This is a genomic window from Streptomyces albidoflavus, assembly GCF_000719955.1.
GTDB classification, from domain to species: domain Bacteria; phylum Actinomycetota; class Actinomycetes; order Streptomycetales; family Streptomycetaceae; genus Streptomyces; species Streptomyces albidoflavus.
In genome coordinates, this window is sequence record NZ_JOII01000006.1 from 338912 (window position 1) to 395804 (window position 56893).

At 73.2% G+C, this 56893-nt stretch carries 48 protein-coding genes (2 of these 48 cut by a window edge); 20 read left to right on the forward strand and 28 right to left on the reverse strand.

Features of this window, described 5'->3' with window-relative positions:
- Together IF45_RS0109325 and IF45_RS0109330 are read right to left on the reverse strand one after the other, a co-directional pair.
- Positions 1 to 317, reverse strand: partial view of a DoxX family membrane protein gene (locus tag IF45_RS0109325; RefSeq protein ID WP_030306759.1) — the start only. It extends 370 nt beyond the left edge of the window; the window shows 317 of its 687 coding nt (coding positions 1-317); its start codon is at positions 315 to 317; its stop codon lies off the left edge, out of view.
- 135 nt (positions 318 to 452) lie between these two features.
- Positions 453 to 1664: a phospholipase D-like domain-containing protein gene (locus tag IF45_RS0109330; RefSeq protein WP_008409264.1), complete on the reverse strand. Its 1212-nt coding sequence runs from the start codon at positions 1662 to 1664 to the stop codon at positions 453 to 455.
- Between the two features lie 230 nt (positions 1665 to 1894).
- On the opposite strand from IF45_RS0109330, the gene ppk2 reads away from it, so the two are divergent.
- Positions 1895 to 2893, forward strand: coding sequence for a polyphosphate kinase 2 (ppk2, locus tag IF45_RS0109335; RefSeq protein ID WP_008409263.1), 999 nt, complete (start codon positions 1895 to 1897; stop codon positions 2891 to 2893).
- A 550-nt stretch (positions 2894 to 3443) separates the two neighbouring features.
- Here ppk2 and IF45_RS0109340 read toward each other — a convergent pair.
- Entirely contained in the window at positions 3444 to 4301 is an 858-nt protein-coding gene (locus IF45_RS0109340) for a hypothetical protein (protein ID WP_030306762.1), read from the reverse strand.
- A gap of 359 nt (positions 4302 to 4660) precedes the next feature.
- Between IF45_RS0109340 and IF45_RS0109345 the strand changes: the two genes are divergently transcribed.
- Complete coding sequence (locus IF45_RS0109345) at positions 4661 to 5653, forward strand: dihydroxyacetone kinase subunit DhaK (RefSeq protein ID WP_003947698.1); 993 nt, start codon at positions 4661 to 4663, stop codon at positions 5651 to 5653.
- A gap of 58 nt (positions 5654 to 5711) precedes the next feature.
- Positions 5712 to 6374, forward strand: coding sequence for a dihydroxyacetone kinase subunit DhaL (gene dhaL / locus IF45_RS0109350; RefSeq protein ID WP_030306764.1), 663 nt, complete (start codon positions 5712 to 5714; stop codon positions 6372 to 6374).
- A 14-nt stretch (positions 6375 to 6388) separates the two neighbouring features.
- Here dhaL and IF45_RS0109355 read toward each other — a convergent pair whose 3' ends face one another.
- Positions 6389 to 7126 (reverse strand): HAD family hydrolase, encoded by a 738-nt coding sequence (locus IF45_RS0109355; RefSeq protein WP_003947697.1) that lies wholly within the window; start codon positions 7124 to 7126, stop codon positions 6389 to 6391.
- A 525-nt stretch (positions 7127 to 7651) separates the two neighbouring features.
- Between IF45_RS0109355 and IF45_RS0109360 the strand changes: the two genes are divergently transcribed.
- Complete coding sequence (locus IF45_RS0109360) at positions 7652 to 8326, forward strand: ScbR family autoregulator-binding transcription factor (RefSeq protein ID WP_030306766.1); 675 nt, start codon at positions 7652 to 7654, stop codon at positions 8324 to 8326.
- 2481 nt (positions 8327 to 10807) lie between these two features.
- Here IF45_RS0109360 and glnA read toward each other — a convergent pair.
- On the reverse strand, positions 10808 to 12217 hold the full coding sequence (glnA, locus tag IF45_RS0109375) for a type I glutamate--ammonia ligase (RefSeq protein WP_003947693.1): 1410 nt from the start codon (positions 12215 to 12217) through the stop codon (positions 10808 to 10810).
- A 242-nt stretch (positions 12218 to 12459) separates the two neighbouring features.
- Between glnA and IF45_RS0109380 the strand changes: the two genes are divergently transcribed.
- Positions 12460 to 12927, forward strand: a complete 468-nt coding sequence (locus tag IF45_RS0109380; RefSeq protein WP_003947692.1) for an RDD family protein — start codon at positions 12460 to 12462, stop codon at positions 12925 to 12927.
- A gap of 95 nt (positions 12928 to 13022) precedes the next feature.
- Here the strand turns inward: IF45_RS0109380 and IF45_RS0109385 are convergent, their stop codons facing one another.
- From IF45_RS0109385 to lipB, 4 genes are all read right to left on the reverse strand, one after another.
- The gene (locus tag IF45_RS0109385) at positions 13023 to 13721 is read right to left on the reverse strand and encodes a DUF4191 domain-containing protein (RefSeq protein ID WP_003947691.1); all 699 of its coding nucleotides are present in this window, start codon (positions 13719 to 13721) and stop codon (positions 13023 to 13025) included.
- A gap of 103 nt (positions 13722 to 13824) precedes the next feature.
- A complete protein-coding gene (locus tag IF45_RS0109390) occupies positions 13825 to 14058 on the reverse strand; it encodes an SCO2195 family GlnR-regulated protein (protein ID WP_003947690.1) in 234 nt (77 codons plus the stop codon).
- A 312-nt stretch (positions 14059 to 14370) separates the two neighbouring features.
- Positions 14371 to 15351 (reverse strand): lipoyl synthase, encoded by a 981-nt coding sequence (locus tag IF45_RS0109395; RefSeq protein WP_003947689.1) that lies wholly within the window; start codon positions 15349 to 15351, stop codon positions 14371 to 14373.
- Between the two features lie 172 nt (positions 15352 to 15523).
- On the reverse strand, positions 15524 to 16354 hold the full coding sequence (gene lipB / locus IF45_RS0109400) for a lipoyl(octanoyl) transferase LipB (RefSeq protein ID WP_003947688.1): 831 nt from the start codon (positions 16352 to 16354) through the stop codon (positions 15524 to 15526).
- A gap of 204 nt (positions 16355 to 16558) precedes the next feature.
- On the opposite strand from lipB, the gene IF45_RS0109405 reads away from it, so the two are divergent.
- Positions 16559 to 18037, forward strand: coding sequence for an NsdA family TPR-like regulatory protein (locus IF45_RS0109405; RefSeq protein ID WP_003947687.1), 1479 nt, complete (start codon positions 16559 to 16561; stop codon positions 18035 to 18037).
- Positions 18038 to 18080: 43 nt separating this feature from the next.
- Here the strand turns inward: IF45_RS0109405 and IF45_RS0109410 are convergent, their stop codons facing one another.
- Positions 18081 to 18566 carry a GNAT family N-acetyltransferase gene (locus tag IF45_RS0109410; RefSeq protein ID WP_030306768.1) on the reverse strand — a complete coding sequence of 162 codons (486 nt, stop codon included), beginning with the start codon at positions 18564 to 18566 and terminating at the stop codon, positions 18081 to 18083.
- A 59-nt stretch (positions 18567 to 18625) separates the two neighbouring features.
- On the opposite strand from IF45_RS0109410, the gene IF45_RS0109415 reads away from it, so the two are divergent.
- The 3 genes from IF45_RS0109415 (at position 18626) to IF45_RS0109425 (ending at position 22401) form a co-directional block, all read left to right on the forward strand.
- On the forward strand, positions 18626 to 19516 hold the full coding sequence (locus IF45_RS0109415) for a TIGR01777 family oxidoreductase (RefSeq protein ID WP_010637401.1): 891 nt from the start codon (positions 18626 to 18628) through the stop codon (positions 19514 to 19516).
- A 185-nt stretch (positions 19517 to 19701) separates the two neighbouring features.
- A complete protein-coding gene (locus IF45_RS0109420; protein WP_030306771.1) occupies positions 19702 to 21030 on the forward strand; it encodes an NAD(P)/FAD-dependent oxidoreductase in 1329 nt (442 codons plus the stop codon).
- Between the two features lie 150 nt (positions 21031 to 21180).
- Positions 21181 to 22401 carry a PP2C family protein-serine/threonine phosphatase gene (locus IF45_RS0109425; protein ID WP_003947683.1) on the forward strand — a complete coding sequence of 407 codons (1221 nt, stop codon included), beginning with the start codon at positions 21181 to 21183 and terminating at the stop codon, positions 22399 to 22401.
- A gap of 30 nt (positions 22402 to 22431) precedes the next feature.
- Here IF45_RS0109425 and IF45_RS0109430 read toward each other — a convergent pair whose 3' ends face one another.
- Positions 22432 to 22950, reverse strand: a complete 519-nt coding sequence (locus IF45_RS0109430; protein ID WP_010637399.1) for a DUF4240 domain-containing protein — start codon at positions 22948 to 22950, stop codon at positions 22432 to 22434.
- 146 nt (positions 22951 to 23096) lie between these two features.
- Here IF45_RS0109430 and IF45_RS0109435 point away from each other — a divergent pair, with 146 nt between their 5' ends.
- Positions 23097 to 24041, forward strand: a complete 945-nt coding sequence (locus tag IF45_RS0109435; RefSeq protein WP_030306773.1) for an SDR family oxidoreductase — start codon at positions 23097 to 23099, stop codon at positions 24039 to 24041.
- A gap of 15 nt (positions 24042 to 24056) precedes the next feature.
- Here the strand turns inward: IF45_RS0109435 and IF45_RS0109440 are convergent, their stop codons facing one another.
- The 8 genes from IF45_RS0109440 to IF45_RS0109475 form a co-directional block, all read right to left on the reverse strand.
- Positions 24057 to 25034, reverse strand: coding sequence for a helix-turn-helix transcriptional regulator (locus IF45_RS0109440; RefSeq protein ID WP_030306776.1), 978 nt, complete (start codon positions 25032 to 25034; stop codon positions 24057 to 24059).
- On the reverse strand, positions 25034 to 25864 hold the full coding sequence (locus IF45_RS0109445; RefSeq protein ID WP_003947679.1) for a VOC family protein: 831 nt from the start codon (positions 25862 to 25864) through the stop codon (positions 25034 to 25036). Before IF45_RS0109445 ends, IF45_RS0109440 begins: the two co-directional genes overlap by 1 nt.
- 170 nt (positions 25865 to 26034) lie before the next feature.
- On the reverse strand, positions 26035 to 28740 hold the full coding sequence (gene aceE, locus IF45_RS0109450) for a pyruvate dehydrogenase (acetyl-transferring), homodimeric type (RefSeq protein ID WP_018895647.1): 2706 nt from the start codon (positions 28738 to 28740) through the stop codon (positions 26035 to 26037).
- Positions 28741 to 29138: 398 nt separating this feature from the next.
- Positions 29139 to 29762, reverse strand: coding sequence for a GntR family transcriptional regulator (locus IF45_RS0109455; RefSeq protein ID WP_003947677.1), 624 nt, complete (start codon positions 29760 to 29762; stop codon positions 29139 to 29141).
- 204 nt (positions 29763 to 29966) lie between these two features.
- Positions 29967 to 31751, reverse strand: a complete 1785-nt coding sequence (sucB, locus tag IF45_RS0109460) for a 2-oxoglutarate dehydrogenase, E2 component, dihydrolipoamide succinyltransferase (RefSeq protein ID WP_030306778.1) — start codon at positions 31749 to 31751, stop codon at positions 29967 to 29969.
- Positions 31752 to 31811: 60 nt separating this feature from the next.
- Positions 31812 to 33200, reverse strand: a complete 1389-nt coding sequence (lpdA, locus tag IF45_RS0109465; protein ID WP_003947675.1) for a dihydrolipoyl dehydrogenase — start codon at positions 33198 to 33200, stop codon at positions 31812 to 31814.
- A 303-nt stretch (positions 33201 to 33503) separates the two neighbouring features.
- Positions 33504 to 35045 carry a leucyl aminopeptidase gene (locus IF45_RS0109470; RefSeq protein ID WP_003947673.1) on the reverse strand — a complete coding sequence of 514 codons (1542 nt, stop codon included), beginning with the start codon at positions 35043 to 35045 and terminating at the stop codon, positions 33504 to 33506.
- A 180-nt stretch (positions 35046 to 35225) separates the two neighbouring features.
- A complete protein-coding gene (locus IF45_RS0109475) occupies positions 35226 to 36044 on the reverse strand; it encodes an adenosylcobinamide-GDP ribazoletransferase (protein ID WP_015508008.1) in 819 nt (272 codons plus the stop codon).
- A gap of 86 nt (positions 36045 to 36130) precedes the next feature.
- Here IF45_RS0109475 and IF45_RS0109480 point away from each other — a divergent pair, with 86 nt between their 5' ends.
- The gene (locus IF45_RS0109480; protein ID WP_003947671.1) at positions 36131 to 36901 is read left to right on the forward strand and encodes a hypothetical protein; all 771 of its coding nucleotides are present in this window, start codon (positions 36131 to 36133) and stop codon (positions 36899 to 36901) included.
- A gap of 102 nt (positions 36902 to 37003) precedes the next feature.
- Here IF45_RS0109480 and cobT read toward each other — a convergent pair whose 3' ends face one another.
- A complete protein-coding gene (gene cobT, locus IF45_RS0109485) occupies positions 37004 to 38137 on the reverse strand; it encodes a nicotinate-nucleotide--dimethylbenzimidazole phosphoribosyltransferase (protein ID WP_003947670.1) in 1134 nt (377 codons plus the stop codon).
- Between the two features lie 219 nt (positions 38138 to 38356).
- On the opposite strand from cobT, the gene IF45_RS0109490 reads away from it, so the two are divergent.
- Complete coding sequence (locus tag IF45_RS0109490) at positions 38357 to 39400, forward strand: methyltransferase domain-containing protein (RefSeq protein ID WP_030306781.1); 1044 nt, start codon at positions 38357 to 38359, stop codon at positions 39398 to 39400.
- Here IF45_RS0109490 and IF45_RS0109495 read toward each other — a convergent pair.
- On the reverse strand, positions 39390 to 40643 hold the full coding sequence (locus IF45_RS0109495; RefSeq protein WP_030306783.1) for a bifunctional adenosylcobinamide kinase/adenosylcobinamide-phosphate guanylyltransferase: 1254 nt from the start codon (positions 40641 to 40643) through the stop codon (positions 39390 to 39392). The genes IF45_RS0109490 and IF45_RS0109495 overlap by 11 nt on opposite strands.
- Positions 40644 to 40796: 153 nt before the next feature.
- On the opposite strand from IF45_RS0109495, the gene IF45_RS0109500 reads away from it, so the two are divergent.
- Positions 40797 to 41012: a hypothetical protein gene (locus IF45_RS0109500; RefSeq protein ID WP_003947667.1), complete on the forward strand. Its 216-nt coding sequence runs from the start codon at positions 40797 to 40799 to the stop codon at positions 41010 to 41012.
- A gap of 78 nt (positions 41013 to 41090) precedes the next feature.
- Here IF45_RS0109500 and IF45_RS0109505 read toward each other — a convergent pair whose 3' ends face one another.
- A complete protein-coding gene (locus IF45_RS0109505) occupies positions 41091 to 41948 on the reverse strand; it encodes a class I SAM-dependent methyltransferase (protein ID WP_242536817.1) in 858 nt (285 codons plus the stop codon).
- A gap of 38 nt (positions 41949 to 41986) precedes the next feature.
- Positions 41987 to 42607, reverse strand: a complete 621-nt coding sequence (locus IF45_RS0109510) for a DUF3043 domain-containing protein (protein WP_003947666.1) — start codon at positions 42605 to 42607, stop codon at positions 41987 to 41989.
- Between the two features lie 285 nt (positions 42608 to 42892).
- Here IF45_RS0109510 and IF45_RS0109515 point away from each other — a divergent pair, with 285 nt between their 5' ends.
- From IF45_RS0109515 to IF45_RS0109535, 5 genes are all read left to right on the forward strand, one after another.
- Positions 42893 to 43669 carry a PspA/IM30 family protein gene (locus IF45_RS0109515; RefSeq protein ID WP_003947665.1) on the forward strand — a complete coding sequence of 259 codons (777 nt, stop codon included), beginning with the start codon at positions 42893 to 42895 and terminating at the stop codon, positions 43667 to 43669.
- A gap of 17 nt (positions 43670 to 43686) precedes the next feature.
- Positions 43687 to 43965: a PspA-associated protein PspAA gene (pspAA, locus tag IF45_RS0109520; protein WP_003947664.1), complete on the forward strand. Its 279-nt coding sequence runs from the start codon at positions 43687 to 43689 to the stop codon at positions 43963 to 43965.
- Between the two features lie 171 nt (positions 43966 to 44136).
- Positions 44137 to 45456 (forward strand): sensor histidine kinase, encoded by a 1320-nt coding sequence (locus IF45_RS0109525; protein WP_107048039.1) that lies wholly within the window; start codon positions 44137 to 44139, stop codon positions 45454 to 45456.
- Positions 45453 to 46136 carry a response regulator gene (locus IF45_RS0109530; protein ID WP_030306788.1) on the forward strand — a complete coding sequence of 228 codons (684 nt, stop codon included), beginning with the start codon at positions 45453 to 45455 and terminating at the stop codon, positions 46134 to 46136. Before IF45_RS0109525 ends, IF45_RS0109530 begins: the two co-directional genes overlap by 4 nt.
- Positions 46137 to 46400: 264 nt before the next feature.
- The gene (locus tag IF45_RS0109535) at positions 46401 to 49598 is read left to right on the forward strand and encodes an efflux RND transporter permease subunit (RefSeq protein ID WP_030306790.1); all 3198 of its coding nucleotides are present in this window, start codon (positions 46401 to 46403) and stop codon (positions 49596 to 49598) included.
- A 119-nt stretch (positions 49599 to 49717) separates the two neighbouring features.
- Here the strand turns inward: IF45_RS0109535 and nadA are convergent, their stop codons facing one another.
- A complete protein-coding gene (nadA, locus tag IF45_RS0109540) occupies positions 49718 to 50920 on the reverse strand; it encodes a quinolinate synthase NadA (protein WP_008406954.1) in 1203 nt (400 codons plus the stop codon).
- A gap of 315 nt (positions 50921 to 51235) precedes the next feature.
- Between nadA and IF45_RS0109545 the strand changes: the two genes are divergently transcribed.
- On the forward strand, positions 51236 to 51592 hold the full coding sequence (locus IF45_RS0109545; RefSeq protein ID WP_003947659.1) for an iron-sulfur cluster assembly accessory protein: 357 nt from the start codon (positions 51236 to 51238) through the stop codon (positions 51590 to 51592).
- Between the two features lie 548 nt (positions 51593 to 52140).
- On the opposite strand, the gene IF45_RS0109550 is transcribed toward IF45_RS0109545, so the two are convergent.
- The 3 genes from IF45_RS0109550 to IF45_RS0109560 form a co-directional block, all read right to left on the reverse strand.
- Positions 52141 to 53169 (reverse strand): sodium:calcium antiporter, encoded by a 1029-nt coding sequence (locus IF45_RS0109550; protein ID WP_030306792.1) that lies wholly within the window; start codon positions 53167 to 53169, stop codon positions 52141 to 52143.
- A gap of 122 nt (positions 53170 to 53291) precedes the next feature.
- The gene (locus IF45_RS0109555) at positions 53292 to 54737 is read right to left on the reverse strand and encodes a hypothetical protein (protein ID WP_030306794.1); all 1446 of its coding nucleotides are present in this window, start codon (positions 54735 to 54737) and stop codon (positions 53292 to 53294) included.
- Between the two features lie 153 nt (positions 54738 to 54890).
- The gene (locus IF45_RS0109560) at positions 54891 to 55100 is read right to left on the reverse strand and encodes a hypothetical protein (RefSeq protein ID WP_003947656.1); all 210 of its coding nucleotides are present in this window, start codon (positions 55098 to 55100) and stop codon (positions 54891 to 54893) included.
- Between the two features lie 174 nt (positions 55101 to 55274).
- On the opposite strand from IF45_RS0109560, the gene IF45_RS0109565 reads away from it, so the two are divergent.
- The gene (locus tag IF45_RS0109565) at positions 55275 to 56249 is read left to right on the forward strand and encodes a carbohydrate kinase family protein (protein ID WP_003947655.1); all 975 of its coding nucleotides are present in this window, start codon (positions 55275 to 55277) and stop codon (positions 56247 to 56249) included.
- A gap of 49 nt (positions 56250 to 56298) precedes the next feature.
- Here IF45_RS0109565 and IF45_RS0109570 read toward each other — a convergent pair whose 3' ends face one another.
- Positions 56299 to 56893: the final stretch of a cysteine desulfurase/sulfurtransferase TusA family protein gene (locus IF45_RS0109570; protein WP_015508013.1), read on the reverse strand. The gene runs 782 nt beyond the window's last position; the window shows 595 of its 1377 coding nt (coding positions 783-1377); the start codon falls outside the window, past its right edge — the gene reads right to left on this strand; it ends in the stop codon at positions 56299 to 56301.

Sequence of the window (56893 nt, forward strand, 5' to 3'; positions counted from 1 at the left end):
CGCAGGCCCGGGGTCTGCGCGTACACCGCCATCAGACTGCCCGCGAAACCGGTCAGCGCCGCGCCCGCGAGCCGGGTCGGGACCATCGGGGTCAGCAGGGCCGCGCCGAGCGCGATCTCCCCGGCGGCGAGCAGCTTGAGGAACCGGGGCGCGTCGATGTTCTCCAGGAACGGGAACGTCTGCCGCGCCATCCCGTGGACGCCCTGCGCCTGTTCGTCGGGCCCGTCCCACTTCTCCATCCCCGAATGCAGGATGAAGGCCCCCGTGACCAGCCTGAGCGGCACCTGCCACGCCTTGACCTTGCCGCACCCGCTCATACCGAACTCCTCCCGCAGACCATGGAATCGCGGACCGCGGCGATGGTGACCACGGCGACGCGGACATTTCCGCCATTCTCCGACGAAACCGGATGGTCGGCACCTGGGCACCGGCGGGTCACGGGGAAGGGAGCCTCACAGGAAGCGGCGGATCGGCACCACCATCGCCTCGCGCCCCCGCTGGAGCCAGGAGCGGCGCCGGTACCGCCCGGCCTGCATCTCCACGCTCACCTCGGTGTCCTCGTCGAAGTGCCGGTCGAGGACGGCCGTGAACTCCTCGTCGATCACGGCGAGCATGACCTCCTCGTCGTGGTCGAGCGAACGCCGGTTGATGTTGGTCGACCCGGTCAGCGCCGCCACCCGGTCCACCGTGATGACTTTCGCGTGCATCATCGTCGGCTGGTACTGGTGGATGCGGACCCCGCAGCCGAGCAGCTGGTCGTAGTGCCACTGGCCCGCCAGCTGGCAGACCCGCTTGTCGGTGTGGGGCCCCGGCAGCAGGATCTCCACCTCCACGCCGCGCGCCGCCGTGGCGCAGAGCAGGTCGATGAAGTACGCGTCGGGCGCGAAGTAGGCGGTGGCGATCCGTACCCGCTCCTCGGCGGACTGGAGGACCACCCGCAGCAGCGTCTGCATGTCCTGCCAGCCGAAACTGGCCGAACCGCGCACCACCTGCACCACCGCGCCGCCGGAGGACGGCTGCGCGGTGAACCGGTCCCGCTCGTCGAAGAGGTCGTCGCAGCACTCCGCCCAGTTCTGCGCGAAGGCGGCCGCCACGCCGTCCACGGCCGGGCCGCGCAGCCGCACGTGGGTGTCGCGCCACTCGTTCTCGTTCCGGGCGTCGCCGCACCACTCCTCGGCGATCCCCACGCCACCCGTGAAGGCCACCTTCTCGTCCACCACCAGGACCTTCCGGTGGCACCGGTGGTTCTGCTTGAACGGCGAGAGGAGGAACGGCTTGCGGAACCACGAGACGTGCACGCCCGCCTCGTCCATCTCCTCCAGCAGGTGCCGCTCGATCAGCCGGCTGCCGAAGCCGTCGAGGAGCAGCCGCACCCGCACCCCCGCCTTGGCCCGTTCGCACAGGGCGGCGGCGAAGTCGCGGGCGATCTCGCCCTTCCAGTACACGAAGGTCATGAGGTCGACGGTGTGCTCGGCCTCCCGTATCGCGGACAGCATCGCCGTGAAGATCTCGTCGCCGTTGCGCAGGGCCGTCAGCTCGTTCCCCTCGGTGGCGGCGACGCCGATCAGGCGCTCCAGCCGCCTGCGCAGCCGCCTCCCGCGCACCGCCAGCGCCTCGCCGCCGCCCGCTCCCGGGTCGTCCTCGGCCACTTCGGTCATCGTCATGAGCTCTCCCGCCCCTTGATCGAGGAGGGCGCCGGAGACCCGGCGTCCTGTGGCCGGAGGGTGCCCCCGCTTCCGCTCCGGCGTCACATCATCTGCCCGGTTCGTACATCCTTACGCTCTCCGGGGTATCCGCCGCTCAGGGCGCGGGCGGCACCGGCCGCCTATCCTGGCCGTGCCCGCAGGCTCCGGCGCCGTCCAGGCCGCACGGACGAGCGAGAAGGAGACCGCAGGTGGAGAGCGCCGCCGAGCAGCACGGAGCCGACCGGACCGAGCCGGGCATCCACGACGCCGACGACACCCTGCTCGAAGGGCTCAGCGTCGACGCCAGCCGCCCCGAGCAGCCCGTCCTCCGCGAGGCCGACGGTACGCCCGTCCGCACCTGGCGGGAGAACTACCCCTACGACCGGAAACTGCGCCGCCGGGAGTACGAGCGGCGCAAGCGGGTCCTCCAGATCGAACTGCTGAAGCTGCAGAGCTGGGTCAAGGAGACCGGGGCACGCATCGTGATCGTCTGCGAGGGGCGCGACGCCGCCGGGAAGGGCGGCACCATCAAGCGGTTCACCGAGCGGCTCAACCCGCGTGGGGCGCGGGTGGTGGCGCTGGACAAGCCCACCGAGAAAGAGGCGGGCCAGTGGTACTTCCAGCGCTACATCGCCCATCTGCCCTCGCCGGGGGAGATCGTCTTCTTCGACCGGTCCTGGTACAACCGGGCCGGGGTCGAGCGGGTCATGGGGTTCTGCACCGAGGAGCAGTACGAGCAGTTCCTCGTCCAGGCGCCGCTGTTCGAGAAGATGATCACCTCGGACGGGATCCTGCTGGTGAAGTTCTGGTTCTCCGTCTCGCGGTCCGAGCAGCGGACGCGGTTCGCCATCCGGCAGGTCGATCCGGTCCGGCAGTGGAAGCTGTCTCCGACGGACCTTGCCTCGCTCGACCTCTGGGACGCCTACACCCGGGCCAAGATCGAGATGTTCCGGGCCACCGACACCGTCTGGGCCCCCTGGACCGTCGTCAAGACCAACGACAAGCGGCGCGGCCGGCTTGAGGCGATGCGCAGTCTTCTGTTGCGCGTGGAGTACGCCGCCAAGGACGGCGGGGCCTTGGGGGAGGGGGATCCTCTCATCGTCGGGCCTGCCGACACCCTGCTTGAGCCTGGGGAGGAGCCCACCTCCCTGTCGCCTACGCCCCTGGCCGACCACGACGAGGGGCGCGGCAGCCACCCCGAGTCCTAGCACTCCCCGCCTGCCCTCCTCCGCCCGCGTCCCGGCCGGGCTCCCCTTCGCCGCCTGCCGCCCTTGCCCGTACCGGTCACCGACTGGCCTCAAACGCCGGCCGGGCTATGAGGGTCGCGGTGCGTTCCCCGCGTGTGCCGGGCGGGGCCGCACCGGGGTACCTCCTCACAAACCGCATGGTGTGGGGTCAATTGGAGCAAGACGGCCTAGCGTGCAGTTTGCTGCGGGGGCACCCCGGCACGACCCCGCCCTTCCGTCTCGTCGGCGTCTCCCCGCCGGTGGGAGGGGAAAAGACAGGCCGTCCCCAATTGATCTTTGTGGCGAACGAAAGCATTCACGGTGGTCACTGTGGAGAGGCCCTGTATCGGTGACGGCCTCATCCGCCCTCCGGCGGTCGGCCGCGTACGAGACCGTGGGGTGGGGTCGTGTCGGGGTGCCCCCGCAGCAAACTGCACACACGGCCGCCTTGAAGCGACTGACCCCGGGCTCAGCAGAAAGACAGCCCAGCCGGGCCGCAGGCCAAGGAGCCAGGCCGGCGAGTGAGGCCGGCTCAGGCCCGCCACCAGGGCGCCCGCACCGTCCGGGACTCCACCCCGGTACAACCGACCCCGTTGGACACCTCCCCCTGATCAAGGTTCCACCCGACCACCCCGTTCCCCTGCCGCTGCAACTCGATGAGCCGCGCGACCCGCGTACGCGCCCCGTCGCTCACCTCGCACCGCACCACCGAGGTCCACGCCTGCCCGTCCAGCGCGGACACCACCCCCAGCAGAGGAAGCACCACCACACTGAGCGTCAGCGCCACCACCTGCTCCCCGGTCGCCAGCCGCCGCTGCCACCCCGGCGGCGCGAAGTGCGGATCGTGGTGGCGCCGCCCCCGCCGCCCCGTCCGGTACTCGATGACCACCCCACGCCGGAGCAGATACGCCGCCACAGCGGTCCCCAGCCCCCACCAGGGCCCGATGAAGCAGGCGACGACGACCCCGGTGGCCACCGGGTTGAGCACGGTGAGCCCGGCACGCCGCAGCCGCGCGGCCGGGTCGTCGCCCCGGGGAACGGCCCCGCGCGCCGCGAAGAGCGCGAACACCACCCGCGAGGCGACCACCCCGAGCACACACGCCAGCAGCGGCGTGGTCAGCACCATGCCGAGCAGCACGTCCCACCAGTTGCCGGGCCCCATCCCCATCAGGGCGTCGGTCGCGGCGCCCTCGCCTCCCAGCGTGTAGGCGACCTTCACCGCGGGGATCGCCAGCGCCAACGCCAGCAGCACGGTGTGCCCGGGCCCGCCCTTGCGGTCCGCCTCGGTGATCTCGTGCCGCGAGGGCCGCTCGGCTTCCCGCGCGTGGGGTGCGCGCCCGGCCCGGCCGTCCTCGTGCTCCTGGTTCCCGTCCGGGCTCTGCTTCGGCATGGGACCAGCCGAGCACGGGAGCGGGCGCACGGCGTGCCGGGTGGGGCGGTGGAGGGAGCCGGGAACGGGAGGACGCCGGGTGCGGGAGGGGCGCAGGGCGCGTGCGCCCTCTCGTGCGCCGTGCCCACCCCTTGTGCTCCCCTCGGGGCACGTGCCCCGTACGTAGCCCGTGGCCTGGTGTTTCCCCGAAACCGGCTTCGGGAAGTCGTACTCGAAAGGACGAGCGACCTGACACATGACTTGCCCCGGGCGACCACCGCGCCCAGCATGAAGAACAACCTGGCGGCCTCCCGCGGAGCCCCGGGAGGCCCGGCCTTCCGGCGGAATCCGCTCGCGGCCCTCGACGACGGAGGACTCGCATGGCCTCGTACTTCGAGAACAGCAGCGACGCCCTCGTGCCAGACGCCCTCAAGGGCTTCGCGCGGGCCCATGCCGACCTGGTCACCCTCGACCCCGAGCACGGCTTCCTGCTCAGCCGGACCGCCGCCCCCTCGCGGCGCGTCGCCCTGCTCTCCGGCGGCGGCGCGGGCCACGAGCCGCTGCACGCCGGGTACGTGGGCCGGGGCATGCTCGACGCCGCCTGCCCCGGCCGCGTCTTCGCCTCCCCGCACAACCGCCAGGTCTACGCGGGCTCCCTCGCCGCCGCCCGCGCGGAGGGCGTGCTGCACATCGTGAAGAACTACACCGGCGACCGGATCAACTTCGGCATCGCCGCCGAGCGCCTCGCCCACCGCGGCGTGCCCTGCGCGCGGGTCCTGATCGACGACGACCTCGCCTCCGACTCCGCCGACATCGCCTCAGGGCGCCGCGGCACCGGCGGCACGGTCCTCATCGAGAAGATCCTCGGCGCCGCCGCCGACACCGGTCTCGGCCTGGCCGAGCTCCAGGAACTCGGCACCCGCCTCGCCGCGAGGTGCCGTACGCTCGCCGTCGCCTCGGCCGCGCACACCGCGCCCACCACCGGCGAGCCGGCCTTCCCGCTCGCCGCCGGCGAGCTGGAGTACGGCGTCGGTATCCACGGCGAGCGCGCCCAGCAGACCGTCCCCAGGGAGCCGCTCAACGGCCTGGTGGAGCGCATGACCACCGCGCTCCTCGACGCCCTCGCCCCGGAAGGCCCGGTGATCGCCCTGGTCAACGGCCTGGGCGCGGTCACCCCGCTGGAGCTGTACGCCGTCCACGGCGAACTCGCCACCCTCCTGGACGCCCGCGGCACCGACCTGGCCCGCGCCCTCGTCGGCGACTACATCACCGCCCTGGACATGCGCGGCTTCTCCGTCACGCTGCTCGCGGCCGACGAGGAGATCCTCCGCCTCTACGACGCCCCGGTGCACACCGCCGCGCTCCGCTGGTGAGCGGCGCCCGCACCGACGTCCCCCCATCCCACCGGCCACCGAGAGCGGGAGCCACGCCATGACGACGAGCACCTCCCACGACGCCACCGCCACCGACGGCTGGATGCGCCGGTTCGCCGAGTCCGCCCACGCCACCGAGACCCGCCTCACCTCCCTGGACCAGCAGGTGGGCGACGGCGACTTCGGCACCAACCTCACCGCCGGCGCCGACGCCGCCCTCCGCCGCCTCGACCAGCTCCCCGGGGGCGACACCGACCCGGCCGCGCCGCTGGAGGCCGCCGCCACCGCCTTCCTCGACGAGGTCGGCGGGACGAGCGGTCCCCTCTTCGGCCTGCTGCTCCAGTCTCTGGCCGCCGCCGTCGCCGGCTCCGGCCCGACCACCGTCGCCTACGCCGAGGGCGTCACCGACGGCCTTGCCGCGATCCGGCGGGTCGGCGACGCCGCCCCCGGCGACAAGACCCTCGTCGACGCCCTCACCCCGGCGGCCGAGGCGCTGCGCGCCACCCCCGCCGGAACCCCGCCCGACCAGGCCCTCGCCGCCGCGGCCGACGCGGCCTGGGAGGGCGTCCGCTCCACGGCCCGGCTGCGTGCCCGCATGGGCCGCTCCAGCTACCTGGGCGAGCGCGCGGAAGGCATCCCCGACCCGGGCGCGGTCGGCGTGGGCCTGCTCTTCGCCTCCGCCCAGGGCGTGGTCACCGACCTCGACACGCACCTGGGCTGAGGCCCCCGGCAGCCCTACCCCTCGGCGCTCCCGCCCTGCTGCGGCACGTGCGCCCGCACCCACGCCAGCAGCACCGGCGAGTGCAGGGTGGTCACCCACAGATCGGCCCGCGAGGCATCCTCCTCACCGGGCCGCGGACCCACCCCCAGCACCCGCAGCCCGGCCCGCCGCGCCGACTCGATGCCGGTCAGCGAGTCCTCGACGGCCAGCGTGCTGTCCGGGTCCGCGCCGCACAGCCACGCCGCCCGCGCGTAGACGTCCGGCCACGGCTTCGGGCGTACGGTGGCGCTGCCCGGGGCCGCCCCCGTCGACGGCTCGTCGGGGACGACGACGTGGCGGAAGTGGTGCAGCAGTCCCGCACGTTCGAGGCTCATCTCCACGACCTCCAGCGGGCAGTTGCTCGCCACGGCCAGCGGCAGCCGCCCGGAGAGCCGGCGGACGAACTCCGCGGCGCCCGGCATGGTCACCGGGTCGTCGGCGACCAGCTCCATGAAGTGGGTCAGGAGCGACTCGGTCAGCTCCCCCGCCAGATGCGGCTTGTCGGACTCCTCGGCCATCAGCCGCCCGCAGTCGGTGTAGTGCACTCCCTTGGCCCGCTCGGCGAACCCCGGCAGGGGCCGCAGCCCGAACTGCCGGAAGACCTGGCTCCGGGCGTCCTGCCAATGCCGTTCGGTGTCCATCAGGGTGCCGTCGCAGTCGAAGACGACGGCCTCGGGGGACCAGCTGAGGAGCGGGTGTGCCTTGGTGGTCATGGTGTACCTCCTGGGGGAGGGGGCGGTCGGGCTTGTCGCGGGACCGCGGATTCGTGGGGTCGTGCGTTTCCCTGAGCCGGCCTCCGGGACGTCGTACGTCCGCCGGTCTCGTGCGGGGCACGGGAGCGCAAAGGTGCAATCCCGTCCAAACCGCGAAACATCACGACGGCTACGTTATTTTCGCGATGAAGCGTCACGCAATCACTACTTCGAGTGCTCGACGGGGCGGGGGCGGCAGGTGTAAAGGAACTCGCCCGGCACCCCCTCCACCGTCAACCTCACAGGCCGTCAATCCCGCTCACGGGCTGCCAAGTTGAGGCATATTCGCCCGGCACCGCGGAACGGCTGGAAGCGGGGGAGGTGATTCACTCGAATGGCCAGCAACCGCGCCGGAATTCGCGGGAAATCACCCGCACGCGTGCACATTCGAAAGAATTGAACAATATCCGCGCACGGGGAGGTTGTTTTGCTACCGGCGTGCGCGGGCGCACTACATTGCCGTCGTCACGGAAACGTTGAACGAAGGTGGACAGCACGTTGCAGGAACGGGCGAGGGCAACCCGCAGATCACTCCTGGAGGCGGCCGCCCTCCTCTTCGCGGAACAGGGTTACGCAGGCACCAGCGTCAACGACATAAGCGCCAGATCCGGCCGGACCAGCGGCGCCGTCTACTTCCACTACGCCAGCAAGGAGGGCCTCGCCCTCGCCGTCGTCCAGCACCGCTTCGCCACCTGGCCCGGGCTGGCCGCCCGCTACACGGACCGCGCCGATCCCCCGCTGGAGAAACTGGTCGCCCTCAGCTTCGACATCGCCCACGCCCTCGCCGAGGACCCCCTCGCCCGCGCGGGCGCACGCCTGTGGGCCGAACGCGACACCATCGACGCCCCCCTCCCCGACCCTTTCGCCCTCTGGACCACCGCCACCACCCGCCTCCTCGCCCAGGCCCGCACTGCCGGCCACCTCACCCCCCACATCCGCCCGGCCCCCACAGCCCGCTCCCTCGTCCGCGCCTTCTTCGGCCTCTGCACCCTGACGGAGGCCCTGGAGGGCCGCACGGCGGTCACGGCCCGCCTGACGGACTGGTGGTTACTCACGCTGGGGTCGTTGCAGCAACGGCCGGATGCGGCGGGGGTGTTGGGGCGGGTGCGGGCGAGAGGCGGACGCGCGGAGGCGCGGATGGGGGCGGCCTGCGGAGAGTGACGGCGCGGCCGCGTACTGCGCCTCAGGTGCCGTCGGCTGGCCATGCGGAAGCGATGTCGATGTTCCCGAACGCGGCTCGGCGCAGTGGAGGAGCTGCTGAAGTCTGTTCTGGCAGCGCCGACAGGCGAGGACAGGGATGGGTGAGGACCGGCTCCCCGGGGCCTGACCGGGGAGCTGACGGCCGTCCTCGGTGGTTGATCACGCAGGGTGATCTCGCCCTGGTCGAGCACATTGCCCACCTGGGCAAGGACGAGCGGCTTTCCGTCGACGACCGATTGGAGCTACTGGTAGTCGCCCTGGCTAGCGTGCAGACGTCAAGTGAGACCACGTCCACGTACGCGTCGCCTGGGTAGTGGCGGGCCCAGCCGCCCTCCGGGTTGTCCCCGACCTTCCAGACCCATCACTGGCTCGCTCTCCGAGTCCTGGCCGTTCTCCGGCACCGGGGTGCGGGTCTCTCCGCGGCACAGAGCGGGCCAGCCATCGTTCTCAAGGTTGTGAAATACGAGCGGCCGAATGCTCTGAACCTGCGCGAACGCCTTCGGCCGGGCGGGCGGCTGCACATCGGTTCACCAGGAGAGGTCAGAGCGGATCATCGCCTTCCTCGCGCCTGCCGCGGTGGCCTGTGCGGATCGTTTCGCCGGCTTGTGGCCGACGTTCGGGTTTCTTGGCGGTATGTCGGCGGTGCTCCAGGATGGCGATCCACCACGCCAAGAGGTCGCCTGACTTGTCTGGGATGAGGAGCCGAAGAGCCTGAACGCAAAAGTAGGTCAGGCCTACGAACGCGATGACTAGGCAGGCCGCCCACCAGGGTGTGCGGGCGCCCATGACCTCAAGAATTCTGATCACGACGCTAGCGCTTTCTGCTGGCAGCTCAGAGGCGGGATTGGCGTTTGGCTGCGCAGGATCGTGCCGAGCGCAGGTGGAGCGTGGCGCTTCCGAGAGTGACTGCCAGATGGCCGAGCGTCGACGCTGCGCTTGCCCCAGCAATACCAACGACCGACCCGGTCAACGCCGAAGTGAGATCTTCCGGATAGGGACCGGCCTCCCACTCCAGCTCCCAATTGTCGCCGAATCCGCGAAGGCTCCGGCACCCAGGAAGGTGGAGCCTGTCGAGTCGGCCGGGGCGTTCCAAGGGGTCGTAGAACCAGTTGCCGATCGCCCATGCTCCGCAAGGATCTTTCGTAGTGATCCTGCAGAAGACGCCGGCCAAGAGCCGACGGGCATCAACAGACATGTCTGGCACTCTGCCTAGTTGTTCCGCTTCGGCGACAGAGAGCGGCGCGTCCGAGGTGAGGCAGTCGAAGTATGGGGCATTCGGTGTGCCGACCGGCCTACCGAAGGGGTTGTCGGTGATCACAAGCTCTGCACCAGTCGGCATGTGCCGCAGGGTGTAACTCCCGTATCCGCGGCACTGTTCCAGCCGTAGGCCGGGCAGCCCACTTCCGCCGACAGGGCCAGGAAGCATGCGCTGGGCCACGTTGTGCGGGACCTTGGTGATGATCACCGTGCGCTCGAACCGAGGGGAGACGGTGACGGTGTACGAGGAGAGGGCGGAGAGGTGCCAGCCGGCTGGGCCGTCATAGTCCACCCCGTGATTCAGGTAGCCAAGGGCCAATAGCGCGCGGAATTGAGACTGCTCCGACCGGCACGCGTCGAGGCCGATGGAGTGGTCTCGTGGGATTCCGGCTTGCGCCGCAGCCAGTTTTTCGCCGGTGTAGAGGACACGACTGCGGGCTGCCGACTTACGAGAGCTTTCGGGCACGCTGCACCTCACCGCTGCCCGGCCAGCGTGTCAGGGTCACATACCTAGTGAGACCGAACTCGGATATCTCGCGGAGTAGGTGCCCCACACCTTGGCTCAGCTTCGGTGAGTACCGGGCTCACGTACTTCTGCTGGCATCCGGACCTCCGCGGCCCGGTATGTGGGGCGCACTGTACCCGATATCTGTCCAGCTTCGTGGAGGCCGGCGGAATAGCGTGGCGCGAGAATGTCCGTCTCCACCCTTCGTGTGCGGAGACGATGGTGACGTGCGACGAGATTGGATCACCTGGCCGGACGCTCATGCTGCCGGTTGTGGCTGAATCTCGGTGAAGGAATACTTCGGACTCTCGGATTTAGAGGACCTTGCTGATCTGAATGATCCGTCCCGGCGAAGATTCCCCGAGGGGCAGCTGAGGCCACCGCGAACCTCCACTCGGAAAGCGCATCCTGTCCATCCAAGGAGGTTGATGTTGGTCAGGCCGCTGCGCTCCGAGATGTCTGCTAGGGCTTCGACGAGGAGATCCCGGCGTCGTGCAAGCCCGTATTACGTACGGTCCGGCGTGCGTGACACGAAAGAGCCTGGACGACCCAGCGCGGGCCGCCACCCCGACAGTGGGGTGGCGGCCCGCGTAGCAATTCACACACTTGATCCAGCGAATTGGCCGGGCGGTGCTCACTCGGTGTTCCAAGCTCCGGCCAGGTCGACTGGGGATCGCTCCTTAGAGATCGAAGTAAAGCTCGAACTCGTGCGGGTGCGGGCGGAGCTGGATGGGGGCGATTTCCTGGGTGCGCTTGTAGTCGATCCAGGTGTCGATGAGGTCGGGGGTGAAGACGCCGCCGGCCTGGAGGTACTCGTTGTCGGCCTCGAGGGCGTCGAGGACGGCCGGGAGGGAGGTCGGGACCTGGGGGACGCCGGCGTGCTCCTCGGGGGCCAGCTCGTAGAGGTCCTTGTCGATCGGCTCGGCAGGCTCGATCTTGTTCTTGACGCCGTCCAGGCCCGCGAGGAGGAGGGCCGAGAAGGCCAGGTACGGGTTGGAGGACGGGTCCGGGGCGCGGAACTCGACGCGCTTGGCCTTCGGGTTGGAGCCGGTGATCGGGATGCGCATCGCGGCGGAACGGTTCCGCTGCGAATACACCAGGTTGACCGGGGCCTCGAAGCCGGGGACCAGGCGGTGGTAGGAGTTCACCGTCGGGTTGGTGAAGGCGAGGAGCGAGGGGGCGTGCTTGAGGATGCCGCCGATGTAGTAGCGGGCGGTGTCCGAGAGGCCCGCGTAGCCCTGCTCGTCGTAGAAGAGGGGGGTGCCACCCGACCAGAGGGACTGGTGGACGTGCATGCCGGAGCCGTTGTCGCCGAAGATCGGCTTGGGCATGAAGGTCGCGGTCTTGCCGTTGCGCCAGGCGACGTTCTTCACGATGTACTTGAAGAGCATCAGGTCGTCGGCGGCGGCGAGCAGCGTGTTGAACTTGTAGTTGATCTCGGCCTGGCCGGCGGTGCCCACCTCGTGGTGCTGGCGCTCGACCTCGAGGCCGGCCTGCTCCAGCTCCAGGGAGATCTCGGCACGCAGGTCGGCGAAGTGGTCGACCGGCGGGGCCGGGAAGTAGCCGCCCTTGTAGCGGACCTTGTAGCCGCGGTTCTCGACCTCGGAGCCGGTGTTCCAGGCGCCGGCCTCGGAGTCGATGTGGTAGAAGCCCTGGTTCGCGGAGGTCTCGAAGCGCACCGAGTCGAAGACGTAGAACTCGGCCTCGGGGCCGAAGTACGCGGTGTCGGCGATGCCGGTGGAGGCGAGGTACGCCTCGGCCTTCTTCGCGATGTTGCGCGGGTCGCGGCTGTACTGCTCGCCGGTGATCGGGTCGTGGATGAAGAAGTTGATGTTCAGCGTCTTGTCGCGGCGGAAGGGGTCCACGCGAGCGGTCGACAGGTCCGGGCGGAGCGACATGTCGGACTCGTGGATGGCCTGGAAGCCGCGGATCGACGATCCGTCGAAGGCCAGCTCCTCGTCCGCGTCGAACGCCTTCGCCGGGATCGTGAAGTGCTGCATCACACCCGGGAGGTCGCAGAAGCGGACGTCAACGAACTTGACGTCCTCGTCGGCGATGAACTTCTTCGCGTCGTCGGCGTTCTGGAACATCCAACTCCTCCTACTCCCGACCCGGGGAGGGGCGGGGTGGTAGCTCGGTCGTGCGGCCAGTGCGGTGGCACACGGTGGACCTGACCCTAGGGACAGGGGATTTCTCAAGCATGACCCATTTGTTTCACCGACGTTAATCGGACGGACCCGCGCGAACCGTGTGACCTGCTCGTCTTCTCGCAGGTTCCCTTCGGCCCTTACCCGGTCGCTCTCCGGGTACCCCGCCGCAGTACCGTGTTTCCGTGGACAACAGGCAAGCAATCGGATCGTGGCTCTCCGGCCCGCGCGCAGCCGCGGAGGAGATGGGTGCGGACTTCGGCTACCGGGGGGAACGGCTCGGTCTGCCCGAGCACGGTCCTGGTTCGGTGGCCCCGGTGGGGCGCCGGTTCGGGGCCCTCGCCATCGACTGGGCTCTGTGCATGCTCATCGCATACGGCCTGTTCTCCGGTGGTGACGCCCAGTCCACGGGGAACTGGGCCCTCGGCATCCTGCTGGTGATGAACATCCTCACCGTCGGCACCGTCGGCTGCACCCCGGGCAAGCTCCTGCTGCGCCTGCGGGTGGTCTCGGAGCAGGGCGGCCGGCTCGGCCCCGGCTGGACCGTGGTCCGCAGCGCGCTGCTCTGCCTGGGCGTCCCGGCCCTGATCTGGGACCGTGACTCCCGCGGCCTCCACGACCGCCTCGGCCGCGCGGTGCAGATCCGCGTCTGAGGCCCGACTCCAGAAGCGCCCGTACGCGAGAGGGCGGCACCGGAATCGATTCCGGTGCCGCCCTCTCGCGTACGGGTCAGGTGTTCGGCGCGTGGTCAGCGCATCTTCGGGCCGCGGGGCATGCGGGCGCCCTTGGGCATCGGGCCCTTCGGCACCGGCATGTTGCTCATCAGGTCGCCGAGGGCGCGGAGGCGGTCGTTGGTCGCGGTGACCTGCGGGCCGGTGAGGACGCGCGGGTACTTGAGCATCGTGGTGCGGACCTTCTTCAGCGGGGTCTGGCCCTCGCCGGTGCCCACCACGATGTCGTGCACGGGGACGTCCACGACGATCCGCGCCATCTTCTTCTTCTCGGACGCCAGCAGGCCCTTCACCCGGTTCGGGTTGCCCTCGGCGACGAGGACGATGCCCGCCTTGCCGACGGCGCGGTGCACGACGTCCTGGCTGCGGTTGACCGCCACCGCGGGAGTCGTGGTCCAGCCGCGCCCGATGTTGTCCAGGACTGCCGCCGCCGCTCCGGGCTGGCCCTCCATCTGGCTGAACGCGGCCTTCTCGGCGCGGCGGCCGAAGATGATCGCCATCGCGAGGAAGGCGAGCACGAAGCCGAGGATGCCGAGGTAGACCGGGTGGCCGACGAGGAAGCCGATCGCAAGGAAGACCCCGAAGGTGACGATCCCCACGGCGGCGATGACCCAGCCGATCTTCGGATCGACGCGCTTTGCCATCTTGTACGTCTGGGCGATCTGCTTGATCCGCCCCGGGTTCGCAGAACTCGCTGCGTTGTCCTTGCTCGCCATGTACCGAAGTTTACGTGTCCCTGATGCGTCGGCGTCGTGCGGGCGGGGTATCAGTCGCCGCCCGCTGCCGTAACGATTCGGCGGGGCCTCGCCGGGACGTGCGTCAGGAGGTCCGCGAACCGGGCGTGGCCGCGGCCTCCAGGACCGCCTGGGTCTCCACCCGGTCCTGCGCGCGGCGGCGGTCCTCCAGGACCGAGGCCCAGGCGTTGCGGCGGGCGGTGCGCTGGCCCGAGCGCATCAGCACCGACTCGACGGCGCGCAGCGCGCCGGTGACCGAGGGCCAGGCGGCGGGACGGGTCGTGGAGGTGCGGAGCGGGGTGACGGGCGCGGCCTGCATCTGAAGATCCCCTCGGAGAACGGCGAAGTGGCGCGGTGCCGGGAACGCGTCGCCCGTGCCCGCCGGTCGGGGAGGTCCCTCCCCGGCCCTGGAGCACGGCGTACGTACAGCGTCACCGACTGGTGTTACCAGGGCGTGACCTGCGGGTCAAACACCCATGAAACCCTCGCGGCGCCGGGCCCGCACCCCGGGACGCGCGAAGCGGCCCCCGTACGGCCGCGAGCTGCGGATTCGTACGGGGGCCGCCGCGCGGCCGGGGCGCGGGCCCGGGCCCGGGTGTGCGGGGATTCACAGCCCCGGACACCGGTGGCGTCAGAGCGCGCGGGCCGCCGGGGCGGACTCGGCGGGGACGCCGGAGCGGCGGTCCATCGCCTGCTGGAAGAGACGGCCGGCGCGGTACGAGGAGCGGACCAGCGGGCCGGACATGACGCCGGAGTAGCCCATCTCCTCGGCCTCCTCCTTCAGCTCCACGAACTCGTGGGGCTTGACCCAGCGCTCCACGGGGTGGTGGCGCACGGAGGGGCGCAGGTACTGCGTGATGGTGATCAGCTCGCAGCCGGCGTCGTACAGCCGCTGGAGGGCCTCGCTGACCTCGGCGCGCTCCTCGCCCATGCCCAGGATGAGGTTGGACTTGGTGATCAGGCCGGCCTCGCGGGCGCGGGTGATGACCTCGAGCGAGCGCTCGAAGCGGAAGCCGGGGCGGATGCGCTTGAAGATGCGCGGCACCGTCTCGACGTTGTGCGCCAGGACCTCGGGACGCGAGGAGAAGACCTCGGCGAGCTGGTCGGGGTCGGCGTTGAAGTCGGGGATGAGCAGCTCGACCTTGGTGTGGCCGCCCTCGCGCTCCGAGGTCATCGCGTGGATCTGGCGGACCGTCTCGGCGTACAGCCAGGCGCCGCCGTCCTCCAGGTCGTCGCGGGCGACGCCGGTGATCGTGGCGTAGTTCAGGTCCATCGTGACGACGGACTCGCCGACGCGGCGGGGCTCGTCGCGGTCGAGCGCCTGCGGCTTGCCGGTGTCGATCTGGCAGAAGTCGCAGCGCCGGGTGCACTGGTCGCCGCCGATGAGGAAGGTGGCCTCGCGGTCCTCCCAGCACTCGTAGATGTTGGGGCAGCCGGCCTCCTGGCAGACCGTGTGCAGGCCCTCGCTCTTGACCAGCTTCTGGAGCTCGTTGTACTCGGGACCCATTTTGGCGCGGGTCTTGATCCACTCGGGCTTGCGCTCGATGGGGGTCTGGCTGTTGCGGACCTCCAGGCGCAGCATCTTGCGTCCGTCGGGTGCGACTGCGGACACACCGGCTCCCTGTTGGTTTGCGTGGCTCGCGTCACGGGGTGCGACGTCGATTCTTCGGCGTACATCAGGGTACGCCCCGCGAAGTGCGGGGTGGCTACCCCGGTCAGCCTCCGGGACCGTGGCTCCTTCGCCCGTTCGGCCCAGTCGGGGGAGGGCCCGTGAAGGCCCTCGGTCAGGCCGTGGCGGGCTCGGCGGCGGGCGGTGCGACAGGTTCCGCCTCGCGCTCGCGGGGGAGCGGCAGAGCCTCGCCCAGCACCTCGGTGAGATGCCGCTCGACGACCGGGAGCACCTCGGCGATGGTGACCTCGCGGCCCAGTTCCTGGGTGAGCGAGGCGACGCCCGCGTCCCGGATGCCGCAGGGGACGATCCGGTCGAACCAGGTGTTGTCCGGGTTCACGTTGAGCGAGAAGCCGTGCATGGTGACGCCCTTGGCGACCCGGATGCCGATCGCGGCGAGCTTGCGGTCCTCGTGGCGCTGGCCCGCGTTGGAGGGGGCGTACTCCGGACCGGCCAGGCGCGGGTCGAACTCGTCGTCGCCGCCCAGGCGCGGGTCGAGGTCGAGGGAGAGCCCGCCGAGCGCGGCGCGCTCCTCCTTCGGGGCGCCCAGCACCCAGACGCCGCTGCGGCCCTCGATGCGCGTGGTGGCCAGGCCCAGTTCGGCGCAGGCGCGGATCAGGGCCTCCTCCAGGCGGCGGACGTGGGCGACCACGTCGACCGGGCGGGGGAGCTTGAGGATCGGGTAGCCGACGAGCTGGCCCGGGCCGTGCCAGGTGATCTTGCCGCCGCGGTCCACGTCGATGACGGGGGTGCCGTCGAGCGGGCGCTCGCTCTCCTCGGTGCGCCGTCCGGCGGTGTAGACGGGCGGGTGCTCCAGGAGCAGGCAGGTGTCCGGGATCTCGTCGGCGAACCGGGCGGCGTGCACCCGGCGCTGCTCGTCCCACGCCTGCTGGTACTCCACCGCGTCCGCACCGAATCCCAGCCGGACGAACTGCACGTCACTCACGGCCCGCACCTCCCTCGTTCGCGCGCACACCGCGCATCCCGGCCACTGTACGACCCGCCGCCGGAAGTCAGGCGTCCGCCCGATACTCACACGATCGGATGAATGTGTGGCACACCTCACTGCGAGGGCCGCGCGGCCCGTTACATTCACGCCGTTCCATGAGGGCTGCTCCACGGGCCCGGAAGGCAGGAGACCGCACAGCAGATGACGGACCGACCCCCTCAGCGCACCCCCAACCGCCAGCTAGCCGCGCTCATCGCGGAGGCCGGGTTCTCCCATGCGGGGCTGGCCCGCCGCGTCGACCAGCTCGGTCTCGAACACGGGCTCGACCTCAGATACGACAAGACCTCGGTGACCCGCTGGCTGCGCGGACAGCAGCCCAGGGGGACCACCCCGGCCCTGATCGCCGAGGTCTTCACCCGGCGGCTGGGGCGGCGGCTGACCGCCCAGGACCTCGGCCTAGACGCGTGCGCGCCGGTCTACGCCGGGCTGGAGTTCGCGGCCACCCCCGAGGAGGCCGTCGACATCGTCAGCGGCCTGTGGCGCAAGGACTCCGGCAGCCACACCGAACTGCGGAAGATCGCCTTCACCCCGGCGGGGCTGGTCGTCCCCAGCCGGGACTGGCTGATCGGCCGGGCCGACGACCGGGTCGGCCGCGGCGACCCCACCCCGGTCCCGGCCACCGTGCGCATCCCCGCGCAGGGCCGGCCCGTCCAGGCCGGGGCCCGGGCGGTCACCGTCGCCCCGCGCCCCCGGCACCAGACCGAACGCGGCCCCGGCCAGCGCGTCTCGGCCGGCGACGTGGCGGCGCTCCGCTCGGTCGCCGACCTCTTCCGCTCCCTGGACCACGCCTACGGCGGCGGCCACGCCCGCCAGGCTCTCGTCCGCTACCTGGAGCACGAGGCCGAGCCGATGCTCCGCGGCCGGTACGGCGAGGCCACGGGGCGCCGCCTCTTCGCCGCCGCCGCCGACCTGACCCGGCTGGCCGGCTGGACCTCGTACGACATCGGGGCACACGGGCTGGCCCAGCGGTACTTCGTGCAGGCGCTCCGGCTCTCGCAGGCGGCGGGGGACCGGGCGTACGGCAGTTACGTGCTGATCACCATGAGCCGGCAGGCGGTCTACCTGCACCACGGGCGGGAGGCGGTGCAGCTGGCCCGGGTCGCCCAGCAGGGGGTCGGGACGACGGCGCCGCCGGTGGTGCAGGCGCTGCTGCACGCCGTCGAGGCGCGCGGCCACGGGGTGCTCGGGGAGGGCAGGGCCTGCCAGACCTCGCTGGGGCGGGCCGAGCGGGCGCTGGAGGCGGCGCGGCCGGGGGACGACGTGCCGCACTGGGCGCAGTTCTTCGACGAGGCGCAGCTCGCCGACGAGTTCGCGCACTGCTACCGCGACCTCCAGCAGTACCGGCACAGCGCCCAGCACGCGGAACGCTCGCTCCAGCTCCGCCCGCACGGGTACGCCCGCAGCCGTCTCTTCTGCCGCGTCGTCCTCGCCTCCGCCCGCCTCGGCCTCGGCGAGCTGGACCAGGCCTGCGCCCTCGGCGCGGAGGCGGCGCAGCACGCGGCCGAGATGCGCTCGGCTCGCGCCGTCGAGTACGTCCGCGACTTCGAACGCCGCCTGGAGCCCTACCGGGACGCGGCGGCGGTGCGCGGCTACCGCGACCGGGTGGCGGCGCTGCACTGAACGGCGGCCGGGCGGGGGAGCACCGTCCCCCGCCCGGCCGGCCTCAGAGCGCCCTGCCCATCAGCACGTCGTCCACGTACGTCCCGGCGACGAAGACCTCGCCCGGCAGCACGCCCTCGACGCGGAAGCCCTCGGAGGCGTAGAGGGCGCGGGCCGGGGCGTTGTGGCCGAGGACCCGCAGGGTGAGGCGGCGGGCGTCCTGGGCGCGGGCCTCGGCCACGCAGGCGCGGAGCAGGGCGCGGGCGACGCCCCGGCCGCGTGCCTCCTCGCGCACGGCGAGCCCCTGGATCTGGCGGACGTGGGCGAACGCCGGCAGCGGGACGGGGCGGCGGACGACGGCGTAGCCGAGAAGTTCGCCGTCCTCCTCGGCGACCAGGTGTTCGCGCGGGTCGCGGTGGCCGTCGAAGAAGGGGTCCGCGGGCGCCTTCGGCCGCTCGGTGACGGCGTGCAGCGGGGACCAGGTGGCGAAGTCGATCCGGGCGAGGTCCGCCCCGTCGCCGTGCCGGGCGGGGCGTATGAGTGGCCGCATGGCGGCACTCTGCCATGTCACCGGTGTGGCGGGCGGTCCGGGTGGTCATGATGAGCCGTATGCGGATCGCGGTCGCCGGCTCCTCCGGCCTCATCGGAACAGCGCTCACCCACTCCCTGCGGACGGACGGCCACGAGGTGGTGCGGCTGGTCCGCCGCCCTGCCCGGGACGCCGACGAGGTCCAGTGGGACCCGAAGGAGGGCCGGGTCGAGACGGCGGGGCTCGTCGGCTGCTCGGCCGTGGTCAACCTGGCCGGCGCCGGCATCGCCGACCACCGCTGGACCGACGCCTACAAGCGCGAGATCCGCGACAGCCGCGTCTGGGGCACCGCCACCCTCGCCGAGGCGATCGCCTCCCTGGACACCCCGCCCGACGTCTTCGTCAACGCCAGTGCCATCGGCTTCTACGGCGACACCGGCGACCGGGCCGTCGACGAGAGCGCCCCGCCCGGATACGGCTTCCTGCCCACCGTCTGCGTGGAGTGGGAGGAGGCGGCGGCCGCGGCCGAGGAGGCCGGGGTGCGCACCGTCTTCCCCCGCACCGGGCTGGTGGTCTCGGCGAAGGGCGGCGCCTGGGCCAAGCTCTTCCCGCTCTTCCGGGCCGGGCTCGGCGGCCGGGTCGGCGACGGCCGCCAGTACTGGAGCTACATCGCGCTCCAGGACCACGTCGCGGCCCTGCGCCACCTCATCGACACCGAGGAACTCTCCGGTCCGGTCAACCTCACCGCTCCCCGCCCGCTCACCAACCGCGAGGTGACCGCCGCCATGGGCCGGGTGCTGCGCCGCCCCACGCCCTTCCCCGTCCCGGCCGCCGCCCTCAAGCTGGTCCTCGGCGAACTCTCCGGCGACGTGCTGGCGAGCCAGCGCGTGGTCCCCGCCCGGCTGCTGGAGTCCGGGTTCGCGTTCCGGTACCCGGGGATCGACGACACCCTGAGGGCCGCCCTCCGCTGACCCGTCCGTCCCACCGGGGGGCGCTCATGGCACGCGGTGTGCGACCGGCGTACGACCGTGCCCGCCGTGTGCGCCTCTGCCCGCGTCCCCGGACCGCTTCTAGGCTCGAACCTCGCACTCGGGTATTCCCAACGCGCGTCGGGGGCATGAGCCCCCCACGGATCGCCCAATCTCGGGGAGGGCACGTGAGTGAGCCCGGACAGGAAGCGGACGTCGTGATCGTGGGCGCGGGGGTCGCCGGACTCGCCGCCGCCCATGCGCTGACCAGCGCCGGAGTCGGCGTCACGGTGCTGGAGGCCGCCACACGGGTGGGCGGCAGGATGGCCACCGAAACCCTGGACGGCTACCGGCTGGACCGGTTCGGGCAGCCGCTCCTCACCACCTGGCCCGAGGCGGCGGCCCCGCTCCTCGACGGCTTGGAGCTGTGCGAGTTCGCCCCCGGCGTGCTCGTCCACAGCCAGGGACGGCGGACCCGTACCGGCGAACCCGGGAGCGCGAGGGGTGCACTCAGTGCCGCACGCGCCCGGGCGAGCGCCCCCCGACGGGTGCCCCGGCAGGGCGGCCCCGAACGGCCCCGGGTCACCACCGCCGTCGACGGCGCCCGGCTCGGCTCCGCCCTCGCCCGCCTCGCCGCCACCTCCGAGGAGCGTCTCGCCGCGCGGCCCGAGCGCAGCGCCGCCGAGGCCCTCGCCCTGCGCGGCCTCTCCGCCCGTACCCTCGACGGCTTCGTGCGGCCCCTGCTCACCGCCCTCCTCGGCGACCCGGAGCTGACCACCTCCAGCCGGATCGCCGACCTCACCCTGCGCGGCTACGCCCGCAGCAGCCTCGGCGTGCCCGCCGGCGGAGCCGACGCGCTGCCCCAGTACCTCGCCGACGCCCTGCCCGCGGGCACCGTCCGCACCGGCGTGCACGTCACCGCCGCCTCCATCGACTCCGTCACCACCAAGGAGCACGGCACCTTCGGCTGCCGCGCCCTGCTGCTCGCCACCGGCGCCCGCGCCGCCGCCGAACTCCTGCCCGGGCTGCGGGTGCCCCGCTTCCACTCGGTCACCGTGCTCCACCACGCCGCGCCCGCCCCGCCGCCCACCGGCAGCGCCCTCGTCCTGGACGCCGACCGGAGCGGCCCCGTCGCGTGGTCGGCGGCGCTCAGCGAGGTCGACCCGTCGCGCGCCCCGCGCGGGCGCGCCCTCATCTCCTCGACCGTGCTGGACGCGCCCCCGGACGGCCTCGACGCGGAGGTCCGCGCCCAGCTCGCCCGCATGTACGGCACCTCCACCGCCGGCTGGGAACTGCTCGCCGCCCACCACGATCCCGAGGCGGTCCCCGCGATGACCCCGCCGCACGACGCCCGCAGGCCCGTCCGCGTCCTGGACGGCCTCTACGTCTGCGGCGACCACCGCGACACCAGCTCGGTGCACGGCGCCCTCACCTCCGCCCACCGGGCCGCCCGCGAGATCCTCACCGACTTCGGCCTCCTGCCGCCCGCCCCCGACGTCACCCACGCGGCGGCCTGAGACGCCACTCCGGCACGCCCGCCGTTTGCGGCCCGGCGCTCGGCGTAGAACGCTGGAGGCCGGGCCGTCCGGCCCGATGGGCCGGAGCCGGGGAGTACCGGAGTGGCGAGGACCGCCGTGTGGAGCCGACGGGGTGACGAACCCCGCTGGATGAGCGGTGCCCCCGCGCCCGCCTGGCTGCGGTGGCTGCCGGTGGGGCTGCTGATCCTCATCCCGCTCCTCCAGATCCTGGTGGAACGGCCGGTCGACCTCGGCTTCCTGCTCGGCGCCATCCCGCCGCTCGCCACCCTCGGCTACGGGCCGCTGGGCACCACCCTCTTCTCCGCCGCCGTCCTGGTGCTGCTCAACATCTCCGAGGTCAACCTGGACCGGCCCGGCCAGGGCGACCTCATCGTCGTCACCTTCGTGGCGCTGCTCAGCATCGCCATCTCCTGGATGCGCCGGCGCCGCGCCGCCCAGATCACCACCATCCGCACCGTCGCCGAGGCAGCCCAGCTCGCCGTCCTGCCCCCGCTGCCACCCCGCGTCGACGGGGTGCGCTGCGCGGGCCTGTACCGCCCGGCCCAACGCGGCACGCTGGTCGGCGGCGACCTCTTCGACGTACGGCGCGGCCCCTACGGCGTCCGCGCCCTCGTCGGCGACGTACAGGGCCACGGCATCGCCGCCGTCGGCACCGTCACCGCGATCCTCGGTGCCTTCCGCGAGGCCGTCCTCGACGAGGAGGAGCTGGCCGGGGTGGCGGCCCGGCTCGACCGGCGGCTGGTGGTCGACGCCGAGGACGCGGCGGCCGGGGCCATCACCGTCGCCCGGGTCCCCGAGGGCGACCCCGACAGCGTCGTGGGCGAGCCGCCCGCCGGACAGCGCTCCGACCCCACCTCCGGCGAACTCTTCGCCACCGCCCTGCTGCTGGAGTTCCGCCCGCACTCCGGCGAGGTCCGCGTGGTCTCCTGCGGCCACCCCGCGCCGGTCCTGCTGCGCGGCACCACCGCCCACGAGATCGAGGTCCAGCCCGCGCCGCCGCTCGGCCTCGGCATCGCGGGCCTCGCCCGGCCCGTCGAGCGCGCCGTCCCCCTCCAGCCGGGCGACCGCGTCCTCGCCGTCACCGACGGCGTCACCGAGGCACGCAACGACGCCGACGCCTTCTACCCGCTGGTCGACCGGGCCGCCCAGCTCGCCGCCGAGGACCCCGCCGAACTGATCGCCGCCATCTGGCGCGACCTCGTCGCCTACGCCCGCACCATCGACGACGACGTCGCCCTGCTCGTCTTCGCCCCCGACCCCGAGGGCGAGGAGCCCGACACGGGCACCGTCACCGGCGAGGTGCTGGACACCCGGGAGGGCACGAACAAGGAGGCCCGCGGCGAGGGCTGACGCCCGCCGCGGGCCCGGAGCAGCGCCCCCTCACGCCGTGAAGCGGTCCCAGAGCCGGGGGAAGCGGACCGCCAGCGCGTCGTCGTCCTCCAGGTCGATCGGCGTGCCCGAGGGGTCCACCGGCGCCGGCGCGATCCCCAGGTCCGGGGTGTCGGCGCCGGTGAGCTGCTCGTACGCCTCGTCGGCCGCGTACCCCAGCTCCTCGCCGTCCCCGTCGATCTCGTCGTCGAAGGGGCCCAGCAGGTCCGCCAGGTCGTCCGGCTCGTGCAGGGCGCCCTCGAAGACCTCCCGGCCCTGGCCGATCAGCCAGCACCGGAAGTAGTCGAAGGCGTCGTCGCTCGCGCCGTCCAGCAGCACCCACGCCGCGCCCCACAGCTCCCAGGTGTAGGCGCGGTTGTAGCGGGCCTCGAAGTGCCGCGCGAAGTCCAGGACGGCCTCCGGGTCCGCGTCGAGCAGCCGTTCCACCAGCAGCTCCGCGTGGGCCTGCGGATCGCCGCCGGCGCGCTCCCGCGTCGTGTCGATGATCTCCCAGAACTCCGTCTCGTCCATCACGGCTCCAGCATCGTCCCTGGCGCCCGGCGCCGCACGTCCGGACGGCACGGTTCCCCCGCCCGTGGTGAACAGGGGCGCGACGCACCGCCGTACGGGCGAAAACCCGACGGAGGGTGTCGCCTTTGCGTGCCAGGGTCGGACCCATGACCCACTCCGCATCCGTCCCCGCCGCCTCGCCCACCGCCCTCGAAGGCCGCGTCGCCCTCGTCGCCGGAGCCACCCGGGGCGCCGGCCGCGCCTTCGCCGTGGAACTCGGCTCCGCCGGGGCCACCGTCTACGTCACCGGGCGCACCACCCGCGACAAGGTCTCCGAGGTCGGCCGCGCCACCGAGACCGTCGAGGAGACCGCCGCCCTGGTCACCGAGGCCGGCGGCGAGGGCATCGCCGTCCCCACCGACCACCTCGACCCCGAGCAGGTCCGCCGGCTCGCCGCCCGCGTCGAGGCGGACCACGGGCGGCTCGACATCCTGGTCAACAACACCTGGGGCGGCGAACACCTCATCCCCTTCGGCCGCGCCCTGTGGGACACCCCGCTCGACGAAGGGCTGCGGATGCTCGACCTCGGCGTCCGCTCCCACCTCATCACCGCCTCCCTGCTGCTCCCGCTCCTCATCCGCCACCCCGGCGGCCTGCACGTCGAGGTCACCGACGGCAGCGCCGAGACCAACCGGCGCTTCCGCGAGAACGTCTTCTTCGACCTCGCCAAGTACGCCCCCATCCGCATGGCCCTCGGCCTCGCCCGCGACCTGGAACCGCACGGCTCCACCGCCGTCTGCGTCACCCCCGGCTTCCTCCGCTCCGAGCAGATGCTCGACGGCTTCGGCGTGACCGAGGAGAACTGGCGCGACGCCCTCACCGAAGAGCCCCACTTCGCCGTCGCCGAGTCACCCGCCTACGTCGCCCGGGGCGTCACCGCCCTCGCCGCCGATCCCGGCCGCGCCCGCTGGAACGGCCGGTCGGTCACCAGCGGCACCCTCGCCGAGGAGTACGGCTTCACCGACACCGACGGCTCCTCGCCCGACGGCTGGCGCTACTTCGAGGAGGTCGTCTTCGGCGGCAAGGAGGCCGGCCCGGAGAGCTACCGCTGAGCCGGACGCACCCCGCTACCCGTACAGCCCCGCCATCCGCCGCGCCGCCTCCCCGAGGCGTTCCCGCAGCCACGGCGGGGCCACCACCTCCGCCTCCGGGCCGAGTCCCAGCAACTGGTCGAAGGCGACCTCCAGGGACTCCACCGGCAGCACCACGTCCTCCACCCACTCCGTCGCGTCCTCCCGCCACCCGGCGGCCTCCAGCGCCTCCCGGGCCGCGCGAGGGTCGGTCACCCGCGGCAGTTTCCCGGCCCCGGCCGGACTGAGCCGCAGGCTGATCTCCTCCCGCAGCAGCGAGCGGGCGAACTCCTCGGCCCGCGCCCGCCAGAACTCCGCCAGGTCGAACCCGGTGTCCCGCGTGAACCGCGTCCCGTGCTCCCGCACCCCGGTGAACCGGTCCACCCGGTAGACCCGCGCCTGCCCCGCCCCGTCGGCCCGCGCGCACAGGTACCAGACACCCGCCTTCAGGACCAGGCCGTACGGCTCCAGCTCGCGGCTCACCTCACGGTCCCCGCGCCGGTACGTGGCCGCCACCCGCCGGTCGTCCCAGACCGCCTCGGCCAGCGGGGCCAGCAGCTCCGGCGCCTCGGGGCGGGTGTACCAGGCCGGCGCGTCCAGATGGAACCGCCCGCCCACCGCCCGCGACGCCTCCCGCACCGGCGGGGCCAGCGCCGCCGACACCTTCAGCCGCGCCGCCGACGCCGCCTCGCCGAGCCCCATCTCCCGCAGCGCCCCCGGCACCCCCGACAGGAACAGCGCCTGCGCCTCCTCCGGCGCCAGCCCGGTGAGCCCCGTCCGGTACCCCCCGACCAGCGCGTACCCTCCGGCCCGCCCCCGCTCCGCGTAGACCGGGATGCCCGCCTCGGAGAGCGCCTCCGCGTCCCGCGCGACCGTCCGCTCGCTCACCCCCAGCTCCCCGGCCAGCTCGGCGGCGGTCATCCGGGGGCGGGACTGGAGCAGCAGGACCATACGGATCAGACGGGCGGCACGCATCAGCCCATGATGGCCGCCGCCCGCTCCCCGCCCGTCCCCGGGCGTCCCTCGCCGGTCTCCTCCCGGGCCAGCGCGATCACCGCGAACATCGCGCCCTGCGGGTCGGCCAGCACGCTGAAGCGGCCCGGCTCGATGGTGGTCGGGGGGAGCAGCACGTTGGCGCCGAGCCGCGCCCCCCGTGCGGCGGCGGCGTCGCAGTCGCGGACCGCGACGTAGACCAGCCAGCGCGGCACCGTCCCCGCCGGGAACGCCTCCGTGATCGGCGTCATGCCGCCGAACGGCTGACCGCCCAGACTCCACTCGGTGTACGGGAAGCCCGCGCCCGGCGCCGCCCGCCGGGCCTGCCAGCCGAAGACCTCGGTGTAGAAGCCCCGCGAACCGTCCGGGTCGGTGGTGGCCAGGTCGAGCCAGGCGGGGGAGCCGGGCGCGTTGACCCGGCCGAACCCCTGGTGCCCGTCCGGCTCCCACAGCCCGAAGACCGCGCCCGAGCTGTCCGCGCAGAGCGTCGCGCGGCAGACGCCGGGCACCTCGACCGGCTCGCCCAGCACCTTCCCCCGGGCCAGGGCCACCCGTTCGGCCGGGCTCTCCCCGGCACCGTCCGGGCCGGCCACGAAGTACGGCCGCCAGACGGAGGGGCGGCGCCCGGGCCGGCGCGGTCCGAGCCCGCCGACCGGCTCGCCCTCGCTGAGGAAGGCCCGGTAGCCGTCGAGGCCGGGCACCCCGCCCAGCTCCCAGCCGAAGAGCCGTTCGTAGAAGGCGGCGGCGGCCCGGGGGTCCGCCGCGGAGAGGTCGGCCCAGCACGGGGCCGACGGGACGTTCCAGGTCTTCATGGGTGAACCCCCGTACGGTCCGGGTGCCGTGGCGTGGTCAGAGGTTCATTCACGCACGCGCCGCGCCGACCGGCAAAAGGATCTACGCCCCCTGCCACACGTGGACCGGGCACGCCGAAGGGCGGCGCCCCGGGAGATCCCGGAGCACCGCCCCTCAGTGTTCACGCAGGTCAGAGACCGTACCGCTCGCGGGCCTCCTTGACGGAGCGGGCCGGGACCTCGCCGCGGCGGGCCAGCTGGGCCAGCGCGGCGACCACGACCGACTCGGCGTCGACGCCGAAGTGGCGGCGGGCACCCTCACGGGTGTCGGAGAGGCCGAAGCCGTCCGCGCCCAGCGAGGACCAGTCCTGCTCGACCCACTGGGCGATCTGGTCGGGTACCTGGCGCATGTAGTCGGTCACGGCGAGGACCGGGCCCTCGGCGTCGGCCAGCACCTGGCGGACGTACGGCTCCCGCTGCTCGCCGCGGAGCAGTGCCTCGTCGGCCTCCAGGGCGTCGCGGCGCAGCTCCGTGAAGGAGGTCGCGGACCACACGTCGGCGGCCACGCCCCACTCCTCGGCCAGCATCTTCTGGGCCTGGAGCGCCCAGTGGATGGCGGTGCCGGAGCCGAGCAGCTGGATGCGCGGGGCATTGGCGGCGGCCACCTCGACGCCGGCCGACTCAGCCGTGTTGAAGCGGTACAGGCCGCGCAGGATGCCCTCGTCGACCCCGGCGGGCTTGGCCGGCTGCGGCATCGGCTCGTTGTAGACCGTCAGGTAGTAGAAGACGTCGCGGTCCTCCTCGGGGGTGGCCTCGCCGTACATGCGGCGCAGCCCCTCCTTGACGATCGCGGCGACCTCGTAGGCGAAGGCCGGGTCGTAGCTGAGCGCGGCCGGGTTGGTCGCGGCGATCACCGGCGAGTGGCCGTCGGCGTGCTGGAGGCCCTCACCGGTCAGGGTGGTGCGTCCGGCGGTGGCGCCGACGAGGAAGCCGCGGCCGAGCTGGTCGGCGAGCTGCCACATCTGGTCGGCGGTCCGCTGCCAGCCGAACATCGAGTAGAAGATGTAGAAGGGGATCATCGGCTCGCCGTGCGTGGAGTACGCGGAGGCGGCGGCGATGAAGTCGGCCATCGAGCCGGCCTCGGTGATGCCCTCGTTGAGGATCTGGCCGTTGACGGCTTCCTTGTAGTACATGAGCTGGTCGCGGTCGACCGGCTCGTACGTCTGGCCCTTCGGCGAGTAGATGCCGAGGGAGGGGAAGAGCGACTCCATGCCGAAGGTGCGCGCCTCGTCGGGGACGATCGGCACCCAGCGCTTGCCGGTCTCCTTGTCGCGGACCAGGTCCTTGACGAGGCGGACGAAGGCCATGGTGGTGGCGACCGACTGCGAGCCGGAGCCCTTGTCGAAGGCGGCGAACGCCTTGTCGGCCGGGGCGGGCAGCGGCGCGACCGGCTGCGTGCGGCGGGCCGGGGCGGGGCCGCCGAGGGCGGCGCGGCGCTCGGTGAGGTAGCGGACCTCGGGGGAGTCGGCGCCCGGGTGGCCGTAGGGCACCTGGCCGTCGGCGAAGGCGCTGTCCGGGATCGGCAGCTCCAGCAGGTCCCGCATGTCCTTGAACTCGTCCACCGTCAGCTTCTTCATCTGGTGGTTGGCGTTCTTGGACTCGAAGCCCTTGCCGAGGGTGAAGCCCTTGACGGTCTGGGCGAGGATCACCGTCGGCGCGCCCTTGTGGGCGAGGGCCGCGCGGTACGCCGCGTAGACCTTGCGGGGCTCGTGGCCGCCGCGCGAGCGGTGGAAACACTCGCTGATCTTGTCGTCGCTGATCAGCTTGGCCAGCTCGACGAGGGCCGGCTCGGCGCCGAAGAAGTGCTCGCGGATGTAGGCCGCGTCCCGCGTCTGGTACGTCTGGAACTGGGCGTCCGGCACCTCGCGCAGGCGGCGGACGAGCGCGCCGGTGACGTCGAGCTGGAACAGCTCGTCCCAGGCGGAGCCCCACAGCGACTTCACGACGTTCCAGCCGGCGCCGCGGAACTGGGCCTCCAGCTCCTGCACGATCTTGAAGTTGGCGCGGACCGGGCCGTCGAGGCGCTGCAGGTTGCAGTTGATGACGAAGGTGAGGTTGTCCAGGCCCTCGCGGGAGGCGAGCGCCAGGGCCGCCGTCGACTCGGGCTCGTCCATCTCGCCGTCACCGAGGAAGGCCCACACGTGGGAGTCGGAGACGTCCTTGATGCCGCGGCTGGTCAGGTAGCGGTTGAACCGCGCCTGGTAGATCGCGGAGAGCGGGCCGAGCCCCATCGAGACGGTCGGGAACTCCCAGAGCCACGGCAGGCGGCGCGGGTGCGGGTACGAGGGAAGGCCGTTGCCGCCGGACTCGCGGCGGAAGTGGTCGAGCTGCTCCTCGCCGATCCGGCCGTCGAGGAAGGCGCGGGCGTAGATGCCGGGGGAGGCGTGGCCCTGGATGTAGAGCTGGTCGCCGGAGCCGTCCCCCTCCTTGCCGCGGAAGAAGTGGTTGAAGCCGGTCTCGTAGAGCCAGGCGGCCGAGGCGAAGGTGGCGATGTGGCCGCCGACGCCGTATTTCGAGCCGCGGGTGACCATCGCGGCCGCGTTCCACCGGTTCCAGGCGGCGATGCGGCGCTCCATCGTCTCGTCCGTGCCGGGAGCGAACTCCGGCTCGGCCGAGGTCGGGATGGTGTTGACGTAGTCGGTCTCCAGGAGCTTGGGCAGCGAGACGCCCGCGCCCTCGGCGCCCTCCAGGGTGCGCCGCATCAGGTACGCGGCGCGGTGCGGTCCGGCGGCGTCGGTGACCGCCTTCAGGGAGTCCAGCCACTCGGTGGTCTCCTGCGGGTCGCGGTCCGGGAGCTGGTCGAGCTCGCTCGGCTGGAGGGTGCGGGGGTCGGTCATGTCGCCGCCTTCCGGAGTCGAAGGGCGCTCCCGCGGGGGCAGGAGGGTCCCTTGTCGGTAAGGGGTTGGGTGGGGGTGCCCAAGGTCTTTGGCAGGACAGGGCGGGTGGATTCCGGGTGGGAGTCCGAGGGAACTGTAATCCGCTGATCGATGATCGATCAAAGGGTTGAAGGGGAAAACTTCTCAGAACCAAGAAATTGGCATCGAGTGCCCACGTTCAAGGCACCGCGTGCCTTGTTTTCGCAGGTGAGGACTGGAATAGGGGCGCGCGGCCCGCTCCGGGCGCCGCTCCAGCGCGTACGGGTGGGCCGGTCCCCGGCGAGCGGGTGCGGGAACGCGAGAACGGCCCCGCGGGAGGGGCCGTTCTCGTCGGTGAGCTGCTTTTCGAAGGGGGCGGCTCAGGCCCTGGGGGCGCAGCCGAGGACGTGCGACTTCACCAGGTGCCCGATGTCCGGGTCCTGCGCGCGGAACGCGTCCACCAGTGCCTGGTGCTCCTCGGCGTACGCCTGCTGGTGGGTGCCGAGCCAGCGGATGGAAAGGGCGGTGAAGACCTCGATGCCCAGCCCCTCCCAGGTGTGCAGCAGCACGCTGTTGCCCGCCGCCCGCACCAGTTCCCGGTGGAAGGCGACGGTGTGCCGCACCTGGCTCTCCCCGTCGGCCAGCCGGTCCGCCTCGTACAGCGCCGCCACCGAGGGCTCCAGCACCGAGACGTCCGCCGCCAGCCGGGGCGCGGCCAGCTCCGCCGCGATCTGCTCCAGGCCGGCCCGCACCGGGTAGATCTCCTCCAGGTCGGCGGCGGTCAGGTCGCGGACCCGGACGCCCTTGTTCGGCGCCGACTCGATCAGCCGCAGCGTCTCCAGCTCCCGCAGCGCCTCGCGGACCGGCGTCTGGCTGACCTCCAGCTCGACCGCGATCCGGCGTTCCACGATGCGCTCGCCGGGCTTCCAGCGGCCACTGACGATCCCGTCGACGATGTGCTCACGGATCTGCTCGCGCAAGCTGTGGACGACGGGTGCGGTCATGGGGGGACTCCTTCGGCAAGGTGTGCCGTCCTCGGGGGACGGTGTCGCGCACGAGTCCCCTCGCGGACACGGCCCCAAGGGGCGTTGACCCTATGACAATACGGCGGCGCCCCCGCCCGGAAGGCTCCGGACGGGGGCGTACGCGCAGGTGAGACGAGCCTTACACCCGTTGTCCACCTGATGGGACCGCAGGGGTCCCGGAGGTCACAGACCCAGGTCGACCTCGAACTCGCCGGCCTCCAGGATCGCCTTGACCGAGGTCAGGTAGCGGGCGGCGTCGGCGCCGTCCACCAGACGGTGGTCGTAGGAGAGCGACAGGTACGTCATGTTGCGCACCGCGATGGTCTCGCCCAGCTCCGGGTGGTCGATGACCACGGGGCGCTTGACGGTGGCGCCGATGCCCAGGATGGCGGCCTGGTTCGGCGGCACGATGACCGTGTCGAACAGGGCACCGCGCGAGCCGGTGTTGCTGATCGTGAAGGTGGCGCCGGACATGTCGTCCGGGGTCAGGCCACCGGAGCGGGCCTTGCCGGCCAGCTCGGCGGTCTTCTTCGCGATACCGGCGATGTTCAGGTCGCCCGCACCCTTGATGACCGGCGTCATCAGACCCTTCTCGGCGTCCACGGCGATGCCGATGTTCTCCGAGTCGAAGTACGTGATGGTGCCTTCGTCGTCGTTGATCCGGGCGTTGATGACCGGGTGGGCCTTCAGCGCCTGGGCGGCGGCCTTGACGAAGAACGGCATCGGGGACAGCTTGACGCCCTCACGGGCGGCGAAAGCGTCCTTGGCCTGGCCGCGCAGCTTCATCAGGCGGGTGATGTCGACCTCGACCACCGAGGTGAGCTGCGCCTGCGAGTGCAGGGCCTTCATCATGTTGTCGCCGATGACCTTGCGCATCCGGGTCATCTTGACCGTCTGGCCGCGCAGCGGGGACGCCTCCAGCTTCGGCGCCTTGGCGGCGGCCGGAGCGGCGGGGGCGGCGGCCGGGGCGGGAGCCTTGGCGGCCTCCGCGGCGGCGAGCACGTCCTGCTTGCGGATACGGCCGCCGACGCCGGTGCCCTTGACCGAGCCCAGGTCGACGTTGTTCTCCGAGGCCAGCTTGCGCACCAGCGGCGTCACGTAGGCGCCCTCGCCGCCGGAGGCCGGGACGGGAGCGGACGCGGCGGGCCGGTCCTGAGCCGGGGCGGGCTTCGCCGGGGCCGGGGCCGGGGCGGGCTTCTCGGTCTCGGCCGGCGCCTCGGTGGGCGCGGCCGGGGCCGCGGGCTGCGCCGGAGCCGGCTTCTCCTCGGCCTTCGGGGCCGGGGCCGGAGCCTCGGCGGGCTTCTCCTCGGCCTTCGGGGCGGCCGGGGCGGAGGCGCCGGGCGCACCGATGACGGCGAGCTTGGCGCCGACCTCGGCGGTCTCGTCCTCACCGACGGTGATCTCCAGGAGGACACCGGCGACGGGGGCGGGGATCTCGGTGTCGACCTTGTCGGTCGAGACCTCCAGCAGCGGCTCGTCGACCTCGACGGAGTCGCCGACCTCCTTGAGCCAGCGGGTGACCGTGCCCTCGGTGACGGACTCGCCGAGCGCCGGCAGGGTCACGTCGGTGCCCTCGGCCGAGCCGCCGCCCTGGGCGGAGTCGGCGCTGGGGGCCGGGGCCGGGGCCTCGGACTCGGTGGAGGGAGCGGCAGCGGCCGGCTCCTGCGGCTCGGGGGCCGGGGCCTCCTGCTGGGCCGGAGCGGGCTCCTGGCCGGCCTCGGTGTCACCGGAGCCGTCGTCGATGACGGCCAGCTCGGCGCCGACCTCGACCGTCTCGTCCTCGGCCACCTTGATGGAGGAGAGGATTCCGGCGGAGGGCGAGGGGATCTCGGTGTCGACCTTGTCGGTCGAGACCTCCAGCAGCGGCTCGTCGACCTCGACGCGCTCGCCCTCGGCCTTGAGCCAGCGGGTGACAGTGCCCTCGGTGACGCTCTCGCCGAGCGCCGGAAGGGTTACGGAAACCGCCATGGTTTCAGGTGCTCCTTACGAATGTGCGGAAGTCTGTGGTCGTCTCGCGCCCGGACACGGTCAGTCGTGCGAGTGCAGCGGCTTGCCCGCGAGGGCCAGGTGCGCTTCGCCGAGCGCCTCGTTCTGCGTCGGGTGGGCGTGGATGAGCTGGGCGACCTCGGCGGGGAGCGCCTCCCAGTTGTAGATGAGCTGGGCCTCGCCGACCTGCTCGCCCATGCGGTCGCCGACCATGTGGACGCCGACCACGGCACCGTCCTTGACCTGGACGAGCTTGATCTCGCCCGCGGTCTTCAGGATCTTGCTCTTGCCGTTGCCCGCGAGGTTGTACTTGAGGGCGACGACCTTGTCCGCGCCGTAGATCTCCTTGGCCTTGGCCTCGGAGATGCCCACCGAGGCGACCTCGGGGTGGCAGTACGTCACGCGCGGCACACCGTCGTAGTCGATCGGCACGGGCCGCTCGCCCGCGAGCCGCTCCGCCACCAGGATGCCCTCGGCGAAGCCGACGTGCGCGAGCTGGAGGGTGGGGACCAGGTCACCGACGGCCGAGACGGTCTCGACGTTGGTGCGCATGTACTCGTCGACCAGGACGTAGCCGCGGTCCATGGCGACGCCAGCCTCCTCGTAGCCCAGGCCCTGCGAGACCGGGCCGCGGCCGATGGCGACCAGCAGGACCTCCGCCTCGAAGGTCTTGCCGTCGGCGAGGGTGACCCGCACGCCGTCCTGGGTGTACTCGGCCTTGTCGAAGAAGGTGCCGAGGTTGAACTTGATGCCGCGCTTGCGGAACGCCCGCTCCAGCAGCTTCGAGCTGTTCTCGTCCTCGGCCGGGACCAGGTGCTTGAGGCCCTCGATCACGGTGACCTCGGTGCCGAACGACTTCCACGCCGAGGCGAACTCGACGCCGATGACGCCGCCGCCCAGGATGATCGCCGACTTCGGCACGCGGTTGAGCTTCAGCGCGTGGTCCGAGGAGATGATGCGGTCGCCGTCGATGTCCAGGCCCGGCACCGACTTCGGGACGGAGCCCGTCGCGAGCAGCACGTGGCGGCCCTCGACGCGGCGGCCGTCCACGTCGACCGAGGTCGGCGAGGAGAGCCGGCCCTCGCCCTCGATGTAGGTGACCTTCCGCGAGGCGATGAGTCCCTGCAGGCCCTTGTACAGGCCCGAGATCACGTCGTCCTTGTACTTGTGGACGGCCTCGATGTCGATGCCCTCGAAGGTGGCCTTCACACCGAACTGCGCCGACTCACGCGTCTGGTCGGCGACCTCGCCGGCGTGCAGCAGGGCCTTCGTGGGGATGCAGCCGTTGTGCAGGCAGGTGCCGCCGACCTTGCCCTTCTCGATCAGGGCGACGTCAAGACCCAGCTGGGAGGCGCGCAGAGCCGCGGCGTAACCGCCGCTACCGCCGCCGAGGATCACTAGGTCGAAAACGGTGCTGGCGTCGTTCGCCACGTCACGTCCTCCATGCATATGCGCCGTGTGCCGGTCCCCGTGCCCGGGGTGTGAACCGGCGGCCCGGCTCGTGTTCGGCCGCTTGTCTGACGGCCCTGTGGTGGGGCCCTGTCCTGCCGAGAACCCATCTTCGCACTTGTTGAGGGGCGGCGGGACGCGGGGCCCGGCCTCGGGCCCGGTTGTCGCGCGTCTCACGTCCGCCCCGTACGCCCCTTCCCTCCCGGACCGTCCGCAATCCGGCGGGCGGACCGGGAGGGAGGGGGCGCCGCCGGGGCCGGGCGGCGCCCCCGGCCCCGGCGCGGGTCAGCCCAGCTCGCCGGCGGCGGTCCGCTCGGCCAGCGACACCAGGGTGCGGACGGCCGAGCCGGTGGCGCCCTTGGGGGTGTAGCCGAAGGGGCCGGCCTCGTTGAAGGCGGGGCCCGCGATGTCGAGGTGGGCCCAGGTGATGCCCTCGCCGACGAACTCGTTGAGGAAGACGCCGGCCGCCATGCCGCCGCCCATCCGGCCGCCGACGTTGGCCATGTCGGCCACCGAGGAGTCCAGGCCCTTGCGCAGCTCCTCCGGGAACGGCATCGGCCAGGCCGGCTCGCCCGCCTCCTCGGCCAGCTCGTGGACGGCGGTGCGGAACGCGTCGTCGTTGCCCATCACACCGAAGGTGCGGTTGCCGAGCGCCACCACCATGGCGCCGGTCAGGGTCGCCACGTCCACGATCGCGTCCGGCTTCTCCTCGGAGGCCTTGACGATCGCGTCGGCCAGCACCAGGCGGCCCTCGGCGTCGGTGTTGAGCACCTCGACGGTCTTGCCGCCGTACATCCGCAGCACGTCGCCGGGGCGGGTGGCGGTGCCCGAGGGCATGTTCTCGGCCAGCGCCAGCCAGCCGGTGACGTTGACCTTCAGGCCGAGCCGGGCCGCGGTGATCACGGCGGCGAAGACGGCGGCCGCGCCGGCCATGTCGCACTTCATCGTCTCGTTGTGGCCGGCCGGCTTGAGCGAGATGCCGCCCGAGTCGTAGGTGATGCCCTTGCCGACGAAGGCGAGGCTCTTCTCCGCCTTCGGGTGGGTGTAGGCCAGCTTCACCAGGCGCGGGCCGTGGGCCGCGCCCTGGCCGACGCCGGTCAGGCCGCCGAAGCCGCCCTTGAGGAGCGCCTTGTCGTCGGTGACGGTGACCTTGAGGCCGTGCTCCTTGCCGGCGGCGGTGGCCACGGCGGCGAAGGACTCCGGGTACAGGTCGTTCGGCGGGGTGTTGACCAGGTCGCGGGCGCGGTTCATCTCCTCGGCGAGGGCGACCGCCCGCTCGACGGCCGTCTTGGCCGCCTTGCCGAGCGCCTTGGCGCCGAGCAGCGCCACCTCGCCCAGCGGGCCCTTCCCGGCGCCCTTCTTCGCGCCCTTGCCCTTGCCGGCCTTGGCGTCGTCGCTCTTGTACGCGGTGAAGGCGTACGCGCCGAGCAGCGCGCCCTCGGCCACCGCGGCGACCGCCTCGGCGGAGGCCAGCGGCAGGGCGAACCCGGCCTTCCTGGTCCCGTTCAGCGCGCGGGCGGCGCTGCCGGCGGCACGGCGCAGCGCCTCGGCGTCGTACTCCTCGCCGTCCCCGGGCACCGGGCCGAGGCCCACCGCGAGGACCAGCGGGGCCTTCAGGCCCGAGACGGGGAGCTTGGTGGTCTCGCCCTCGGCGCCGGTCGCGCCCAGGGTCTCCAGCACGGTGGCGAGCCCGCCGTCGAACGCCTCGGCGACGGCCTCCGAACCGGAGGCGGGGACAGGACCGTCGGGGCCCTTGGCCACGCCCACGACGAGGACGTCGGCGCGCAGCGTCGCCGCGTCGGAGGAGCTGAGAGTGAGAGCAGTCACGGTGGTGAAATCTCGCTTCCGTTGAGTTCCAGTGCCGATGAGGCCGGTTCGGGCGGAGCCCAGGGGCCCCGCCCGGCGTCCAGGCGGACCGGCCACGGCCCGGGCCCGAGCCTACGCTCCGTGACGAAGCTCGCGACAGGCGGCATATCGACCCGATTCGGCGAAGCCGCCCCGCCCGGGTCAGCCGAAGGTCAGAACCAGGAGCGCGGCCGTCAGCGCCGTCTCCTCCAACGCGCCGAACACGTCGCCCGTCACGCCCCCGAACCGCCGCACCGTGTGCCGCAGCAGCACCTCGGCCGCCGCGAGCCCCACCGCCACCGCCAGCCCCGCCCGCACCGCGCCCAGCACCCCGTCGGGGAGCCCGGCGAGGACCGCCGCCACCAGCACCGCCCCGGCGACCGCGGCGGCCAGGCCGGCCGGGACCGTACCGGCGACGGCCGCGCCCAGCCCCTCCGGGCGGGCCGGGGGCACCGAGGGCCGGGAGGCGAGGGTGAGGGCGAGGCGCCCCGTCACCGCGGCGACGGCCGTGCCGGTCGCCCCGGCCACCCAGCCCTGCCCGTACAGCTGCGCCACCGCCGCCACCTGCGCCAGTACCACCAGCACCAGCGTGACCACGCCGAACGGGCCGATGTCCGAGCGCTTCATGACCGCCAGCGCCCCCTCGGGCGGCCGGCCGCTGCCCAGCCCGTCGGCGGTGTCGGCGAGGCCGTCCAGGTGCAGCCCCCGGGTGAGGGCGGCGGGCACGGCCACGCTCACCACCGCGACCAGCAGCGGGCCCGCCCCCAGCCGCAGCAGCGGCCAGGCGAGCGCGGCCCCCGCCAGCGCCAGGACCAGCCCGGCCAGCGGCGCCGCGGCCATCCCCGCGCGGGCGGCGGCCCGGTCCCAGCGGCCGACCCGGACCGGCAGCGCGGTGAGCGTGCCGAAGGCGAAGCGCAGCCCGTCGGCGACGGAGGCGCGCGGCGGGTGGCCGGGGGGCGGGGGTACGGGCGTCTCGCTCATCGCGCGAAGCGTAGCCGGGTGCGGTAGACCGAGGAACAGGCGCTCGGCCGCCGCCCGCGCGGGGCCGCCGGACGGAAGGGAACGGCATGGGGGCCTGGTGGGACCGGAACATCATCGACCCGGGCAAGCTGCCGCTGCTGCTGGCGCTGGCCGCCTTCATCCTGGCCTTCGTCGTGGTGCGCGGGATCACCCGGCTGATCCGCGCGGGCAAGGGGCCCTTCCACAACCTCACCCCCGGCGGCCTGCACATCCACCACGCGGTGCCCGGCGTCCTGCTCATGGTGGCCGGCGGCTTCTGCGCGGTCGGCAGCGGCCGGCAGGGGATCGGCGCCGGGATCGCCGCGGTCGTCTTCGGCGTCGGCGCCGGTCTCGTCCTGGACGAGTTCGCGCTGATCCTGCACCTCTCGGACGTGTACTGGACCGAGCAGGGGCGGCAGAGCGTCGAGGTGGTGGTGATGGCCGCCGCGCTCGGCGTGCTGGTGCTGGCCGGGTTCTCGCCGCTGGGCGTCGCCGACGTGGGGCCCGAGGAGCACGACGGCCGCACCGGCGTCATCATCGGGACCCTGGTCAACTTCTGCTTCGTCGTCGTCGCCCTGCTCAAGGGCAAGCCCCGGATGGCGGTACTCGGCGTCCTCGTCCCGCTGCTGGCCCTCGTCGGCGCCGTCCGCCTGGCTCGCCCCGACTCCTTCTGGGCCCGCCGCTTCTACCACGACCGTCACCGCACCCGGGCCCGCGCGACCCTGCGCTACTACCGCCGCGACCGCCGCTGGGCGGGACCGCGCCACCGCCTGGAGAACCTCATCGGCGGGGCCCCTAACCCGACGGCGTCCGGGGCGCGGGGACCCGCGCGGAAGTGACCGGCGGCCTCCGCGGACGGAGGCCCGCCCGCCCCGGCGCCGACACCGCCATGACGGCCGGGCGCGACGCCACCCAGGACCGGCGCCCGCCAGGCGTCCCGCTCAGCCCTCCGCCTTCTTCAACAGCCCGCTCTCCCCGGCAGGCTCGTCGGCCGCCTCCGGCGCCGCACCGGGCTCGTCCCCGGGGCCCTGCCGCTGCTCGGGGAGGGTGCCGGAGAGGGCCGCCGCGGCCTGGACGAGGGGGAGGGCCAGGAGGGCGCCCAGGCCCTCGCCGACGCGTACGCCCTGGTCGAGGAGGGGCTCCATGGCGAGGCGGTCCAGGGCCTTGGCCTGGCCGGGCTCGCCCGAGACCTGGCCGCAGACCCACCAGTCGGGGGCGCGGAAGGCGACCCGCTGGGCGACCAGGGCGGCCGCCGAGGTGACGACACCGTCCAGGATCACCGGCGTACGGCGGACCGCGCTCTGGAGCAGGAAGCCGGTGAGCGCGGCGAGGTCGGCGCCGCCCACCGCGGCCAGCAGTTCGAGCTGGTCGCCGAGGACCGGGCGGGCCCGGCGCAGCGCGTCCCGGATCGCGGCGCACTTGCGCATCCAGGCCAGGTCGTCGACGGGCAGCCCGCCCCGGCCGGTGACCACGGAGGCGTCCGTGCCGCAGAGCGCCGCGATCAGGGTCGCGGCGACGGTCGTGCCGCCGACGCTCAGGTCACCGAGGACCACCAGATCGGTGCCGGCGTCGGCCTCCTCGTCGGCGACGGCCATCCCCGCGCGGAAGGCGCGCTCGGCCTCCTCGGCGGTCAGCGCGTCCTCGCGGTCGATCACGCCCGAGCCCCGGCGGACCCGGTGGCGCACCACCTCGGCGGGGAGCGTGCCGGGATCGCAGTCCACCGCCACGTCCACCACCCGGACCGGCACCCCCAGCCGGTCGGCGAGGACCGCCACCGGGGCCTCACCCGCCAGCACCGCCCGGACCAGCGTCTCGGCGGTGCCCGCGGGCCGCGCGGAGACCTCCAGCCCGGCCACCCCGTGGTCGGCGGCGAACAGCACCACGCGGGGCCGCTCGACCGGCGCCACCGGCACCTCGGCGCGGGCCGCCGCCAGCCACTCGCCCAGTTCGTCCAGGCGCCCCAGGGCACCGGGCGGCACCGCCAGCCGCTCCCGGCGCTCCTCGGCGGCGCGGCGGACCGTGCTGTCGGGACGCTTGATCAGGTCGGAGAAGTCGTCGAGATTCAGCGCGCTCATTCGCCGAACAGTACCGGCAGCGCGCCCCGGCGGGGTCGGCCGGGAGCCCCCGCCCGGACGACTCCCCGCGACCCTCGCCCGGCCGGTCGTTGCACCGGGCCGCCGGGCGCGGAAGGCTGGGCGGCGGCGCCCCTTTCGCGCCGGAATGCGGGTGTTCGCTCCCCGGGTCTCCGGCACGGGGACCCGCCCCACCGCCCCGCCCACGGAAGGCACCCGCCCATGCCGCTTCCCCAGCCCCCCGCCTCCGCGCCCCGCGACCCCGCCCCCGACGACGACTGGGGCGACCTGGTGGGCCTGCTGGGCCCGGCGGGGGAGGCGCCCTGGGGACCCGAGGGAGCGGCGCCCCCGGCACCTCCGCGGGGCACGCGCGGACCGGCTCCGGCCGCCGCCGGATCGCGGGTGACGGCGCCCCCTTCCGCCGACAGCTCCGCCCGGTCCGGCGGCCTCGGCGACCCGCTGGCGCTCCTGATCCCCGCCCACCAGGTGGTCCCGGCCGACGAGGCGGCCCCCGGGCAGCCCGCCTCCACCGAGGGCCTGGCCTGGGAGGCCGAACAGCGCAGGCCCGCGCACCCGGAGTGCGCCCGGCGCGGCTGGACGGCGGTGCGCGAGGCGCGACGGGTGCGGCAACTGGTCCGCTCCATGACGGCGTACGGGGAACCCGAGAGCTGGCTCGACGTGGACGCGGGCGACGGCCGGTTCGCGGCGGTCGCCCGCCCCCTCCTGCCCTACACGGCGTTCGACGGGACCGGGCTCGGCGAGGAGGTGGAGCGGGCCCGCGCGGACGGGGTCCTCGACGAGGCGTACCGGGGGACGCTCCCGCTGCTCGCGGGGGAACTGGCCGGGCGGTACGACGTGGTGGGGCTGCTGCACCAGCTGGGCGACTGCCCCGACCCGGTGGCCGAACTCGCGGCGGCCCGGCGGGTGCTGCGCCCCGGCGGGCTGCTGCTGGTGGAGGCGCCCGACCCGGGCTGCCGTACGGCCGGGCTGCTCGGCCCGTGGTGCCTGCCGCACTGCGCGGCCCGCCCCCAGCCCACCGCCGAGTCGGTGCGGGAGCTGCTCGCGGGGCTGAAGTTCGACGTCCTCGCGGTCGACCGGGTCGCCGGGCACGTCCCGCGCACCCTGGACGCGCTGCGGGCGGCGGTCGGGCTGCCCGGGGCGCGGGCCGCACGCGGCACCGACCGCCTGCTCGCGCCCCTGCTGCGCCGTACCGGTCTCGCCAACGCCTGGCGGATCGTGGCCCGGCGGCCGCCCCTCAGCCCTTGAGCGGGAGCGGCTGGCCCGCGACGACCAGCAGGACGTGCTCGCACTCGGCGGCCACCGCCGCGTTGAGACGGCCCAGTTCGTCGCGGTAGCGGCGTCCGGCCGAGGTCGCCGGGACGATGCCGGAGCCGACCTCGTTGGAGACGGCGACCACGGTCCGCCGGGTGGTACGGACGGCGTCGGCCAACTCGGCGCACCGCTCGCGCAGTTCACGCTCCCCGCCGCCCGCCCAGGCCGCGTCGTCCCAGGCGTCGACCCGGTCCATGGCGTCCGTCAGCCAGAGCGAGAGGCAGTCCAGCAGCAGCGGCGGCCCCTCCTCGGCGAGCAGCGGCACCAGGTCGCAGGTCTCGGCCGTACGCCACGAGGGAGGCCGCCGCTCCCGGTGCAGGGAGACGCGCGCCGCCCACTCGCGGTCCCCGTCGCGGGTGCCGCCGGTCGCCACGTACAGCACCTCCGGCCAGGCGGCCAGCCGCCGTTCGGCCTCCAGGGACTTGCCGGAGCGGGCGCCGCCGAGGACCAGGGTGCGGCGGGGGAGCGGGGGCCGGGCCGGGGCGGGGCCGGTGCCGGCGGCCAGGCCGCGTACGCCGGGAGCGGGCGGCGGGCCGACGGTGAGCCGGGTGCCGTCGGGGACCGCGCGGGCCCCGGCCGCCGTCAGCCGGCGTACCGTCTCGCGGCCCGCCGGGACGTCGTGGCCGAGGTGGACGGCGAGCACGTCGGTGTCGGGGGTGACCACCCCGGCCTCCCGCAGCCGCGCCAGCGCGTCCGGCCGGCCCAGGACGTCCATCAGCACCGTGTCGTACGGCGCGGCCGCCCCCTCCGGCCCGCTCGTCCCCGCGGCGGCCGCCCCCGGCGGCAGGTACAGGAGCCGCTCGCCGTCGTGGCCCGTCACCTCGTAGCCGGTGCCGGGCGCGTCCGTGGCGACGGCGCGCACCCGCTGCCCGCTGATCAGCGTCAGCTCCCGCCCGTCCGGCACCCGGGCCGGCTGCGGCAGCCCGGCCGGGATCTCCATCGCCGGCCCGTCGTGCGGGTGGGAGAGGAGCACCTGCCGCACCTGGCCCAGGGTGTGCCCGGCGCGGGCGGCGGCGAAGGCGATGCCCGGGGTGAGGTCCAGCAGCAGCGACCCGTCGACCAGCAGCGCGGTCGCCGCGCGGGCCGTGTCGCCGAGGGCGGTCGCGCACACGGCGCACGGGCAGTCCGGGCGGGGCAGGCCCTCGGGCGCCCCGGTGCCGAGCAGAGTCAGTTCCACGGCCCCGATCCTGCCGTGTCCGCCGCCGGGCCGCATGTCCCGCCCGTGTGACGTGGACGACGCCTCGACGGGGCGTACGCCGTGCGTACACCCCCCGCGCCCGCCCCCGCTCGTCTACGCTGCCCGGACAACCGGACGCTCGGGAGGCAGAACATGGTGCCGTGGACATGGCGGTTCGAGAAGGCCGACGGGACGGAGGTCAGCCCCTCCGTGGAGCCCGACGAGTTCAGCACGCAGGGCGACGCCGAGTCCTGGCTCGGCGAGTACTGGAAGGAACTCCTCGAAGGCGGCGTCGAACAGGTCCGCCTCTTCGAGGACACCACCGAGATCTACGGCCCGATGAGCCTCAGCGAGGCCCAGACGGCCTGACCGCCCCAGCGCGCACGCCCGCGGCCCGCCTCCCCGGCAAGGGGCGGCGGGCCGCAGGCGTAAGCGGGCGGGACGGCGTCAGCCGCGCACCCCGCAGAGGTGCAGCAGGGCCGCCACCGAGCGGTACGGGTCCGTGCGCCCCGCCCGCTCCTCGGCGGCCAGCAACGCCTGGAACTCGGCCTCGTCCACCGGAACGGGCCCGTCCGAGGCGCGGCCGGCCAGCACCCGCACCCCGTACCACCGCTCCAGCGGCGCGCCGATCCCGGCCAGCGCCGCGGTGAGCGGGGCGAGCCGGTCCGCGCGGACCGGGCCCTCGGCGGCGGACTCCGCGCCGAAGGCGTCCAGCGCGCCGCGCCAGTCACCGGCGAGGCCGGCGCACAGGGCGAGCGCGTCCGCGTTGCGCACCAGCAGCGAGAGCAGGCCGCCGGGGGCGAGCATCCGGCCGAGCCCCGCGAGGAGCGCGTCCGGCGACTCGACCCGCATCAGCACGCCGTGGCAGAGCACCACGTCGAAACTGCCCGGCAGGAAGTGCACCCCGGTGTCGTGCCCGTCGCCCACCACCGGACGGAACCGCTCCCGGATGCCCTCGGGCTCCTTCGCCAGCGCCTCCTCGGCCGCCGCGACCAGCGCCGGGTCCGACTCCACCCCGGTCACCTGGTGGCCCAGACGGGCGAGGCGCAGCGCCTGGCGGCCCTCGCCCATGCCGACGTCGAGCACCCGCAGCCGGCGCCCTACGGCGAACCGCGCCGCGAGCTGCTCGTCGAGCTGGCGCGCGACCAGCTCACCGCGGACCCGCTCGCGCAGGTCCTCCCCGGCGGGCGGCACGAGGCCCTCGCCGGACCGCTCGGGACCGGCCTGCGCCGGGACGGCCGCCAGCCGCGCCAGGACGCCGCGCGGGTCCTCCCGCACGGCGGAGGCGGGGGCCGGCGGCGGCACACCGGGACCGCCGGCGGGCGGCTCCGCGGTGTGGGTGCTCAGGGCTGCTCCCCGCGCTTGACCATCGGCTTCGGCAGGCGCAGACGGCGCATCTGGAGGGTGCGCATCAGGGCGTACATCACGGCGCCCTTCATCGGCTGGCCCTCGAACCGCTCACGCAGGGCGCGCTTCAGCTTCATGCTCGTGACCACCGAGTCGATCACGATCAGCACGATCAGCGCCATCCACAGCAGCAGCGCGATGTTCTGCAGCTGCGGCACCCGGATCATGCTGAGGATCAGGATGACCACCGCGAACGGCAGGAAGAACTCGGCGACCGCGAACCGCGAGTCGACGTAGTTCCGGGCGAACTTGCGCACCGGCCCCTTGTCGCGAGCGGGCAGGTACCGCTCGTCGCCGTTGTTCAGCGCCTCGCGCTGGCGTGCCATCTCGGCCCGCCGGGCGTCACGCTGCTTGCGCGACGCCTCCTTGCGGGACATCTGCGTGTTGGTCACGCTGCGCCGCTGGGACTGGGCCTGCGCACGCTTGGGGGTCGGGCGGCCCTTGGGGGCCTGCGGGTCACGGGGCTCTGTGGAAGGGGCCGCCTGCGCGGCGGGCGCCTTCTCGCTATTCGCACGGCTACGGAACACAAAACCCAAGCGTACGGTGTGCGGGCGCATGGACCCCAGGGCCGCGGGGAACGATCCCGCAACACACCACGTCCCGATTCCGGGGCGTACGGGGACGTGCCGGTGGTTTACCGGTGCTTTGCCCGGGTGCGGGAGCCCGCCGCTACTCCTCGCGCCGGAGCCCCGCGGCCTGCACTCGTCCTTGCGGAGGAGCGCATCGGCGCTCGGACAGTGCGGTAATGGAGGTAGGGCCCGTAGGGTGGGTTCTGTTGGTGTTCTGAGCTGGAGTCCGTCAGAAGGGGGCGCGCGAAGCCCATGAGCGGTGTCATGAAGCGTATGGGGATGATCTTCCGCGCGAAGGCGAACAAGGCCCTTGACCGGGCCGAGGACCCGCGCGAGACCCTCGACTACTCGTACCAGAAGCAGCTGGAGCTGCTCCAGAAGGTCCGCCGGGGCGTCGCCGACGTGGCGACCTCGCGCAAGCGTCTGGAGCTTCAGCTCAACCAGCTCCAGAAGAAGTCCTCCGACCTGGAGGGCCAGGGCCGCAAGGCGCTGGCGCTGGGCCGGGAGGACCTCGCCCGCGAGGCCCTCTCCCGCCGCGCCGCGCTCCAGGGACAGATCACCGACCTGGAGACGCAGCACCAGACGCTCCAGGGCGAGGAGGAGAAGCTCACCCTGGCGGCCCAGCGGCTCCAGGCCAAGGTCGACGCCTTCCGCACCAAGAAGGAGACGATCAAGGCCACCTACACCGCGGCCCAGGCACAGACCCGGATCGCGGAGTCCTTCTCCGGCATCTCCGAGGAGATGAGCGACGTCGGCGTCGCCATCCAGCGCGCCGAGGACAAGACCGCCCAGCTCCAGGCCCGCTCCGGCGCCATCGACGAGCTGCTCGCCTCCGGCGCCCTCGACGACCAGTCCGGCCTCCAGAAGGACGACATCCAGCTGGAGCTGGACCGCCTCTCCGGTGGTAGTGATGTGGAGCTGGAACTCCAGCGGATGAAGGCCGAGCTGGCCGGCGGTCCGTCGGGCGGCCAGCAGGCCATCGAGGGCGGTGCCGAGGGCGAGAAGGACCGGCAGCAGCCGGAGGACACCCCCCGCTTCGAGAAGAACTGAGCGCCGAGGAGGGCGTCGTGATCGTACGGATCATGGGCGAGGGGCAGGTGAAGCTGGCCGACAGCCACTTCGCCGAGCTGAACGCGTTGGACGACGAACTGCTCACCGAGATGGAGAACGGTGACGGCCCGGGCTTCCGCGCCACTCTCACCGCACTCCTGGACAAGGTCCGCGAGCTGGGAACCCCGCTTCCCGACGACTCCCTGGAGCCGTCCGAGCTGATCCTCCCGGCCCCCGAGGCCAGCCTCGAAGAGGTCCGCGAACTCCTCAGCGACGACGGCCTCATCCCCGGCTGAACACCACCACGGACCCGCACCGCGTGACGCCCCCCGGCCCGACGGCCGGGGGGCGTCACGCGTTCAGGCAGAATGAGACCGCCCCGGAACGGCGTGCGCACACCGCCGGACGGGGCTGTGAGACGGCCCGGCCGGGCCGAGCGGTACCGCCAGCGCACCCCGGAGGGGCCCGTGAGCCCGACCCCCACCCCCCCCGCCGCACCCCCGCGCCGCGCCTACGCCCGCCTGCGCCGCAAGGCCCGCGCCCACCCCCGGCTGCTGGACGCGGTCCTCGCCGCCGGCGTCCTCCTCTGCATGCTGGCGTCCTCGCTGACCGACCCGCACCATCCGGACGGCCCCACCTGGCAGGCCGCATCGCCCGACGCCACCGGATTCACCCTGATGGCCCTCGGCGCCGCCGCCCTCGTCCTGCGCCGCCGTGCCCCGCGCCCCGTCCTCGCCGCGACCTCCGCCGCCTCGCTCGCGGTCCTGGTCTCCAGCGACCCGCGCACCCCCGTCGTGATGAGCGCCGCCGTCGCCCTCTACACCGTCGCCGCCCGCACCGACCGCCCCACCACCTGGCGGATCGGCCTGCTCACCTCGGCCGGCCTCACCGCCGGCGCCATGCTCTGCGGCAACCTGCCCTGGTACGCCCAGGAGAACTTCGGCATCTTCGCCTGGCTGGGCCTCGCCGCCGCCGCGGGGGACGCCGTGCGCAGCAGGCGGGCGTACATCACCGCCATCCACGAGCGGGCCGACCGGGCCGAGCGCACCCGGGAGGAGGAGGCCCGCCGCCGGGTCGCCGAGGAGCGGCTGCGGATCGCCCGCGACCTGCACGACGTCGTCGCCCACCACATCGCCCTGGTCAACGTCCAGGCCGGGGTCGCCGCCCACGTCATGGACCGCAGGCCCGACCAGGCCAAGGAGGCACTGGCCCACGTCCGCGAGGCCAGCCGCTCCGCGCTCGACGAACTCCGGGCCACCGTCGGCCTGCTCCGCCAGAGCGGCGACCCCGAGGCCCCCACCGAACCGGCGCCCGGCCTCGCCCGCCTCGACGACCTGGCCGAACGATTCCGCAACGCCGGCCTGCCGGTCGAGATCGCCTGCCCCGACCGAGGCGACCCGCTGCCGGCCGCCGTCGACCTCGCCGCGTACCGGGTGGTGCAGGAGGCGCTGACCAACGTCCACAAGCACGCGGGGCCCGGCGCCCGCGCCGAGGTCAGCATCGTCCCCGTGGACGGGCAGGTCGAGATCACCGTCCTCGACGGCGGTCCCGCCGCCACGCCCGCCCCGGGCGCCGCCCCCGCCGAACCGCCCCCCGGCGGCGGCCACGGCCTGCTCGGCATGCGCGAACGCGTCACCGCGCTCGGCGGCACCTGCACGGCCGGGCCCCGCTTCGGCGGCGGCTTCCGGGTCCATGCGATCCTGCCCGCCCAGGGCGCCGCCCCCGCGAACCGCCCGCCCGCGCCCGTACCCCCGGCGCGGACCGACGCACCGAAGGACGGCCGATGACCATCAGGGTGCTGCTCGCCGACGACCAGGCCCTGCTGCGCAGCGCCTTCCGGGTGCTCGTCGACTCCGAACCCGACATGGAGGTCGTCGGCGAGGCCGCCGACGGCGACCAGGCCCTCGAACTGGCCCGCGCCGCCCGCCCCGACGTCGTTCTCATGGACATCCGGATGCCCGGCACCGACGGCCTCGCCGCCACCCGGCTGATCAGCGCCGACCCGGCCCTCGACACCGTGCGGGTGGTCATGCTGACCACCTTCGAGGTCGACGAGTACGTGGTCCGCGCCCTGCGCGCCGGCGCCTCCGGCTTCCTCGGCAAGGGCTCCGAGCCCGCCGAACTGCTCGGCGCCATCCGCGTCGCCCACGCCGGCGAGGCCCTGCTCTCCCCGGCCGCCACCAAGGGCCTCATCGCCTCCTTCCTCGCCCAGTCCGGCCACGGTGCCGACGAGCGGCCCGGGGCGCTCGAGGAGCGGCTGGCCGCCCTCACCGGCCGCGAACGCGAGGTCCTCGTCCACGTCGCGGGCGGCCTCTCCAACGACGAGATAGCCGGTCGCCTCCAGGTCAGCCCGCTCACCGTCAAGACCCACGTCAACCGCGCCATGGCCAAACTCGGCGCCCGCGACCGGGCCCAACTCGTCGTCACCGCCTACGAGACGGGCCTGGTCCGCCCCCGCACCGCCTGAACCGGCCGCCCGCCGTCCCCCACCCCGCCTCCGGGACGCACCAGGGCATGGGATAAACCCCGAGGTGTACCACCCCTACTGCGCCCGCAGTACGGGGCGGCCGAGAAATCCGCCCGGAAGCGGCCCCACCACCCGCCGCCGTCGCCCATCGTGGAGCGGGGGGCGCGGTCGCGGCCCTCGCCGGCGGGTCCGCGAGGCCGCTCACGGACGGCCTCCGACGGCCGACGCCGTTGCCCAGCACGCCACTTGAGGAGCGACACCACCATGTCCTGGCTGTCCCGGTTCAGCCTCGCGCAACGGGCCCTGATAGGTCTGATGTCGATCATCGCGCTGCTCTTCGGCGCGATAGCCATCCCGCAGCTCAAACAGCAGCTGCTCCCCTCCATCGAACTGCCCATGGTGTCCGTCCTCGCGCCCTACCCCGGCGCCTCGCCCGACGTGGTCGAGAAGCAGGTCGTGGAACCGCTGGAGAAGTCCATCGACGCGGTCGAGGGCATCACCGGCATCACCGCCACCGCCAGCGAGGGCAACGCCGTCCTCATGGCCCAGTTCGACTTCGGCTCCGCCGGCACCCAGCAGCTCGTCGCCGACATCCAGCAGGCCGTCAACCGCTCCCGCGCGATGCTGCCGGACGACGTCGACCCGCAGGTCGTCGCCGGTTCCACCGACGACATCCCGACCGTGGTGCTCGCCGTCACCTCCGACAAGGACCAGCAGGCCCTCGCCGGACAGCTGGAGCGGACCGTCGTCCCCTCCCTCGAATCGATCGACGGCGTCGGCCAGGTCTCCGTGGACGGCGTCCGCGAACTCCAGATCGCGGTCACCCCCGACGACGCCGGCCTCGCCAAGGCCGGCCTGAGCAGCGCCGACCTCGTCCAGGCCCTCCAGGCCGCCGGGGCGACCGTGCCGGCCGGCTCCTTCGACGAGAAGGGCGAGAACCGCACCGTCCAGGTCGGCGGCGGCTTCACCTCGGTGAAGCAGATCGAGGACCTGCGCATCGCCCCCGCCGCCGGCGGCCAGGGCGGTCAGGGCGGCCCGGGTGCCCAGGCGGGACCCGGCGACGCCGGCAAGGCCCCCGCGCCCGTCCGCCTCGGCTCGGTCGCCAAGGTCGAGCAGCAGCAGGCCACGGCCACCTCGCTGACCCGCACCAACGGTGAGCCCAGCCTCGCCGTCGTCGTCACCATGGACCGGGACGGCAGCGCCGTCGCCATCTCCGACGCGGTCGCCGAGAAGCTCCCCGAGCTCCGCGCCGACCTCGGCGACTCCTCCGAGCTGACCGTCGTCAGCGACCAGGGCCCGGCCGTCGCCAAGTCCATCGAGGGGCTGACCACCGAGGGCGCCCTCGGCCTGGTCTTCGCCGTCGTGATCATCCTCGTCTTCCTCGCCTCGATCCGCTCCACCCTGGTCACCGCGGTCTCCATCCCGCTCTCCGTGGTGCTCGCGCTGATCGTGCTGTGGACCCGCGACCTGTCGCTCAACATGCTGACGCTGGGCGCGCTCACCATCGCCATCGGCCGCGTCGTCGACGACTCGATCGTGGTCCTGGAGAACATCAAGCGGCACCTCGGCTACGGCGAGGAGCGCAAGGAGGCGATCCTCACCGCCGTCAAGGAGGTCGCCGGAGCGGTCACCTCCGCCACCCTCACCACGGTCGCCGTCTTCCTGCCGATCGGCCTCGTCGGCGGCATGGTCGGCGAGCTGTTCGGCTCGTTCTCGCTCACCGTCACCGCCGCGCTGCTCGCCTCGCTGCTGGTGTCGCTGACCGTGGTCCCGGTGCTCTCCTTCTGGTTCCTGCGCGCCCCCAAGGGCACCCCCGAGGACGCCGAGGCGGCCCGTGCCGCGGCCGAGGAGAAGGAGGCCAGGAGCCGCCTCCAGCGCCTCTACGTACCGATCCTGAAGTTCGCCACCCGGCGCCGGCTCACCAGCCTCGCCATCGCCGTCGCGGTGCTGCTCGGCACCTTCGGCATGGCCCCGCTGCTGAAGACCAACTTCTTCGACCAGGGCGAGCAGGACGTCCTCTCCGTCAAGCAGGAGCTGGCCCCCGGCACCAGCCTCGCGGCCACCGACGAGGCCGCCGAGAAGGTCGAGGCGCTGCTGAAGGAGACCGAGGGCGTCGAGGACTACCAGGTCACCATCGGCTCCTCCGGATTCATGGCGGCCTTCGGCGGCGGCACCGACACCAACCAGGCGTCGTACCAGGTCAAGCTCGCCGACTCGGCCTCCTCCGAGACCGTGCAGAAGGCCCTGGACAAGGGCCTCGCCGGACTCGACGGCATCGGCGACACCCGCGTCGCGGCGGGCGACGGCTTCGCCAGCCAGGACCTGAGCGTCGTCGTCAAGGCCGCCGAGGCCGACGTCCTCGCCAAGGCCTCCGAGCAGGTCCGCGAGGAGGTCGCGAAGCTGGACGACGTCACCGACGTGCAGAGCGACCTCTCCCAGAGCGTCCCGCGGATCTCCGTGAGCGCCAACGAGAAGGCCGCCGCGGCAGGCTTCACCGACGCCAGCCTCGGCCAGGTCGTCGCCCAGTCCGTCCGCGGCACCACCGCGGGCCAGGTCGTCCTGGACGACGCCGAGCGCGACATCGTGGTGAAGTCGGCGAAGCCCGCCGAGACCCTCGCCGAGCTGCGCGCCCTGCCGCTCGGCCCGGTCAAGCTGGGGCAGATCGCCGACGTGGAACTGGTCGACGGCCCGGTCTCGATGACCCGGATCGACGGCTCCCGGGCCGCCACCGTCACCGCCCGCCCGACCGCCGACAACACCGGCGCGGTCACCGCGGAACTCCAGACGAAGATCAACGCGCTGGAGCTCCCGGAGGGCGCCACCGCCACCATCGGCGGCGTCTCCGCCGACCAGGACGAGGCCTTCGGCCAGCTGGGCCTGGCGATGCTCGCGGCCATCGCGATCGTCTTCATGCTGCTGGTGGCGACCTTCCGCTCCCTGGTGCAGCCGCTGATCCTGCTGGTCTCCATCCCGTTCGCGGCGACCGGCGCGGTCGGCCTGCTCATCGCCACCGGCACCCCGATGGGCGTCCCGGCGATGATCGGCATGCTGATGCTGATCGGCATCGTGGTCACCAACGCGATCGTGCTGATCGACCTGATCAACCAGTACCGGGACAAGGGCTACGGCATCATCGAGGCCGTCATCGAGGGCGGCCGGCACCGCTTCCGCCCCATCCTCATGACCGCCCTGGCGACGATCTTCGCCCTGATCCCGATGGCCCTCGGCGTCACCGGCGAGGGCGGCTTCATCGCCCAGCCCCTGGCCGTCGTGGTCATCGGCGGCCTGATCACCTCCACGGTCCTCACTCTGGTCCTGGTCCCGACGCTCTACGCCATGGTCGAACTCCGCAAGGAGCGCCGCGCGGCCAAGAAGGCGGCCAAGCGGGACGGCAAGGCCGACGTGCCCGGACAGGGCGGGACCCCGGCCGAGGAGCAGACCCCGGAACCCGCCAGGTCCTGACCCTCTGCCGCACCGAGCGGACCGGGGGCGCCCCCGCACCGGAGGCGCCCCCGGGACAGGCCGAAGCCCCCTCGCCCGAGCGGCGAGGGGGCTTCGGCCTGCCGGGAGTCCCGGCAGCCCTACGGCAGTGCGAGCATCCGCTCCAGCGCCAGCTTGGCGAAGTCCTCGGTCTCCTTGTCGACCTCGATGCGGTTGACCAGGGTGCCCTCGGCCAGGGACTCCAGCGTCCACACCAGGTGCGGCAGGTCGATCCGGTTCATGGTCGAGCAGAAGCAGACCGTGCGGTCGAGGAAGACGATCTCCTTGTCCTCCTCGGCGAAACGGTTCGCCAGCCGCCGGACCAGGTTCAGCTCGGTGCCGATCGCCCACTTGGAGCCGCGCGGTGCCGCCTCCAGCGTCTTGATGATGTACTCCGTCGACCCGACCAGGTCGGCGGCGGCCACCACCTCGTGCTTGCACTCCGGGTGCACCAGGACGTTGACCCCGGGGACCCGGGCGCGTACGTCCTCGACCGACTCCAGCGAGAACCGGCCGTGCACCGAGCAGTGGCCGCGCCACAGGATCATCCGCGCGTCCCGCAGCTGCTCGGCGGTGAGGCCGCCGTTCGGCTTGTGCGGGTTGTAGACGACGCAGTCCTCCAGGGACATGCCGAGGTCGCGGACGGCGGTGTTGCGCCCGAGGTGCTGGTCGGGCAGGAAGAGGATCTTGGTGGTGGCCGGGTCCTGGCCCTGCTCGAAGGCCCACTCCAGCGCCCGCTTGGCGTTGGACGAGGTGCAGATGGTGCCGCCGTGCTTGCCGGTGAACGCCTTGATGTCCGCTGAGGAGTTCATGTACGCGACCGGGACCACCTGGTCCGCGACGCCCGCCTCGCTCAGCACGTCCCAGCACTCGGCGACCTGCTCGGCCGTGGCCATGTCGGCCATCGAGCAGCCCGCCGCCAGGTCGGGGAGGACCACCTTCTGCTCGTCGGAGGTGAGGATGTCCGCCGACTCGGCCATGAAGTGCACGCCGCAGAAGACGATGTACTCCGCCTCGGGCCGCGCGGCGGCGTCCCGGGCGAGCTTGAAGGAGTCACCCGTGACGTCGGCGAACTGGATGACCTCGTCGCGCTGGTAGTGGTGACCGAGGACGAAGACCTTGTCCCCGAGCTTCTCCTTGGCCGCGCGGGCGCGCGCCACCAGGTCGGGGTCGGACGGGGAGGGCAGGTCCCCGGGGCAGTCGACGCCGCGCTCGCTCGCGGGGTCGGCCTCACGGCCGAGCAGCAGCAGAGCGAGGGGCGTCGGCTGCACGTCGAGGTCCGTGCGGGGCTGGGCGGTGGTCACGTCACGCACCCTTTCTGTTCTGCAGACGAGCCTTTTCGTCTAATTGACGTTATCTATCATAACCGCATAATGTCACTTTGACGATGCCGCTCGCGTCACTGTGACGCATCCCCCGCCGCCCGGCCCCCTGCCCCGTGCCGTACCGGCGCCCCGTGTGCGAGCATGAAGAGACCGGCCGGACCCCCGCCGTGGCCGGGCCCCTCGGGCCCGCACGGCACGCGCCGGAAAACAAACAGGCCGGATGCGGAATGTTCCGGCCTCACCGGCAGTTGCCCATAGTCGGCAAGCAGTCCGTACAACCCGGGAGCGATGTAGATGTCCGTTCAGGACGAGAAGACCACCGTGAGCGACGGCATTCTCCTGTCCGACGCCGCCGCGGCCAAGGTCAAGGCCCTGCTCGACCAGGAAGGTCGTGAGGATCTGGCGCTGCGCGTGGCGGTCCAGCCCGGTGGGTGCTCCGGCCTTCGCTACCAGCTGTTCTTCGACGAGCGTTCGCTCGACGGGGACGTCGTCAAGGACTTCGGCGGAGTCAAGGTCGTGACCGACCGGATGAGCGCCCCGTACCTCGGCGGCGCCTCCATCGACTTCGTCGACACCATCGAGAAGCAGGGGTTCACCATCGACAACCCCAACGCCACGGGCTCCTGCGCCTGCGGTGACTCCTTCAGCTGAGTCGCTTCGCCGAGAGGCGGTGCCCCACTTCGGTGGGGTGCCGCTTTTTTGCTGCCCGGGCCTCACTTGCCGGCCGGGCTCGGTGGCCTCAAGCGCCGGCCGGGCTGGTTCGGCCTCAAGCGCCGGCCGGGCTGATGGGGGTCGTGTTCGGGGCGCGGGCCGTCGGCCTGTGCGGTCACAGATGGCCTCAATCGCCGGCCGGGCTTGAGTTTGGCTGGGCTTGGACGGTGGCCTCAACTGTCGCTGCTGCTGGGGGTTCTGGGAGAGGATGGGCGGGGCTTCGGGCGCGACAGGGGAGGGTGTTTGCCGGCTTTCGACCTAATTGCGGCAATCTCGCAAGCTTGCAGAAATAGGCTGAGCTGCTAGGCAAAGCCGCAGGTCATCGAGTGCTCCCCGCGTGTGCGGGGGTGGTCCCCGCGATCTGCTGGGCCGTGCCGCCACGGTGATGTGCTCCCCGCGTATGCAGGGGCCCACGGAACCCAGGACTCCCACCCGCTCAGTGCCACCGCTGCGCGCACCAGACGCCCCCAGCCCAGCGCCTCCTCCCCTCAAAACGCCAAGATCGTGACCGTAGCCGCGTAGATCACCACCAACAGCGCCCCGTCGAAGCCCAGGCGGAACCAGCCGCGTTCCTGGCGGATGAGGAGGCCGCCCAGGACGACGGTGGTCATGACCAGGGCGGCGCTGGTGAGGAAGAGTTCGTCGTTGCCGGCGGCGTGGTAGAGGGAGCCGCCGCGGTAGGCGAAGTCGCCGACGGCCAGGTTGAGGACGTCGAGGGAGTTGCCGCCGATGATGGCGGCGAAGGCGAGGGTGATGGCGCCGCGGCGGACGGCGGCGATCGAGGTGACCGCTTCCGGGAGGCCGTTGATGACGCCCAGGATCACCGCGCCGACGAAGCCCGCGCGCAGGGTGGTCGCCGAGAGGATGCCTTCGGCGGCCTGGGTGACGGCCCACCCGGCGACGACCACGATCCCGGCGATGACCACGAACTCGGTCCACAGCCGGGGGGTGGACCGCTGGGCGAACGCCCCGTCGCTCTGCGGCACGTCCCAGACGGTCTCCCGGGTGCGTACCGCCCGCCACATCGGCTCGGTGTTCTCGTGGATCAGGTGCAGGCCGCCCAGGTAGAAGAGGATCAGCACGAACGAGGCCGGGTGCACCCCGGCCACCGTCACGTCCGGGCTGAAGGAGGCCATCAGCGCCAGCCCCAGCAGCCCGGTCAGCAGGCAGCCGAAGAGGAGGTTCTGGAGCGAGGCGGCGGCGTGCTCCAGATTGACCCGCCGGTAGAAGGCGTCGGCCGCGACCACCGCCAGCGTCTGCGCCGCGATCCCGCCGACCGCGTTGCTGTACGCCAGTTCCGGCTGGTCGTCGGCGGCGCTCACCGCCGTCATCACGATGCCGGAGAGCGAGGTCACCAACCCGAAGAGGACCGCGCCGAAGAGCGCCTCGCCCCAGCCCGTACGGTCGGCCAGTACGTCCCCGAGCCCCGCCAGCCGCACACTGCACGCCACCGTCAGGGCCCCGGCCAGGCACACCACGGCGACGCTCCAGCCCAGTGGCCACTGTCCGGCCAGCATGTCCGGCACCCTCGCCCCGTCCGGTGGTCGACGCCCGTTTCCTCACTGGGTGCCCGGTGCCGGGCGGGCGTCACACCGAAGGGGCGAGGGTTCACCGGTGCGGGCTAGGGGGCTGGCGCTACTCAGTCGCGCGGGACCGCCGAGCCGTCCTCGTCGACGACCTCGCGGTCGCCGAGGGGCTTGTCCAGGGTCACCTTCGCCGTGAGCTGCTTGGCCATCTTCACGCAGACCTTGCCGGGCTCCTGCGGCTCACTGGTGATCCGGACCGTGACGCTGCCGGACTTCTCCTCGGCCTCGGCCGTGTACTTCTCGCAGACCCCGCCCCAGAAACGGACGGTCAGCTCCTTGCCGTCGACGCGGTACGACTCGGCCTCGGAGAGCTTGCGGTCCTGGCCGGGGGAGGCGCCGGGGTCGGTGCCCGGCTTCTCGGGCGTGGCGGGCGGGGTCAGGTACTCAGGGTCGACGGCCGGGCGGGTCACCGTGTGCGAGCGGTCGTGGCCCTCGGGGCGTACCTCGAAGAGCCAGGACGGCACCAGCGCCTGGCGGCCGGAGACGAACTGGGCGGAGAGGCCGAAGACCGCGCCGCGCACCGCCACCGGCTCGCGCTCCGGCGCATCACCGCCCGGCGTGCACGGGTCCTTCGGGGGAGCGGAACCGTCGGCCGACTCGGCGCCGTCGAGCGGGGCCGCGCTGGCGCAGCCGCCGATGCCGACCTTGCCGTCGCCCTTCGAGGCGCCGTTGAGCTGGGCGAGCGCCTGCTTCGCGGTCAGCACCGGATAGGTGTCGCCCTTCACCGGCTCGGAGAGCTGTCCGCTGCCGCCGGCCAGCGAGCCGTCCGGGGCCACGCGTACGCCGGTGCTCCAGCCGTACGTCGGCAGGCCGTCCACCACAGGCTGGGCGTTGACCACCCGGACACCGCCCGAGACCTGGCCGGCGTCGAGCTTGGCGTCGTCCTGGCCGAGTGCCTTCAGCACGGGGGCGGCCGCGCTCTTCGCCGCCTTCTCGCCGACCGGGTCGTCCTCCTGGGCGCCGTCGGAGGAGCTGGCGCACATCTTGCCCTTGGGGCAGTCGTCGCCGTGCGGCACGGTGTGGCCCTGGTAGCTCCAGGTGCCGGGTGCCTGCTTGTTGACCCGCAGCAGCGGCCCCTGGCCGTCCTTGGCCGTGCCCACCAGCCAGCTGCCGCCCTCGGTGCGCGGCTCGCCCGAGACGCCGAGCGCCTTCGCCAGCTTCGCCACGTCCGTCTCGCGCGGCGCCTCGAACCGCTGGACCGCCGCCTCGCCCGGGCCCTCGGGCAGCTTCCCCTTCGCCTGGTAGACGCCGCCGCCCGGGTCCGGCTCACCGGGGGCCACGCCCCGGGTGTGGCCGTCCAGCTCCAGCGGGGGAGGGGCGTCGCCCGCGTCCGCGCCGGCCGGCTGCCCGCCGTCCTTGGCGTCGCCGGAGGCGGCCGCGGTCACCAGGTACGCTCCTCCGCCGCCCACGATCAGGACGGCTGCCGCCACCGAGGCAACGGCCATCGGGGAACGCCGCCTGGGCCGTTCCTGCTCCTGGTCGGATCGCTCGGTGCTCACCGCATCGCTCCTTCGCCTGGACTGTCCCGTACGGCCTGCCCCGGGGAGGGCCGGCCGTCACCGGTGTCCCCCTGTTGGGGACGCCGGTGGGACGGGGCGGAGACGAAGTCGGTTCCGGTGCGGCCGGAAGAGGGAGGTGGGAGCGGGTGCGGTCTAGTCGCCGTACTCCGACATGCCGTCGATCAGGCGTACCGAGGCGGGGGTCACGCGTACGCCGTGGATCGCGGAGAGGGGGACCGCGGTGCGGGGCGCGCCGTGCGGGGCGGGCCAGTCCTTGGACATGCGGGCGCAGTCGCCGCGCAGTACTTCGAAACCGTGGTCCAGCTCGAGGGGGCCGGCGTCCTTGACGCTCTGGTTCGACATATTTGCACCGTAGGCACGTCCTCCCCGGCGAGGAAAGCCCTACTATCGGGTAGTTTCGTCGATTCGCGCAGCCTTGGGCCCGGCAGGGACCAGCGGATAGCGTGAACCGACCGAACTCCGCGTCACCCGCCCGGGCGCCCGCCGCCCCCACCCTCCGCAGGGAGCAGACCCGCCGTGCGTATCGCTGTCACCGGCTCCATCGCCACCGACCACCTGATGACCTTCCCCGGCCGCTTCGCCGACCAGCTCGTCGCCGACCAGCTCCACACGGTCTCGCTCTCCTTCCTCGTCGACCAGCTCGACGTCCGGCGCGGCGGGGTCGCGGCCAACATCTGCTTCGGCATGGGCCAGCTCGGCACCGCGCCCGTCCTGGTCGGCGCGGCGGGAGCCGACTTCGACGAGTACCGGGCCTGGCTCGACCGGCACGGCGTCGACACCGGCTCGGTCCGCATCTCCGAGGTGCTGCACACCGCGCGCTTCGTCTGCACCACCGACGCCGACCACAACCAGATCGGCTCCTTCTACACCGGCGCCATGAGCGAGGCCCGCCTCATCGAGCTCCAGGCCGTCGCCGAGCGGGTCGGCGGCCTCGACCTCGTCCTCATCGGCGCCGACGACCCCGAGGCGATGCTCCGCCACACCGAGGAGTGCCGCAGCCGGAACATCCCGTTCGCCGCCGACTTCTCCCAGCAGATCGCGCGGATGGACGGCGCCGAGATCCGCACCCTCCTCGACGGCGCCACCTACCTCTTCTCCAACGAGTACGAGAAGGGCCTCATCGAGTCGAAGACCGGCTGGAGCGACGAGGAGATCCTCGGCCGCGTCGGCCACCGCGTCACCACCCTCGGCTCGCGCGGCGTACGCATCGAGCGCGCCGGCGAGGACCCGGTCGAGGTCGGCGTGCCCGAGGAGGAGACCAAGGCCGACCCGACCGGTGTCGGCGACGCCTTCCGCGCGGGCTTCCTCTCCGGCCTGTCCTGGGGCGTCTCCCTGGAGCGCGCCGCCCAGGTCGGCTGCATGCTCGCCACCCTGGTCATCGAGACCGTCGGCACCCAGGAGTACACCCTCGGCCGGGTCCCCTTCATGGACCGCTTCACCAAGGCGTACGGCCACGACGCCGCCGCCGAGGTCCAGGCCCACCTGGTCTGAGCCGCACCGGCCGGGCGGCGCCTCGCATCAGCCGCCGCCCGGCCCGGGCTCAGACCAGCCGCCGCACCTGGTAGGCGGTGCCCCGTACGGCAGGCTCCTCGCCGACGTACTCCTGCTCGCGCATCCTGCACCAGGCGGGGATGTCGAGCCGGGCCGCCTCGTCGTCGCTCAGCACCGTGACGGTGCCGCCCACCGGGACCCGGTCGATCACCTTGGCCAGCTCGATCACCGGAACCGGGCAGCGGCGTCCCAGCGCGTCCACCACCAGGGCCTCCTGGACGGCCGGGGGTTCGGCGCCGGGCGCCCCCAGCCGGGCCCGGACCGCGCGGACCGCCTCCGGGAGCACGGTGAGGAAGTGGTCCACGTCGGTGGCGGGCGTGCCGTGGGGCAGCGACACCCGGACGTTCCCCTCGCTCAGTACGCCCATCGCCCGCAGCACATGGCTGGGCGTCAGCGTCGAGGAGGTGCAGGACGAGCCCGAGGAGACGGCGAAGCCGGCCCGGTCCAGCTCGTGCAGGAGCGCCTCGCCGTCGACGTAGAGGCAGGAGAAGGTGACCAGGTGCGGCAGCCGGTGCACCGGGTCGCCGACCACCTCCATGTCGTCCACCAGCTCCGGCAGCCGCAGCCTGATCCGGTCCACCAGC

What these genes read in the sequence shown, in the direction of transcription:
- IF45_RS0109330 (WP_008409264.1), bottom strand. Translation starts at nt 1,664, where the DNA reads ATGACGATGACCGAAGTGGCCGAGGACGACCCGGGAGCGGGCGGCGGC.
- IF45_RS0109340 (WP_030306762.1), bottom strand. Translation starts at nt 4,301, where the DNA reads ATGCCGAAGCAGAGCCCGGACGGGAACCAGGAGCACGAGGACGGCCGG.
- IF45_RS0109345 (WP_003947698.1), top strand. Translation starts at nt 4,661, where the DNA reads ATGGCCTCGTACTTCGAGAACAGCAGCGACGCCCTCGTGCCAGACGCC.
- dhaL (WP_030306764.1), top strand. Translation starts at nt 5,712, where the DNA reads ATGACGACGAGCACCTCCCACGACGCCACCGCCACCGACGGCTGGATG.
- IF45_RS0109355 (WP_003947697.1), bottom strand. Translation starts at nt 7,126, where the DNA reads ATGACCACCAAGGCACACCCGCTCCTCAGCTGGTCCCCCGAGGCCGTC.
- glnA (WP_003947693.1), bottom strand. Translation starts at nt 12,217, where the DNA reads ATGTTCCAGAACGCCGACGACGCGAAGAAGTTCATCGCCGACGAGGAC.
- IF45_RS0109385 (WP_003947691.1), bottom strand. Translation starts at nt 13,721, where the DNA reads ATGGCGAGCAAGGACAACGCAGCGAGTTCTGCGAACCCGGGGCGGATC.
- IF45_RS0109390 (WP_003947690.1), bottom strand. Translation starts at nt 14,058, where the DNA reads ATGCAGGCCGCGCCCGTCACCCCGCTCCGCACCTCCACGACCCGTCCC.
- IF45_RS0109405 (WP_003947687.1), top strand. Translation starts at nt 16,559, where the DNA reads ATGACGGACCGACCCCCTCAGCGCACCCCCAACCGCCAGCTAGCCGCG.
- IF45_RS0109410 (WP_030306768.1), bottom strand. Translation starts at nt 18,566, where the DNA reads ATGCGGCCACTCATACGCCCCGCCCGGCACGGCGACGGGGCGGACCTC.
- IF45_RS0109415 (WP_010637401.1), top strand. Translation starts at nt 18,626, where the DNA reads ATGCGGATCGCGGTCGCCGGCTCCTCCGGCCTCATCGGAACAGCGCTC.
- IF45_RS0109425 (WP_003947683.1), top strand. Translation starts at nt 21,181, where the DNA reads ATGAGCGGTGCCCCCGCGCCCGCCTGGCTGCGGTGGCTGCCGGTGGGG.
- IF45_RS0109430 (WP_010637399.1), bottom strand. Translation starts at nt 22,950, where the DNA reads ATGGACGAGACGGAGTTCTGGGAGATCATCGACACGACGCGGGAGCGC.
- IF45_RS0109435 (WP_030306773.1), top strand. Translation starts at nt 23,097, where the DNA reads ATGACCCACTCCGCATCCGTCCCCGCCGCCTCGCCCACCGCCCTCGAA.
- IF45_RS0109440 (WP_030306776.1), bottom strand. Translation starts at nt 25,034, where the DNA reads ATGCGTGCCGCCCGTCTGATCCGTATGGTCCTGCTGCTCCAGTCCCGC.
- IF45_RS0109445 (WP_003947679.1), bottom strand. Translation starts at nt 25,864, where the DNA reads ATGAAGACCTGGAACGTCCCGTCGGCCCCGTGCTGGGCCGACCTCTCC.
- aceE (WP_018895647.1), bottom strand. Translation starts at nt 28,740, where the DNA reads ATGACCGACCCCCGCACCCTCCAGCCGAGCGAGCTCGACCAGCTCCCG.
- IF45_RS0109455 (WP_003947677.1), bottom strand. Translation starts at nt 29,762, where the DNA reads ATGACCGCACCCGTCGTCCACAGCTTGCGCGAGCAGATCCGTGAGCAC.
- sucB (WP_030306778.1), bottom strand. Translation starts at nt 31,751, where the DNA reads ATGGCGGTTTCCGTAACCCTTCCGGCGCTCGGCGAGAGCGTCACCGAG.
- IF45_RS0109475 (WP_015508008.1), bottom strand. Translation starts at nt 36,044, where the DNA reads ATGAGCGAGACGCCCGTACCCCCGCCCCCCGGCCACCCGCCGCGCGCC.
- IF45_RS0109480 (WP_003947671.1), top strand. Translation starts at nt 36,131, where the DNA reads ATGGGGGCCTGGTGGGACCGGAACATCATCGACCCGGGCAAGCTGCCG.
- cobT (WP_003947670.1), bottom strand. Translation starts at nt 38,137, where the DNA reads ATGAGCGCGCTGAATCTCGACGACTTCTCCGACCTGATCAAGCGTCCC.
- IF45_RS0109490 (WP_030306781.1), top strand. Translation starts at nt 38,357, where the DNA reads ATGCCGCTTCCCCAGCCCCCCGCCTCCGCGCCCCGCGACCCCGCCCCC.
- IF45_RS0109500 (WP_003947667.1), top strand. Translation starts at nt 40,797, where the DNA reads ATGGTGCCGTGGACATGGCGGTTCGAGAAGGCCGACGGGACGGAGGTC.
- IF45_RS0109510 (WP_003947666.1), bottom strand. Translation starts at nt 42,607, where the DNA reads ATGCGCCCGCACACCGTACGCTTGGGTTTTGTGTTCCGTAGCCGTGCG.
- IF45_RS0109515 (WP_003947665.1), top strand. Translation starts at nt 42,893, where the DNA reads ATGGGGATGATCTTCCGCGCGAAGGCGAACAAGGCCCTTGACCGGGCC.
- IF45_RS0109530 (WP_030306788.1), top strand. Translation starts at nt 45,453, where the DNA reads ATGACCATCAGGGTGCTGCTCGCCGACGACCAGGCCCTGCTGCGCAGC.
- IF45_RS0109535 (WP_030306790.1), top strand. Translation starts at nt 46,401, where the DNA reads ATGTCCTGGCTGTCCCGGTTCAGCCTCGCGCAACGGGCCCTGATAGGT.
- IF45_RS0109545 (WP_003947659.1), top strand. Translation starts at nt 51,236, where the DNA reads ATGTCCGTTCAGGACGAGAAGACCACCGTGAGCGACGGCATTCTCCTG.
- IF45_RS0109550 (WP_030306792.1), bottom strand. Translation starts at nt 53,169, where the DNA reads ATGCTGGCCGGACAGTGGCCACTGGGCTGGAGCGTCGCCGTGGTGTGC.
- IF45_RS0109560 (WP_003947656.1), bottom strand. Translation starts at nt 55,100, where the DNA reads ATGTCGAACCAGAGCGTCAAGGACGCCGGCCCCCTCGAGCTGGACCAC.